The organism is Curtobacterium sp. NPDC089689, from assembly GCF_044749145.1.
GTDB lineage: Bacteria > Actinomycetota > Actinomycetes > Actinomycetales > Microbacteriaceae > Curtobacterium.
Genome location: NZ_JBIVHJ010000002.1, coordinates 336,627 through 380,644, shown reverse-complemented (window position 1 = coordinate 380,644; position 44,018 = coordinate 336,627). Strand labels below are relative to the sequence as shown.

Genomic DNA, 44,018 nt, shown 5'->3' with positions numbered 1-44,018 from the left:
TGCCAAACCCCCCTGAGCACGTGGTTTTCACTGTTACCGGGGGGTGGGGTCGCCGCGATGGGGGGCCCGCGGTGTGGGGGGGGGGGGGGGGCGCGGCCCCGGGGGGGGGGCGCGCGGGGGGGGGGGGGGGGGGGGGGGGGGCCCCCGGCCCCCCCCCCCCTCCCGTCCGTCCGTCCGTCCGTCCGTCCGTGGTCACGACTCCCCGCGCGCCACTCTCGAGCGGTCACGAAGTGTCGCTCCGACCGCACGACGGCGACGAATCGTGACCGCCTGCTGCTCGACGGACGGGGAGTCGCGACCCACGACGCACGATGCCGCATGCCCCTGCACGTCGCTCCGAGCGCGACGCCGCGCCGGTGGGCGTCAGGCCGCGGGGGCGTCGATCGTCGGGTAGCCGGCGGTGTCGCCGGGGTGCTCGTAGTGCGCCCTGACCAGGATCGGCCGGTGGTCGGACACCCCCGCGGGGAGCGTCTCGACGCCGGCGATGTGCAGACCGACGCTCGTCGCGAAGTCGAAGTGGCCCGTGAACTTGCGGTAGCGCAGGTAGGTCGGCTGGTCCGAGAGCGACAGCGCGAAGCCGTGCTGCTCGATCTTGCGGCGGAGGTTCGTCTGGAACCACGGGTAGTTGAAGTCGCCGACCATGATCGCCGGGGCCTCGCTCGAGAGGTCGCGGACGAACTGGTGCGCCGCCTCGATCTGCTTGCGGCGGAGGGAGTTCGTCGCGGTCAGGGGCGAGGCGTGGAACGAGGCGACGATGACCTCGGTGTCGGCCTCGCGGTCGCGGAGGTGCATGGCGATGAGCCGCTCGTGCGCGGGCGCGAGCACCCGGTCGTGCAGCGACTTCTGCAGCGAGTGGATGCTGAAGTCCTGGAGCTCGAAGCGGTCGTCGCGCTTGTAGATCGCGAGGCCCAGCCGGTTCGCCTTCGTCGACGCCGCGAGGGAGAGCCCACCGACGGACGGAGCGAGGTCGTTCGAGTCGCACTCCTGCACGCACAGGACGTCGGCCTGCGAGGCCTCGGCCAGGGACGCGAGTTCGCCGTTCGCGGTGTGCTCGCGGAGGTTGTAGCTGACGACGCGGAGTGCGGTCGGCTGCACGTCGGCGTCGGGGTCGAGCGTCCCGTGCTGCTGTGGAGCGGCCATGCTGCCTTCCTGTTCCGGGTGGCGTCCTGTCCGGGGTACCGGGTCACCCTGCCGGAGCGAAACTACTCGGCCTCCGCAGCAGGTTCCTGAGACTGTAGCGCGGGACGGGTTTCCGGCGTGTGACCGGGTCGCGAACGGACAGCGGCGGCGGTGCGCCCGGTACGCGTCAGGCGCGGACCCGCACCCGCCGGGCGGGTCGCACGGTGTCCCCCGCCGTCCGGCTCATGAGCACACCCTCGACGCACGCGACGACGAGGAGCGCCGCGATGACCCAGAACGCGGCCACGTACGGCCCCGACCCGCCGAGCCCCGACGCCGCGCGGATGACCACGGCGGCGACCGCGACGCCGAACCCCGCCGCCGTCTGCTGCAGCGTCGAGGAGAGCGTGTTCGCCGGGGTCATGTCCGCCTGCTCGACGTCGGCGAACGCGATGGTGTTGTACGCGGTGAAGCCGACTGACCGAGCAGCACCGCTCACGACGAGCAGCACCGCGAGCAGCCAGAACGGGGTGTCCGGCGTCATGAACGCCATCGCCACGACGCTGAGCGCGGCGACGGCGGACGACACGACGATGACGGGCCGGTACCCGAACCAGCGGAGGAACGGAGTCGTCATGGGCTTGATGCCGAGGTTGCCGACGAAGACCCAGAGCACGGCGGACCCGGCGAGCACCGCGCTCCACCCCCACGCGTCCTGGAAGAGCAGCGGGAGCACGAACGGCACGGCCGAGACGGCCAGGCGGAAGAGGCTCCCGCCGGCGTGCGACACCCGGAAGGTCTCGAGTCGGAAGGACTCGAGCCCCATGATCGGGTGCGGGGTCCGGCGGAAGTGCCGGATCGCGAGCCAGCAGCACACCGCGCCGACGACCCCGGAGACGACGACCGCGACGACCGGCACCACGTCGAGCGCCAGCAGCGAGGCCATCACGACGAGCGCGCCGAGGCCGAAGCACGCGAGCAGCGACCCGAGCCAGTCCAACGGCACCCGCTCCGGTGCCCGTTCCTGGGGCACGAGCACGAGCGCGGCGACGAACGCGACGACACCGAGGGGGATGTTGACGAGGAAGATCCAGTGCCACGTCAGGGTGTCGACGAGCACCCCGCCGACGAACGGCGCGATGATCGGCGCCGCCAACGCCGGCCAGGTCAGGATCGCGATCGCCGTGACGAGCTGGTCGCGTCCGGCACTCCGGAGCACGACGAGCCGGCCGACGGGCACCATCATCGCGCCGCCGAGGCCCTGCAGGATGCGCCAGAGCGTCAACTCCACGAGCCCCGTCGACGCGGCGCACAGTGCGGACGCGATCGTGAAGAGCGCGATCGCCGCGGCGAAGACGGTCCGCGAGCCGACGCGGTCGGTCACCCATCCGCTCACCGGGATGAACACGGCCAGCGTCACGAGGTAGGCGGTGATCGCGACGCCGACCGCAGCCGAGTCGACCCCGAGGTCGCGGCCCATCGCGGGCGCGGCGGTCGCGAGGATCGTGCCGTCGAGCAGCTCCATGAAGAAGGTGCCGGCCACGAGGACGGCCACCGCCGTGCTGTGGGTCCGCCGTGGTGCGGGCGTCGATGTCGTCGTCGTCATGTCGAACGAAATGCTATGCCTGCTCGGGTTCCGCGACGGCCCGTGCGACGAACGTTCTGCGTTGCACAATGGAGCGGCCACCAGCGTTGTCCGCGCCGCGGCGGACGGACGAACGTGGCAACACCGCACTCGACGAGGAGGCCCGATGACCACGCACGTGCTCGACGACGTCCTGCTGCCGGCGATGACGCTCCGCGAGTCCGCCCTCGCGTCCAACGCCGCCGTGATGCAGGCGTACGTCGACCGCCACGGCCTGCTGTTCGCGCCGCACATGAAGACCCACATGGCACCCGCCCTGGCCCGCCGGCAACTCGACCTCGGCGCGTGGGGCGTCACGGTCGCCTCCGTCCAGCAGGCCGTCGTGGCGTGGCGGCACGGCATCCACCGGATCCTCCTCGCGAACGAGGTGCTCGACCCGGCCGGGCTGGCCTGGATCGCGGGCCGTCGCACCGAGGACCCCGGTGCCGACGTCCTGTTCCAGGTCGACTCCCCCGCCGGTGTGACCGCGGCAGCGGCCCACGGGGCACTCCCGGTGCTCGTCGAGGTCGGGTTCCCCGGCGGTCGCACGGGCGTCCGGTCCCCCGAGGACGGGATCGCCCTCGCACGCACCGCACACGACGCCGGCCTCGAGCTCCGCGGCGTCACCGGCTACGAGGGCGGGCTGCCCGGCCCCGACGAGGCCCGTGACTACGTGCGCGGCGTCCTCGCGGTCACCGCGGCGGTCCGCCCGCTCGTCGGGGTGCCCCGGACGCTCCTGAGCATGGGCGGGAGCGCCTGGTTCGACGCGGTCGTCGAGGCCGTCGAGTCCCGGCCCGGTGACGTCGACGTCCTGCTGCGGTCCGGAGCGTCGCTGACGCACGACGACGGCTTCTACGCCGAGCGGACGCCCTTCGGCCGCCACCCCGAGGAGGGGCGGCTCGAGGCCGCCATCCGCGTCTGGGGCCGGGTCACCTCAGCCCCGGAGCCGGGCCTCGTGCTCGTGGCCGTCGGCAAGCGGGACATCAGCTTCGACGAGGGACTGCCGGTCGTGCGCGAGGTCCGGCCGGGAGGCACGGCTGACGCCCGCCCCGTGACTCCCGCCCCCGGGTCGGTCACCGTCACCCGCCTCGACGACCAGCACTGCTACCTGCGGACCACCGACGCGGCGCCCGACCTCGTCCCGGGGGACGTCGTGGTGTTCGGCATCTCCCACCCCTGCACGGTGTTCGACAAGTGGCGCCGGGTCCTCGTGCTCGCCGACGACGACACCGTGCTCGACACGATCGAGACGGAGTTCCGGTGACCACCCCACCCGACATCCCCGCCCGCAACGCCGCCCTGTCGCTCCGGCGCGGACTCCGGCTGCTCGACCACGTCGCCGAACGCACGCGGAACGGCGAGGTGTCGGTCAGCCTCGGCACCCTCGCCACGGAGCTCGGGACGTCGAAGTCGACCGTCCTCCGCCTGACGGCCCCGATGGTCGAGACCGACCTGCTCCGCCGGACCGCGGACGCCGGGTTCACGCTCGGGCTCGGGGCGCTGCTCCTCGGCCAGAGCTACCTCGAGGGCATCGACCTGCGGGCTGCCGCGGCCCCGTTCCTCCGCCGGACCGCCGAACGGACCGGGCTCACGTGCCACCTCGTCGTCCCGGACGGCACCGACATCGTCTACGTCGACAAGGTCGAGACGCGCGGGACCGTCCGCATGGGGTCCCGCATCGGCAACCGGCTGCCGATGCGCAACACCGCCTCGGGCAAGGCCATCGTCGCGTTCGGGGAGCCGGACCTGCTCGCCCGGGTGCTCGCGGAGCCCGTCCGCGCGATGACGGACCACACCATCACGGACGACGTGCGCTGGCGCCGCGAGGTCGACCGGACGCACCAGCGCGGCTACGGCATCGACGACCGCGAGAACGAACCGGACATCCGGTGCGTCGCCGCCCCCGTGTTCGACCACGCGAACCAGGTCGTCGGGGCGATGAGCATCTCCGGGCTCGCGTCGCGGTTCCCGGCGGCCGCGGTCCGCGAGCTCGGGTCCGGGGTCGTCCGGACGGCGCACGAGATCTCGGTCGCGCTCGGTTCGTCCTCCGCCCAGCTGGCACTGAACCGGACGGCGACGACCCGGAGCGCCCGGTGACCGGGCGGGTGGTCACCGTGGGCGAGACGATGCTCCTGCTCAGCGGACAGTCGGTCGGTGCCGTCCCCGACCTCGACGCGATGCGGGTCGACACCGGCGGCGCGGAGAGCAACGTCGCGATCGGCCTGGCCCGCGCCGGGGTGCCGACGACGTGGGTCGGCCGCGTCGGGACGGACCCGGCGGGCGACCGCGTCGTGGCGGACGTCCGCAGCTCGGGCGTCGACGTGGTCGCGGTCGCCGATGCGGACCGCTCGACCGGACTCATGATGAAGGAGCGGCTGGCCGACGGCCGGACCCGCGTGACGTACCACCGCCGAGGGTCTGCCGGGTCGGCGATCGGACCCGAGGACGTCCCCGCCGGACTCGTCGAGCAGGCCGCCCTGGTGCACCTCAGCGGGATCACCCTCGCGCTCTCGGACCGTTCCCGCGCGACCGTGGACGCCGTGCTCGACCGCGCCGAGGCCGCCGGTGTCCCCGTCTCCTTCGACGTCAACCACCGGCCGAAGCTGATCGACCCGGACACCGCACGCGTTCGCTACCGGGCGGTGGTCGAACGCTCGGCCACCGTGTTCGCGAGCGACGACGAGGCCCGGCTGGTACTCGGCCGCGAGGAGCAGCCGGCCGACGAGGACGACCTCGCGCGCGGTCTCGCGGCACTGGCCCACGGCACCGCGGTGGTGAAGCTCGGCTCGCGCGGAGCGGTGGCCTCGGTCGACGGCGTCCTGCACCGACGAGCGGCGACGCCCGTCCGCGTGGTGGACCCCGTGGGCGCCGGGGACGCCTTCGTGGCCGGGTGGATCGCCGCCGTCCTCGGTGGCGCCGAGCCGGCGGTCGCGCTCGACCGCGCGGCGGACGCCGGGGCCCTCGCCTGCACCGTGGCGAGCGACTGGAGGCTCCCGGACCCCGACGCGGTCGTCACCGTGGACGATGCCCCGGAGGTCGACCACGCCGTGCACGACCGCGTGGACCGCTGATGGTCACCCGACGACGAGCACCCGCGACGAGCACCCGCGACGCGCACCCCGACGACAGGAGGACCCCGATGACCGACACCGCCGCCCCCACCACGACGGCCAGGCACCGCCACGACGCCGGACCCGCGGTCGCCATCCTCCGCGGCGGCACGGGCGAGCACGTCGAGGACGTCATCCGGGTGCTCGTCGAGTCCGGGGTCCGAGCGATCGAGCTCACCACCAACACCCCGCGCTGGCAGGACGGCATCGCCTGGGCGGTCGACCGGTACGGCAGCGCCGCCGCGGTCGGCGTCGGGACCGTCCTCGAACCCCGCCAGCTCGACGAGGCCGCCGCGCTCGGCGCCACCTTCGCGGTCAGCCCGCACACCGATCCCGCCATCGGCGAACGCGCCCACGAGCGGGGCCTCGGCTGGTACCCGGGTGCGGCGACCCCGACGGAGATCGTCACGGCGTGGCGGCACGGAGCCCGGGCGGTCAAGGTCTTCCCCGCCGCCCAGCTCGGCGGGCCGGCGTTCCTGAAGCAGGTGCTCGCACCGCTCGACTTCGTCGACGTGATCCCCACCGGCGGCATCGGCGTGGACGACGCGGCCGACTACCTCGCGGCGGGTGCGGTCGCGGTCGGCCTCGGCTCGCCGCTCGTCGGTGACGCCCTGCGGGACGGCGACCTCGACGGCCTCCGCACACGCGCGGAACGGCTCGTCGCGGCGCTGGCGCGATGACGGCGCCGGTGTTCCTCGCCGGCGGGTCGATCGTCGGCGACGACGGCCGGTTCCACCGCCGGGACGTCCTCGTCGCGGACGGCCGGGTCACCGAGGTCGGCGAACGGCTCCGTGTCCCCGCCGACGCAGCGGTGATCGACTGCTCCGACCGGGTCGTCATGCCGGGCTTCGTCGACGCGCACTCGCACGCGGGGTCCCTCGTCTTCGACGAGCGCGTGCAGCTCGCGCTCCTGCGCCAGGGCGTCACGACGATCGTCACCGGGCAGGACGGCGTCGGGCCGGCACCGGGCGACGGCTCGTACGCGGCCCGGTACTTCGCCGCGATCGACGGCCCGCACCCGACCTACCGCGGCGGCGGGATCGCCGGGCTGCTCGCCACCTACGACGGCACGACGCCGCTCAACGTCGCGACGCTCGTGCCCGCCGGGACCGTCCGGTACGAGGTCATGGGCGACGACGACGGCCCCGCCGACGACGAGCAGCTCGACGCCATGCGCGCGCTCGTGCGACAGGGAACGGCGGACGGGGCGGTGGGCCTCGCGACCGGGCTCGACTACGTCCCCGGCCTGCACGCCTCGACCGAGGAGATCGCTGCCCTCGCCGCCGAGTCCGCCGCCGTCCGGGGCCGGTACGTGACGCACATGCGCGGTGGCTACGAGTCGAACGTCGCCGCGGGCATCGACGAGATCGTCCGCATCTGCCGCGCGGCCGGCGGCTCCGCACACGTGTCGCACCTGCACGCTCCCGTCCGACTCGCCCTCGACGAACTCGACCGGGCCGCAGCGAACGGGGTCTCCCTGTCGTTCGACGCCTACCCCTACTCGCGCGGCTGCACGATCCTGTCGATGCTGCTCCTGCCCGCGGAGCTCGCCCGCCCGGGCACCGACGACCTCGCTCGGGCGCTGGCAGCCGACGGCGGTCGTGCACGGGTGCGGGGCGCCGTGCTCGACCGGGTGCTCGGACGCGCGGACCTCGGCACGGACTGGGCGGAGCAGATCACCCTGTCGCACGTGCCGGCCGCCGAGTTCCACGCGCTGCAGGGCCGGACCCTCGCGGACGCGGCGGAGGCCACGGGGACCGACCCGGTCGACCTCGCGCTCGACGTGCTCGTCGACTCGGAGCTGCAGGTGACCGTCGTGATGCGGGTCCCCCGCCCGCGGACGTCCGCCGAGCTGGCGGAGCTGTACCGGTACGGCGGCCACACCGGCGGCTCGGACGGCATCTTCGTCGGGACGCACCCGCACCCGCGGGCGTACGGCACGTTCGCTCGGTACCTCGGCGAGTACGCCCGGACCGGACTGCTCTCGTGGTGGGAGGTCCAGGAGCACCTGTCGACGCTGCCCGCAGAGCTCTTCCGGTTGGACCGCCGCGGTGCCGTCGCGCCGGGCTGGACCGCGGACCTCGTGGTCGTGGACCCCGAGCGGGTCGCTGCGCGGTCGACGTACACCGAGCCGATGCTGCTCGCCGAGGGCATCGACGACGTCCTCGTCGCGGGCGTCCCCGTGCTCCGGGACGGCGCGCTCACGGGGGCGACCCCGGGCGCGGGACTGCGACGGACGCCGTTCCGTCACCCCGCCCGGACGACCGCGTCCTGACGGCGGCGACCCGGCACGCGGCCACCCGGCGCGCGGCCAGCGGCCCGCGGCGCCACGTGCCGGGTGAGGACCCGCTCAGGCGGAGGGCAGGACCGCCACGACGTCGATCTCGACGAGGATGCCCGCGAGGTGCGACTGGACCGTCGTGCGGACCGGGTACGGCTGGGAGAAGTGCTTCGCGTACTCCTCGTTGAACGCCGCGAAGTCGCGGTCGGAGTGCTCGAGGTGCACGGTCGACTTCACGACGTCGTCGAGGGTGGCCCCGTGCTCGGCGAGGACCGCCGCGACGTTCGCGAGCACCTGCGCGGTCTGCCCGGCGACGTCGTCGGCCATCGCACCGGTCGCGGGGTCCTGCGGGCCGAACCCGGCGGTGTAGAGGAAGCCGTTCGCGACGATGCCCTGGCTGTAGGGTCCGGCGGGCTTCGGCGCGTTGTCGGTGACGACGGCGGTCTTCGGCATGGTGCTCCTGTCGGTCGGATCGTTCCGTCCACCGTAGGCGGCGGCGCGCTCCGCGGACCGGCCACCTGACGGCCGCTTTCCGTCCTGCACAACGCAGGGCGGGCCTCCCGGCTGGGTCTCCCAGGGAGCGGACGACTACCCTCGACCCGTGCCGCCCGAATCGACGCTCTCCGGATCGCTCGCGACCGGCCGACGGCGGTTCACCGACCTCGCGACCAGCCTGCCGGCCTGGTCCGCCGTGCTCCTGGTGTGGTTCGGCGGGCGCGTCGTGTCGACGTTCTGGCTGGCGCTGGCGTACCCGCTGATCGGTCGCGCGCTCCCCGCCAACGCGATCTGGGGCAACGACCACGGGTTCCTGACCTTCCTGACGGCGTGGGACGGGCAGTACTACCAGCAGATCTCGCTGCACGGCTACCCGACGACGCTGCCGACGGACGCGGCCGGCCACGTGACGCAGAACGCGTGGGCGTTCCTGCCGGCCTTCCCGTTCGCCATCCGCATGCTCACGGCGTCCACCGGCATCACGTTCGAGGTCGGTGCGCCCCTGATCGCCCTCGGCGCCGGACTCGTCGCCGCGTTCCTGCTGTACCGGCTCGTCAGCGACCACGCCGGGCACCGCGCGGGCATGTGGGCCGTGTTCTTCTTCACGTGCGGCCCGCTGTCGTTCCTGCTGCAGGTCGGGTACGCGGAGAGCACGTTCCTCGCACTGACCTTCGGTGCGCTCCTCGCACTCGAGCGCCGTCGGTACGGCCTCCTCACCCTGCTCGGCGTCGTCGCGGCGTTCACCCGCCCTGGTGCCCTCGCGATCCCGCTCGTGCTCGGGGTCGTGGTGCTCGTCCGCTGGGTCTGTGCCCGTCGCGCCGACCGGGCCACGGGGACCGCCGACCGCACCCTCGACGGCTTCCCGCTGCGCGAGCGCATCGTGGCCGTGGGCTCCGGGCTCGTGATGGCCGCCGCGGGGGTCGCCTGGCCGCTCATCGCGTCGCACGTGACCGGCACGCCGAACGCCTACCTCGAGACCGAGATGTCCTGGTGGGTGAACTTCATCGGTCGGGTCGACTTCGCGCCGATGACGCCGTGGTTCCTCATCGCGTCGCGGTGGCTCGGCGTCGGGGGCGTGTTCATCGTCGTGTTCCTGCTCGTCGCGTACCCCGTGTGGCTGCTCCGGCGCTCCACCCGGCAGCTCGGGTCGACGACCGTGCTCTACTCGGCGGCGTACGCGCTGTACATCTTCGCGGTGTCGCTCCCGATGGCCTCGACGCCGCGGCTGCTCATGCCGCTGGCACCGCTGTTCGGGTCGCCCGAACTCGTCGCGAAGCCCTGGATGCGGTGGACCTTCGTGTCCTGCGCGCTCCTCGGGCAGCCGGTGCTGGTGGCGGTGCTGTGGCTGCTCGGCCCGCCGTGACCCGCTGACGCGACGCCGCACCTTGCCCGCCCGGCGTCGCCGTGGAACGACGAAGCCGCTGTCGTGCGACAGCGGCTTCGTCGTTCCACAGCAGCAGGGACCTAGAGCTCGACCGTCCCGTGGTCGCCCGTGTCGGGCTGGCTCTGCTTGCCGAGTGCGGCCTTGAGGGTCTGCACGAGACTCCCCACGGGGCCGGTGTCCTGGGTCCAGTACTCGACCGAGTCCCCCTCGACCGTGAGGAGCCGGATCGACGGGTCCTTGCGTCCCTCGGGGAACCAGGCCTCCGCGAACGGGGACCACAGCTCGTCGATGACGGTCTCGTCCTGCGTCACGGTGGCGGTGCCGGCGATCGACAGGTACCCGCCCTGCGACTCGATCGCGACGTTCACGTGCGGGTTGCGCGCGATGTCCTCGACCTTCTCGCTGCCGTCCTGCACCAGGAAGCGGAGCGTCCCGTTGAACGCCTTGTCCTGCACCGCCAGCGGCCTCGCGTGCAGCGCGCCGTCGGCGTTGACCGTGGTGAGGAGCGCCGTGCGGGCTCCGTGGACGATGTCCGAGATGGCTGCTCGCTGGTCGGCCTGGGTGTCGGTCATGGTTGGTCCTCCTCGTCGTGCGCCCCGTTGTGCCCGACGTGCGGCCGGGTCTCCCCGGGGCGCGTTCCGTTCGGACCAGTGTGCTCCGGGACGCTGGGACGCGTCTGCCTGGAGGCACGGTGCGCGCCCGCGACGTCGGTCGCGCCCGATGGTCGCCCAGCCCGTCACGCGCGGTCGGAGCGCCGCCGGCACGCGCAGTCGGCTCCCCGGCTCGTGCGATGGGAGCGCGTGGTCTCCCACGGTCGGAGCGCGTCGGCTCACGCGGTCGGAACGCGTCGGCTCACGCGGTCGGAACGCGCCGGCTCGCGCGGTCGGAACGCGCCGGCTCGCGCGGTCGGCTTGCCGCCGGGTCGTCAGACGGCGGGTTCGCGGATGGTGGTCTCGACGTCGACCACCTGCGGGATCCGCGGCATGGACGCGAACCCGAACGCCACCGGCGGGTCGAGCGGGGCGATCGACCCGAGCGGCGCTCCTGCCCAGGTCCCCCGCACGCCCGTGACGTCGTGCGCCCCGGTCACGCCGTAGTACTCGCGACGACCGTTCCCCGCCGTGCCCGCCGTCCCGGCCCCGGGTGCCAGGAGTCGGGCGACCGGGTCGATCACGGTGAGCCACCGCCAGTCTCGTGCGACCGGCTTCGGGACGATGCGGAGCACCCGCCCGAGCGGTGAGATCCCGCCGACGTCGATCGAGGCCTGCAGGGGGCCGGCGTCGAGCTCGAGGCCACGGGCGGTCCGGCGCGTCCGGACGTCGACGACCGAGACGGTGTCGAACCGGTAGGTGCCGGAGACGTACGCCGCGACGAGCTCGTCGGGCGCGAGCAGCACCGAGCTGCCGTCGGCCTGCTCGAGGAAGACGTCCGTGAACGGACCGAACGGCGACCGCTCCCACATCCCGACGACGATCCGGACGCCTGATGTGCTGCCGACGCCGAGGATCTTCCCGCGGAAGCGTCGTTCGGTGGGCTCGGGGTTCCGGGACATGCGCCGGACGCTACCCGTGCCCGCCGAGAGCGACGTGACGGGCGCGCACCGTGCCTCCAGGCCGGACCGGGCGTGGCGAGGGCACGCGACCCGCCCGCACCAGCGTGCTCAGGGCACCGGCACCGGCTCCGCGAGGAGCTCGCGCACCCGGGGCGCGACCTGCGTGCCGTAGAGCTCGATCGACCGCATCATGTCGTCGTGCGGCAGACGGCCCGTCGCGTAGCGCATGTCGAACCGCGAGACCCCGAGGATCCGCATGTTCCGCGCGATCTTCCGCGCGACCGTCTCGGGCGAACCGACGTACAGCGAGCCGCCCGCGGAGAGCCCGGCGCGGTACCCGGCGACGTCGAGGGGCGGCCAGCCGCGCTCCCGGCCGAGCTGGTCGGTGACGGCCTTGTGGTACGGCCAGTAGCGCTCGGCGGCCTCGTCATCGGTCGCGGCCACGAACCCGGGCGAGTGCATCGCGATGGGCTGCTGCGGCAGCTCCAGCTGGGTCAGGGCCTGGCGGTAGAGCCGCGAGAACGGTGCGAACTGCGCGGGCTGCCCGCCGATGATCGCGAGGAACAGCGGCATGCCGTACGAGGCCGCGCGGATGACGGACTGCGGGGAGCCGCCGACTCCGATCCACGTCGGGATGGGGCCGTGCTCGAGCTTCGGGAAGACGTCCTGGTCCACGAGCGGCGCCCGCTTCGTGCCGGACCAGGTCACCTTGTCGCCGCCGCGGAGGGCGGCCCAGAGCTGCAGCTTCTCCTCGAAGAGGACCTCGTAGTCGCTCAGCTCGTGGCCGAAGAGCGGGAACGACTCGGTGAATGACCCGCGGCCGAGGATGACCTCGGCGCGCCCGTCGGAGATCGCGTCGACGGTGGCGAAGCGCTCGTAGACGCGGACGGGGTCGTCCGAGGAGAGCACGGTGACCGCGGAGCCGAGGCGGATGTCCTTCGTCGAGGCGGCGATCGCGGCGAGGACGACCTCCGGTGCACTGACGATGAAGTCGGCACGGTGGTGCTCGCCGACACCGATGAAGTCGATGCCGAGCTGGTCGGCGAGCACGGCCTGCGCGACGACGTCGCGGATGCTCTGCGCATCGGACTTGACCGAGCCGTCGGGGAGCTCGGTGACGTCGCCGAACGTGTCGAGGCCGAGCTGCACGGGGCCGACGCGGTCGGGCGCGGGCGGCGGCACGTCCGAGGGGCGGTCGGTGCCGAATGCGTTGCTCATGGGTCCTCCTGCGGCGTGCCGTTCAATGCGTATGCATGAATCTACCACGGATCGGTGGCGCCCGCAGCAGCCCCGCACCCGCCCCGAGTACCGTCACGTCCATGCCGCAGATCCCCGACCAGACCGGCCGCCGCATCGTCGTCACCGGAGCGAACAGCGGGACCGGCAAGGAGACCGCCACCCGCCTCGCCGCCGCCGGCGCCTCCGTGGTGCTCGCCGTCCGGACCGTGTCCAAGGGCGAGGACGCCGCTCGTGACGTCCGCGCCGCCCACCCGGACGCCGACGTCGAGGTCCGCGAGCTCGACCTCGCCGACCTCGCGAGCGTCCGCCGGTTCGCCGACGGCATCGCAGCGGACGACCGACCCCTCGACGTCCTCGTGAACAACGCCGGCGTGATGGCGCCGCCGAAGCGCTTCGAGACGGTCGACGGCTTCGAGCTCCAGTTCGGCACGAACTTCCTCGGTCCGTTCGCCCTGACGAACCTGCTGCTCCCGCAGCTGCTCCGCACCGACGCGGCGCGCAGCGGGGAGGCTCCTCGTGTCGCGACCATGTCCAGCCTCGCCGCGCTCTTCGGCACCGTCCGGTTCCCCGACCTGCAGTGGGAGCGCGGCTACAACGGCTGGCGGGCCTACGGCCAGTCGAAGCTCGCCGACCTGCTCCTCGCGCTGCACCTGCACCGCCTCGCGGTCGAGCGGGACTGGGACCTCGTCAGCACGGCGGCGCACCCGGGCTACACGCGGACGAACCTGCAGTCCGCGGGGCGGTCGCTCGGCCGGTCGAAGCCCGTCCGGACGCACGACCGTGCGCTGCCCTTCACGCAGGGTGTCGAGCAGGGGTCGGAGCCGCTGCTGTACGCCGCCGTCGGGCCGAACGCCGTCGGGGGCGCCTACTACGGGCCCGCGGGCTTCGGCGGCCTCACGGGCCCCACCACGGTGGCGTCGATCCCCCGGTCGGCCCGGAGCGCCGACCTCGCCCGCTCGCTCTGGGCGGTCGCCGAGGACCTCACGGGAACGGCGCCGCCCGCCTGACCGGCCTGGAGGCGCGGTGCGCGCCCGCCTGACCGGCCTGGAGGCGCGGTGCGCGCCCGCCCGTCGGCTCACCAGCGCAGGTGGTCGCGCTCCAGGGCTCCGCTCACCGCCGCGAGCAGCGCGCGCTGACCACGGGCGGTCGGGTGCACGTCGTCGGCCTGCATCCACGCCGGGTGCCCGCGGAGCGGCTGCCCCAGGTCGAGCCAGGACCCGCCGACGCCGGCCACCGCGGTGTGCATCGCCGCCGAGATCGAGGCGAGCTGGGCGGGCGGGGCGTCCTGGTCCCAGACCGCGCTGAGGCCGACGACCCTGGCCCGCGGCAGGAGTCGGTGCACGGCCGCGACGAGCTGCTGGGTCGCGCCGTCGAGCTCGTCGTCGTCCTGCCCGAGGTCGTTCGAGCTGGCCTGCAGCACCACCACGGCGGGGTGGAGCGCCGCGGCCTGCTCGGCGAGCTCCTCGTACGTCGCCGAGCACTGGTCGTCCCCCTCGGCGAGCACCCCGGCACCGTCGCAGCCGAGGTCGGTCAGCCGGAGGTGGTCGCGTGCTGCGAGGAGCTCGGGCCACGCCTGCGCCGGCCGGAGTCCGTGCCCGATCGTGATGGAGTCGCCGATGACGACCACGCGTGCCCCGGTCGGCAGCGGCCCGAGGGACAGGACCGCCGACTCGTCCGACGAGCAGCCGGCGAGCACGCCGCAGAGCGCCACCGCGACGGCGGCGACGAGGGCTGCTCGGGACGGACGGCGCACGGCGGGCCCGTCAGAACTGCACATCGTCGCGGGCGAACGCCGCCGTGACCGCGGCCGCGATCGCCTGCTGACCCCGCACCGTCGGGTGCACGTCGTCCGACTGCATCCAGTCCGCGTGACCCCGCAACGGCTCGCCGATGTCCACGTAGGTCCCACCCTCGCGCTGGAGTGCCACGCGCATCGCCTTCGAGATCTTCGCGAGCTGCGCGGGCGGTGCGTCCTGGTTCCAGATCGCGCTGAGTCCGATCACCCGGGCGCGCGGCATCCGCCGGTGCACGTCGTCGACGACCTGGTCGGTGGCGCTCCGGACCTCGGCGGTGTCGAGCCCGAGGTCGTTCGAGCTCGCCTGCAGCAGGACCACCTGCGGACGGAGTCCGACCGCGCGCTTCACGAGCGTCGGGTAGGCGCTCGCACAGTCGTCGTCGTCCCCGAGCGCTGCCACCCCGGCGCCGTCGCAGGACAGGTTCGTGAGGGACCAGCCGTTCGTGTCGGCCATCAGCGCGGGCCAGGCCTCCGCGGTCGTGAGGCCGTGCCCGCCGGTGATCGAGTCGCCGATCGCGACGACACCGACGTCCTCCGCCTGGTCCCACGGGGTGCCGGGCCCCGGCGTGGCCGTCGGACGCGCGCTGGCGCTCGGCGGCGGCTCCGCACCGACGGCGGCGGAGGGCTGCTCGCTGCAGGCGCCGAGGGCGAGCACGGCGAGCGCCGCGAGGCCGACGACGAGCACGCTCCGGGTCCGGGTGGTCACGGAGCGCGAAGCTACGCCCGCAGGCCACGGCCCGCCCGTGCGCGGCGCTGCGGGTGTGCTCAGGCGTGGCGCAGCTCGGGAGGGTCGAGCGCGGTGCCGGGTGGGTCAGGCGCGGTGCAGTTCGACCGAGCCGTCGAGTCGCCCGGGCTCGGTGAGCCGCGCGTGCTGCAGGACGGTCCGCTCGGGTCCGACCGCCGCGGCGACGATCGACAGCGTCGTCATGTGCCCCTCGGCCTCGTGAGCGTCGCGGAGGATGGCGTCCGGGTGGTCCGTCGGCAGTTCGGCGGAGGCGGCGAGCACGCCGAACCAGCCGCTCCAGCCGTCGCCCGCGTCCTCACCGGCGTCCGCGGTGCGCAGTTCGTCGAAGGGCCCGAGCACCGGGGGCGCGACCGGGGCGTCGGCCGCGCGGAAGGCCTCGAGCCACCGGCCGATGCGGGGTGCGGCGGGGTCGTCCGGCTCGCCGTGCGTCACCATGTGCACGCCGGGCGCGAGCTCGGTCGTGCGGACCGCCGCGCCGTCCCAGGTGACGACCTCGGCGCCGCCGGCCGTGGCGCGCACGAGGTTGAACGCGCGGGTGGTCGGCAGGGTGCCGTCGTGGCCGGGCAGGACGCCGGTGACCGCGTCGAGCGGCACGACGCCGCGGGTCGTCCAGGTGCCGTCCTCGCTCGGCACCGGCTCGCCGCGGTTCAGCACGACCGCGAGTCCGGCGGCGTCGGACGCGGCGAGCCAGGCTCCGCCGGCCGAGCGGTCGCGCACACCCCGGACGCCGGGGTCGAGGTCCGGCCACCAGGCCGCGGGCGGGTCCCACGGACGCTCGGGCGACTCGTCGCGGAGGGCGAGCACCGTGACGGGCCACTCGGAGCCGGGCGCGACGCGGACGACGACGGTGCACATGGGTCCGATCCTCGCACGGGCACCGCCGGTAGCGTGACGGGTGTGAGCGCAGCAGCAGAGCACAGCCGCGCGGTCGTCGTCGGCATCACCGGGGGCATCGCCGCGTACAAGGCCGTCGGGGTCGTCCGCGACCTCGTCAAGCGCGGCCACGAGGTCCACGTCGTCCCGACGGAGGGCGCCCTGCGGTTCGTCGGGCTCCCGACCCTCGAGGCACTCAGCCGCAACCCGGTCACGACGAGTGTCTGGGACGACGTCGCCGAGGTCCGGCACGTGGCGCTCGGCCGCCGCGCCGACCTCGTGGTCGTCGCCCCGGCGACCGCGGACGCCCTGGCCCGGATGGCGGCGGGTCTCGCGGGCGACCTGCTCGGCACGACGCTCCTCGCCACCGAGGCGCCCGTCGTGGTCGCACCCGCGATGCACCCGCAGATGTGGGAGCACCCGGCCACCCGGTCGAACGTCGAGACCCTCCGCGCCCGCGGCGTCCGCTTCGTCGGGCCGGTCGTCGGCGCGCTCACCGGGGACGACGCCGGCATCGGCCGGATGGCGGAGCCCGAGGACATCGTCGAGGCCGCGCTGGCGGTGCTGGACCAGGCCGGACACCCCGACGACGCGGGTCTGTCCACCGGGGCCGCACCGTCCCTCCCGGCCGGTGACCTGCGCGGGGTGCGCGTGCTGGTGACCGCAGGGGGGACCCGCGAACCCGTGGACCCCGTCCGGTTCGTCGGCAACCGGTCGAGCGGTCGGCAGGGTGTGGCGTTCGCGGCGGACGCCGCCGGCCGTGGGGCCGTGGTCACCCTGGTCGCGGCGAACGTGGACGCCGGACTCACCGCCGACCTTGGCGTCGAGGTGGTGTCCGTCGGGTCCGCCCTCGAACTCGCCGACGCCGTTCGCGAGGCGGCCGTCGACGCGGACGTGGTCGTGATGACGGCGGCGGTGGCGGACTACCGGCCGGCCGAGGTGCACGCCGAGAAGCTCAAGAAGGACGCGCAGGGCGACCGCCTCACGCTCGAGCTCGTCCGGAACCCCGACGTGCTCGCCGAGCTCGTGGCGAACCGGCGGACGGGGCAGATCATCGTCGGGTTCGCCGCCGAGACGGAGCCCGACCGCGCGGCCCGCATCGAGCTCGGGCGGGCCAAGATCGCGCGGAAGCCGGCGGACCTCCTGGTCGTCAACCACGTCGGGTGGTCGTCGGGCTTCGAGCGCGAGGAGAACGCGATTGAGGTCCTCACCCCGGGCGGCGAGGTCGTGCGGGAGACCTCCGGGTCGAAGGCCGAGGTGGCGGCGGCCGTCCTCGACCTGGTGGCGACCGCGCTCGCCTGACGCGGCGCGACGGAAGCGCGCCCGCGCGCTGCGCGCCGCCGCGCTGCGCGCCGCCGCGCTGCGCTCCGCCACGCTGCGCACTGCCTCGCTGCGCGTTCCGAGGGAGCGACGAGCACGATGGGGCCATGCGACGACGTGAACGCACCAGACGCGCCAACCGCACCGCTGCCGCCCTCGCCGTCGTGCTCGGCGGCGCCGGTGTCACGCACTTCCTCCGCCCCCGCACGTACGACCGGATCGTCCCCGAGGCACTCCCGCCCCGCCTGACCACGCTGCTGTCCGGCGTCGCCGAGCTGGGGATCGCGGCGGGACTCGCGGTGCCCAGGACCCGACGTGCCGCGGGGTGGGCCGCCGGAGCGTTGTTCCTCGCCGTCTTCCCCGCCAACGTCAAGATGGCGAAGGACCTCCTCGACTCCCCGCGGTCGTCCCGGGCGATGCGGCTCGTGTCCGTGCTCCGGCTGCCGCTGCAGGCGCCGCTGGTCTGGTGGGCGGCCCGCGTGGGTCGGCACGGCGGATGAGCGAGGCGCGCGCGGCGGTCCCGCTGCTGCACCGGCCCGTGACGGTGCACGCGTGGGAGGACATCGTCTTCGCGCACTGGCGGCACGACCCGGACGTCCTCGGCCGGATGCTCCCGCGCGGGACCCGTCCGGACGTCGTGGACGGCAGTGCCTGGGTCGGGCTCTCCGCCTACGTCTTCCGCGAGACGCGGGTGCCGCCGTTCCCGCCGTCCGGGCGGCTCGGCTCGATGACCGAGGTCACGATCGAGGTCCTGACGGTCGACGACCACGGTCGGCACGGCGTCGCCTACCGGACGGTCGACACGGACAACGTGCCGGCGATCGTCGCGGCGCACGCGCTCCTCGGTGTCCCGTACACGTTCGCGCACACCGGCTCGCGACGACGCGGGGACACCGTCGCGCACCGGTCCGTGCGGCACCCGAACCGCGCGCTCCACCCGTTCCGCGCCGCGCGGGCGCTGCGGCTGACGCCGACGGGCAGGCCTGGAGGCTCGCCCCGCCCCCGCCACACCGCCGCGGTCCGTGTCGTGGCCGGTCCGGTCACGACGGCGCCGCTCGCGGTCGAGCTCACGACGCGCGCGGGGATCCATGCGCGGCACCTCGCGCAGACGGTGTTCTGGCAGCGGCAGCACCCGCCGCTGACGATCCGGTCGGCGCGCGTCGAGCAGCTGTCGGGCGACCTCCCCGCGGCCGTCGGGCTGCCGGGGCTGTTCGACCGGGCACCCGACTCGGCGCTCGTCGTGGACGCGACGACCGTCCGCTACGCGTGGGGGGACGTGGTGCGGTGACCGACCCCGACCTCGTCCGGTTCGTCACCGCGCAGGAGGGGGTGCACGAGACCGCGCTCGCCGAACTCCGCGCCGGACGCAAGCGGACGCACTGGATGTGGTTCGTGTTCCCGCAACTCGCCGGACTCGGCCGCAGTCCGACCGCGCAGCACTTCGCGATCACGGGGCTCGACCAGGCCGCGCGGTACCTGGCGGACCCGTTGCTCGGGCCGCGGCTGCTCGAGGCCGTGGCGGTCCTGACGGAGGCTCCGGCGCCGTCGGCCGAGGTGTTGCTCGGCGGCGTCGACGCCGTGAAGGCGCGGTCCTCGTCGACGCTCTTCGCCCGGGCCGCGCCGGACCCCGCCCCGTTCCACGCCGCGCTCGACCGCTGGTACGGGGGCCGAGAGGACCCGGTGACCCTCCGACTGCTCGACGCGGGACCGGTACCCCGTTCGCCCGGCGACCGGTGACCGTATATCAGGTACGGTGATCCGTACGGCCGCACCCGGAGTGCCGGTCGCACGACGAGCAGACCTCGAGGAGGGTCCCCCGATGCCGGTCCCCACCAGCGCACCCACCGAGCACCAGCTGCTCCGCGACACCGTCCGCGCGAAGATCCACGACGCGATCATGGACGGCACGCTGGAACCGGGCGAGCGACTCAACGACGACGAGCTCATCGGCTGGCTCGGCGTCTCCCGGACCCCCATCCGCGAGGCCCTCAGCCAGCTCGCCCGCGCCGGGCTCATCGAGATGGCGCCGAACCGGTACACCCGGGTGACCACGCCCAAGCCGGACGAGGTCGTCGAGGCGTTGCAGACCCTCGGTGTGCTGTTCGGCGGCGTCGTGCGCCTCGCGGTCCCCCGGCTCGGGTCCGCGAGCCGGAAGAAGATCCTGGCCGCGCTCGACACGACGATCGCCGAGTTCGAGGCCCACGACGTCACCGCGGTGAACCACGACGCCCTCGACGTGTTCGGGCTCTACGTCGCCGAGTGCGGCAACGCCGACCTGCAGCGCGTGTGCCGCGACACCACGGACGGACTGGGGTTCCGACTGCGCCTGCCGAACCTCGACGAGCTCGTCGACTGGGACCGGATGACCGAGGACTTCAAGCGGCTCCGGGCGGCGACCGAGGCCGGCGACAACGTCGCCGCCGAGCTCGCGACCGAGGCGATCCACCAGCTCCCGGGCGAGAAGCACTGAGAACCCTGTACGTCCGGACAGGGACGGTCGTACCGGCCGCTCCCAGCCTGCCCGGTAGCATCTGGACGACCCCCTGAGAGCCGAACCCGGAGGCCACCCATGAGCGCTCGCGAGACTGACCGGACCGCCATCGCGGCCCGACTCGCGGCAGCGGTCGGACGCATCAACCGACGTGCCCGCACCGACTCCGCCTCGCTCGGGTACGGCATCGTGTCCGCCCTCGCGACGATCGAGCGCGAAGGACCCCTGCGACCGGGCGACCTCTCCCGCCTCGAGGTGGTCACGAAGCCCACCATGACGCGGATCCTGACCGAACTCGAGCAGCGCGGTTTCATCGAGCGCGGGGCCGATCCGCGGGACGGACGGGCGTTCATGGTGAGCGCCACGCCGGCCGGTGTCGCAGCGGTCGAGGAAGCACGGTCGCAGCGCACGGGCATCGTCGCCGAACTCATCCACGACCTCCCCGACGCGGACGTCGACGCGATCGCGAACGCCCTCGGCGTCCTGGAGCGCATCGCGCAGGGCGAGCGCACCCAGGAACCTCCCACCTCCTGACCCCCGATCCGGTCGTTACCGAACCGTTACCAACGGGCGGACGGACCGTTCTGCCAGTGTTCCTGGACGCGCTGCCCAGCGTGACGCGTCATCGTGTCGGCTCCGCCACGGCGTGACCTCCCATGGTCACCGGAGGGCGGACGGACGGGCCCCACACCACCGTCCGGGCCTCACCCGACTCGCGGACCCCGACGGTCCCACCGTCCCCGACCTCCACGCCTCCCCCACCCCGGCGTGCCCGGGACGGTCCGCGCCCGAGTCGGCCGACCACCGGAACCGATGAAGCGACGCACCACCGAACTCCCCACGACCACCGCCTCCACCCGACGCGAGGCCCTCGACTCCCCCTCTCGACGCGTGCGGCGGGCCGTCCGCAACCGGACGACCCTCGTCGCCGCGGGCGCAGCCGTCCTGGCCGTCGCCGGCGGCGGTGTGCTGGTCGGGACGCAACCCGCACTCGGCGAGGCGCTCGGCGTCCCGACGGCCAGCCCGACGTCCGCTCCCGCGCTCGACGGCACCGCGCTCGACCGCGCCCAGGCGCAGGCCACGATCTCGAGCGCGCAGGTCGTGCTCGCCGACGCGAACCACAAGACCGACACCGCGACACTCGAGCAGCGCGTCGACGCACTCGACGACTACCGCACGCTCTCCGGCGCCGCGCTGACGAACCGGATCGCGTCCACCGTCGCCGCCACGCAGCAGGTCGCCGAGGCCAGCGCCGCGCAGGACAAGTCCGACGTCGATGCGAAGCGTGCCGCGGCCGAGCAGGCCGCCGCGGAGAAGGCAGCCGCTGAGAAGGCCGCCGCCGAAGCCGCCGAGCGGGCACGCAAGCTCGCCGCGGGCAACACGGTGGCGGGTGCGAAGGCGACCGCGAGCTCGCTCGCGTCCTCGCAGTACGGCTGGGGCTCCGACCAGTTCCAGTGCCTCGACAACCTCTGGACCAAGGAGTCCGGGTGGAACTACCGCGCCGTGAACAGCAACGGCGGAGCGACCGGCATCCCGCAGGCACTCCCCGGCTCGAAGATGGCGACGATCGGCTCGGACTGGCAGACCAACGCCACCACCCAGATCAAGTGGGGCCTGCAGTACATCGCCGACGCGTACGGCACCCCGTGCGCCGCGTGGGGGCACTCGCAGGCGTCCAACTTCTACTGATCCGGCGGACCTGACGGTCTGGAGGCCCGTGGCGGACCCGCCACGGGCCTCCAGTGTGTCCACTGGTCGCGCCCGGAGTGCGGTAGGCATGCTCCGTGACCACCACCGGACTGCGCCGCATGGCGCCGCGCGACCCCGCCGAGGCGCACCGCGCCGCGAGCCCGCTCGAGCTGCTGTTCGACCTCGTCTTCGTCGTCGCGGTCGGGTTCGCCGCGACGAACCTGCACGAGATCGAAGCCGAGGGACACGTCAGCACCGCGGTCGTCGCCTACGCGTTCGTGTTCTTCGCGATCTGGTGGGCGTGGATCAACTTCACGTGGTTCGCCACCTCGTTCGACACCGACGACTGGTTGTACCGCGTCACCACGTTCGTCCAGATGGCCGGCGTGCTCGTCCTCGCCGCCGGGGTGCGCCCGTTCATGGCCGAGGGCGACCTCACGATCGCCGTCGTCGGGTACGTCGTCATGCGCCTCGCCCTCGTCGCACAGTGGCTCCGCGCCGCGGGGTCGTCGCCCGAGTACCGCCGGACCGCGCTCCGGTACGCGTTCGGCATCGTCGTCGTCCAGGTGCTCTGGGTGCTCGCCATGGCCGTGCCCGAGGCCGCGCGCCCGTGGGTGGTCCCCGTGCTGATCCTGCTCGAGGTGCTCGTGCCGCCGTTCGCCGAGCAGGGGTCGCGGACCACTCCGTGGCACACGCGGCACATCGCCGAGCGGTACTCGCTGTTCACGCTCATCGTCCTCGGCGAAGGGCTCGTCGCGTCCGCGAGCGCGGTCATCGACGGCATCGCCGACGCCGACCACCTCGGGCCCCTGCTCGTGCTCGCCGCCGCGGGCCTCGTGATCGTCGCCGGCATGTGGTGGATCTACTTCTCCCGCGAGCAGCACGCGCACATCAGGTCCCTCCGGACGGCACTCGTGTTCGGCTACGGCCACTACGTCGTGTTCGCCGCAGCAGGAGCGCTGCCCGCCGGCATCGAGGTGGCCGTGAGCGCCGACGCGGGCGACGCGGACCTGTCGCACGGCACCGTCGCGGCGACGATAGCCGTCCCGGTCGCGCTGTTCGTGCTGGCCATCTGGGCGCTCGCGCTGCGTCCGTCGCTGTCGGGCGGTCGGAACGCCCTCGTCTTGGTGCTGGCGCTCGGGATCGCGGCCTCGGTCCTCGTCCCCGAGGTGTCGGTCGTCGTGACCGCGGTCCTCGTCGCGGCGATCGTGGTCGTGCTGGAGGTGGCGGACCGACGGTGACCACCGCCGGTCGACGCTCGGGAGCGGTCAGCCGATCCGGGCGACGCGGACGTCGACCCGGCTGAGGGCCAGGCCGTGCTCGGTGGCCGCGGCGAGCGCGGCGACGTGCGCCTCGTGGGCGGTCTCGGGCGCCGGCCGGGACAGGTCGGTGCCGATGACGATCCGGAGCACGTCACCGTCGAGGACGACGCGGCTCGGTGCCGTCCGGGCCGCCAGGCTCTTCACCGCGGACACGGTGCTGCCGAGGGTGGGCCGGGCGCGGTAGAGGTCGGCGACCCCGGGGACCTCGAGCACGGCGGCCTCGACGGCGCCGAGGATGTCGTCGGCGGGGCTCATGCGTCCTCCTCGGGGGCTGCGTCGGCGGCGGTGTGGCGGGCATCGGCGTCAGTGTCGTCCGTGCGGGGCAGCAGGTCACGGACGACGACGTCGACCGAGTCGACCACGAGGTCGGTCTGGTCGGCGAGGACCCGGGCGACGGTCTCGCGCACCTCGGCGGCGACCGTGCGGATCGTCGCCCCGGAGCGCACCGCGATCTCGACGACGACCCGGACCGGTGCCCCGAGCTCGGTCACGTCGCCCTCGAGCGTGCAGCGCGCGATGAGTGCGTCGCCGACGCCGTCGCCCGCGCTCCGGACGAGGGACCGGATGGCACCCTCGGTCATCACCGGACGTTCGGTCGGCGCCGCCGGGCGGAGTGGGACGTCTCGGCCGGCACGGGCCTCGAGCGAGATGTTCGCGAGGACACCGCTCACCCAGGACTCGTCGGCCGGGGCCTCCTCGGCGGCGGCGGCCTCGAGGGAGCCGAGGGACGTCTGCCGGAGCCGGACGAGGGCGGCGAGCGCGTTCTGGCAGGCCGGGGAGTCGTCGATGGTCGGGTCCGCGGGCTGCATGCCCGCGTCGAGGTAGTCGGCCAGCTCGTCGATCGAGTGGCCGTCGAGGTCGTCGGGTTCGAGGGACTCGAGCCGGACGTGCTCGGGATCGGTCATCGCCATCCCTCCATGAGACGGATCATGTTCTTCCGGGCTCGGGACAGCAACCCGCGGACGGTCGAGGCGGGGAGGTCGAGCTCCTCGGCGATCTGGTCGTACGAGTACTCGAGCACCTCCTTCATGAGCCAGCACCGGCGCTGCGCTTCGGGGAGCTCGGCGAGGGCGGTCTCCACCGCTTCCTCACGCGAGCGTGCCTCGGCGACCCGTTCCGGAGCGTCGTCGGACGGCGCCTCGACCTCGATCTCGGTGACGTCGTCGTGGAACCGGCGGGCCCGGATGCGGTCGATGCACTTCCGGCTGAGGATCCGCATGAGCCAGGACTTGACCTTGGCGTGGTCCTCGAGGCGGTCGAGCCGGTCCCAGGCCGTGATGAACGTCTCCTGCACGACGTCGTCGAGCTCGTCGGTCGACCCGAGTGTGCGGCGTGCGTACGCCCGCAGCAGGGGCGTGTAGCGGCGGATGAGGACCTCGAACGCCCGGACGTCGCCGTCGGACGACCGGCCCGCGAGGACGGCGTCGTCGAGGTCGGTGAGGAGCTGGTGGGGCACGGGATCCTTCTACCGGGGTCGGATGGGGTCTTCCTGAGCACGGGTGACCGTCCCGCTCACCGGTCACCTGCACGGAAAGCGTGCGCCGAGGTCACCCGGAACGGTCCGACCGGCCGGGCGGCGAGGGCACGGACCCGTGCCTGCGCGAGCAGGTGCGTCCGCGCGGTGCGGTGACGGGGGTCGGTGCGCGGGTTCGGGGTGTCGGTCATGGTCGATCCTCCTCGGGCCGTGGCGACGGCCTCCACCGACAGGACGGAGCAGGACGGCACTTCGTCACACCCGGCACCCGAGTTCTGCCGTCGGCCTCCGTACGGCATGCTGGTGTCGTGCCCCTGGTGACCGCCGTCTGCCGCGTCGAGCGGCTCCTGCCCGACTCCGGGACGATCGGCGTCACGGCCATCGACAAGCGTCCGGTCGAGGGGCCGGTCCGGGTCCGCCCGCTCGGCCTGTACGCCGACGTGCAGGCCGACCGGAAGCACCACGGCGGCGAGGACCAGGCGGTCTACGCGTACGCGGACGAGGACGCCGCGTACTTCGCCGACGCACTGGGCCGCGACGTCCCGCCGGGGCTCTTCGGTGAGAACCTGCGGACCTCGGGACTCGACGTGACCGGTGCGGTCACCGGCGAGCGCTGGCACGTCGGCGACTCCCTCGTCCTCGAGGTCACGATCCCGCGGATCCCGTGCGGTACCTTCGCCCGCCGGATGCGCGTCGACAAGTGGGTCCGACGCTTCACGGAGGAGGGTCGTCCCGGCGCCTACTTCCGCGTGGTCCGGTCCGGGCCGGTGCAGGCCGGTGACGGCGTCGAGGTACGAGACCGGCCGGACCACGGCGTGACGATCGGCGAGCTGTTCGCCGGGGTCAGCGCCGGACGCGCGCGTGCCGTCCTCGACGCGGGTCGTCCGGTGGCGCCGAAGGTGCGGGTCCTGCTCGACACGGCAGTCGCACGCGGCTGACCGAGCGGGTCGTCGTGTCCGTCGAGTCGTCGGTCGGTCCGGGAGCGCTGCGTCAGTCGGGCAGGGTGCGGCGGACGGGGTCGATCGGTCGCTTCGCGCGCGGCAGGCCGGCGACCACGAGGTCGTACGCGTTCGCGACGAGGTCCTCCACGAGGGTCTCGTCGATGCCGTCCCCGGGCGCGAGGGTGATCCAGTGCCGCTTGTTCATGTGCCAGCCCGGCGTCACCTCCGCCAGGTCGCGGACGAGCGCCGCGCCGTGCGGCGGGGCGCACTTCAGGTTGACGATCGGGACGCCCCGCAGCTCGGACGTCATGACGAACATCTTGCCGACCACCTTGTAGGCGACGGCCCCCTCGCCGAACGGCTGCGTCTCCTCGACCGCTGGCAGGCCCATCGCGGTCCGCGCGGCCACCTCGTGCAGGGTTGCTCCGTCCATGCCCCCAGCATGCCCGAGGTCGGGCCCCGATCGGGGGTATGAGTGATCCTCGCGGTGGGCCTAGTCTGAGCGGATGCAGATGACCCGAACCCTCAGCATGGCGGCCGCGAGCGTCGTCCTCGCCGCCACCGCCGTCGTCGGCGGCGCCTCGGCCGCACAGGCCGCCCCCACCGTCTACAAGAACTGCGACGCTGTCCACCGCGTGTACTCCGGCGGCATCGCCAAGAAGTCCGTCACGAAGAACCGGGTGACCTCGGCCGGCAAGGTGACGTACCGCGCGCTCAAGGGCACCGTCAAGAAGGACGACAAGCTCTACGCGGCGAACAAGAAGCTCGACCGCGACGCCGACGGCATCGCCTGCGAGAAGAGCTGACCCGTCACGCTTGACCCTCACGCCACGTGAGGGCGGATGGTTGCGGACATGGAGTTCCGCAGCGCGTTCGAGATCAGCCCCGTCCCGGAGCCGACGGTCGACGCCGTCGGCCCGGGGCACTTCGACGGCATCTACGGCATGCCGGCGTTCGTCACCGTCACGACGGACGACATCGACCGCTCCGTCCGGTTCTGGACGGAGGCGCTCGACTTCTTCGTGCTCTTCGCCGTGCCCGGTCGGCTCGTGCACCTGCGGCGGTGGGCGTTCCAGGACGTGCTGCTGGTTCCCGGCGCACCGCAGGCCGACGGCGGGACCACCACCGTGTCGTTCGCGTGCGTGCTCGGCGAGCTCCCGGCGTTCCTCGAGCGGCTCGCGCTGTTCCCGGACGCCGAGGTCCACGGCCCGACGGACACGCCGTGGAACACGCTCGACGTCGAGGTGGTCACGCCGGAGCACGTGCGGGTGGTCGTCACCGCGGCGAAGCCCTACGACGCGTCGAGCGCCGAGGCCCGTGCCCTGCGCGACGTCGGCATCGCTCCCACGCCCGCGGACGCGGACGCGGAGCAGGATGGACCCCGTGACAGCGTTCGATGACGGCCCGCACCGCACGGTCGGCGAGGTCGCCGCGCTCCTCGGGGTGACCGTCCGGACCCTGCACCACTGGGACGACCTCGGGCTGGCGGCGCCGTCACGGCGGTCCGAGGCCGGGTACCGGTCCTACTCCCCCGCCGATGTCGACCGGCTCCGCCGTGTGCTCCTCCACCGGGAGCTCGGGCTGGGGCTCGACGACATCAGGACGCTGCTCGACGAGCACGGGACGGATCCCAGTGCGGTCCTCTCGGCGCGCCGTGAGGAGCTCCGCGAGCACGTCGAACGGCTCCGACGGCTCGACGACGACCTCGGGCGGATGGTCGACGCCCACGAGCGCGGCGTCACGCTCCCCGCCGAGCAGCAACGAGCGCTGTTCGGAGCGGGGTGGGATCCGGCGTGGCCCGAGCAGGCCCGAGCGCGCTGGGGCGACGGGACGGCCTGGCGGCAGTACGCGGAACGCGCGGCCGGACGCGACGCGGAGGACTGGCGCGCGGCCGCCGACCGGTCAGCCGCGGTCGAGCGGGCACTCGTCGCGGCGATGGACGACGGCGTCGAACCCGGCAGCCCGGCCGCCGACGCGCTGGTCGACGAGCACCGCGCCGTGTTCTCGACGTGGTTCCCGCTCAGCCGCACCCGGCAGGTCCTGCTCGCCCGCACGTACACCGACGACCCGGGGTTCCGCGCCCACCACGAGGACCTCCGGCCCGGGCTCGCCGACTGGTTCCGCGCGGTCGTCGAGGACAGCGCCCGGCGACACGGCGTCGACCCCGACACCGCGGTCTGGGAGTGAGTCTCCCCGCGACCGCCAGCCGACACGACGGGGGCGACCCGTGCCTCCCGTCCGGGACCGCGACCGGAGGTCGCTGCGAACCGAGGCCGCCGCCGGCCGACCGGGCATCAGAGCGGGGGCACGCCCTCGTGACCGGAGCGCGGGCGGGCCGTCCCGGCCACGCCGGTCACGACCGACCCCGGCGGTACGTCCTTCGTGACGACCGTGTTCGCGCCCACGACGGAGTCCGCGCCGACCGTGATCGCCCCGATGAGGGACGACCCCGCACCGAGCACCACGCGGTCCCCCACCCGCGGGTGCCGCCGCACGCCCGGCCCGTGCTCGCCGCCGCGGCCGCCGAGCGTCACGCCGTGGAACACGACCACGTCGTCACCGACCACCGCGGTCTCCCCGATGACGACCCCCATGCCGTGGTCGATGAAGAAGCGGCGACCGATGCGCGCACCCGGGTGGATCTCGATGCCGGTGACCGACCGGGCGACCTGCGCGAGGACCCGGGCGGCGAAGCGCGACCCCGGCAGTCCTCGCGCGAGCCAGAGCCGGTGCGTCAACCGGTAGGTCCAGATCGCGTGCAGGCCGGAGTAGACGACCGCGTTCTCGAGGTCCCCGCGTGCTGCGGGGTCACCGCGGCGTGCTGCGGCGAGGTCCTCCCGGATGGTCCGCAGCACGCCCCGCCGTCGGGCTGACGTCACGCAGTGAGCCCCTCGAAGAGCACCGTCGACAGGTAGCGCTCACCGGTGTCGCAGACGATCGCGACGATGCGCTTGCCGGCGTTCTCCGGACGGGCGCCGACCTCGATCGCGGCGTGGATGATCGCGCCGGAGGAGATGCCGGACAGGATGCCCTCCTGCGTCCCGAGGTCTCGGGCCACGCGCAGGGCGTCGTCGAGCTCGACGTCGAAGACCTCGTCGATGACGCTGCGGTCGAGGACCTCCGGCACGAAGTTCGCGCCGATGCCCTGGATCTTGTGCGGGCCGGCCTTGCCCTCGGTCAGCAGCGGCGAGTCCTTCGGCTCGACGGCGATGACCTGGACGCCCGGCACGCGCTCCTTGAGGACCTGACCGACACCAGTGATGGTGCCGCCCGTGCCGACGCCCGCGATGAACACGTCGACGTGCCCCTCGGTGTCGCGGAGGATCTCCTCGGCGGTGGTCCGACGGTGGATGGCGGCGTTCGCGGGCGTCTCGAACTGGTGCGCCAGGATCGCTCCCGGGGTCTCCTCGACGATCTGCTCGGCGCGCGCCACGGCACCCTTCATGCCCTCGGACCCGGGCGTCAGGACGACCTCGGCACCGTAGGCGCGGATGAGGGCGCGACGCTCGACGCTCATCGTCTCGGGCATCGTGATGACCACTCGGTAGCCGCGGGCCGCGCCGACGAGGGCGAGGGCGATGCCGGTGTTGCCCGACGACCCCTCGACGATCGTGCCGCCGGCCTGCAGCTCGCCGGACTCCTCGGCCGCGTCGATGATCGCGACACCCAGGCGGTCCTTGACGCTCGCGCCGGGGTTGTAGAACTCGAGCTTCGCGAGGATCTCGGCGCTGCCCTCGCGCGGCAGCCGGTTCAGCCGGACGAGCGGGGTGTCCCCGAACGCCTGCGAGATGTTGTCGTGGATGGTGCCGCTCATCTGGTCCGTTCCTCCGGGTCGGGCCGCGCCGCCGTCAGGGGCGGTCCGGCGTGCGGTGCGCTCCTGTGCGCCTGCGGTGCGAGCCTACCGAGGGGAGCCGGGTTCCCCCTGGTCCGTGACGCGCCGAGGCCGGGCCGAACGGTGCAGCGCGCGCCGAGTCGCACCGCGTCGGCGCACCACGTCGCCCCGCCTCGCCGCGTCGCGTCGCGTCGCGTCGCGTCAGCGCACCGCGGTCCGCGCGAACGCCTCGTCCGTCGCCTCGAGCACGCGCAGCACGTTCCCGCCTGCCAACGCCAGCAGGTCGTCGTCGTTCCATCCCCGCCGGACCAGCTCGTCCACCAGGACCGGGTACCGCGACACGTCCCGCAGGTCCGGCGGCAGCACCGGCGTCCCGTCGTAGTCGCCGCCGATCCCCACGTGCGCGGTGCCGGCGACGTCGCGGGCGTGCTCGACGTGGTCCGCGACCTCCGCCACGGTGACGAGCGGCGCCTCCCCCACAGACCCGTCTGCTTCCCAGTCGGCGTAGGCCCGCGACACGAACGCCGGCACGAAGGTGATCATCACGACACCGCCGTTGTCCGGCAGCCGCTCGAGCACGTCGTCGGGCACGTTCCGCGGGTGGTCGCACACGGCCCGGGTGGACGAGTGGCTGAAGAGCACGGGCCGGGTCGCGACGTCGAGCGTGTCGTGCATCGTCGCGGGGGCGGTGTGCGACAGGTCGACGAGCATGCCCGTGCGCTCCATCTCCGCCACGACCTCGCGGCCACGGTCGGTGAGGCCGCCGTGCGGGTGCGCGCCCGTCGCCGAGTCCGCCCAGGGGGTGTCGTCGTTGTGCGTCAGGGTCATGTAGCGGACCCCGAGGCGTGCGAACGACCGGAGGACGGCGAGGTCGTCGCCGATCGAGTGGCCGCCCTCGGCGCCGAGCAGCGACGCGATGCGACCGTCGGCCACCGCTGCCCGCACCTCGGCCGCGGTCCGGGCGAGGGCGAAGGTCTCCGGGTACCGCTCGACGACCCGGAGCGCGAGGTCGATCTGCTGCAGCGTCGTCCGGACGGGGTCGGGTTCGGAGCAGGGCACGAACACCGACCAGAACTGCCCGACCACCCCGCCCGCCCGGAGCTTCGGGACGTCGGTGTGGAGCGAGCCCTGCTCGGTGTCGATGCCCTCGACCCCGGAGCCGTGGGTGTCGCGCCGCTCCCATGGCAGGTCGTTGTGGCCGTCGATCACCGGGAACGCAGTCATCCGCCGACGGTACCGCAGCCGCCCGCGGTCGCCCCGTCGCTAGGCTCGGGCTCATGGACCCCGTGACGCTCAGGACGGACCGCCTGGTGCTCTCGCCGCCGGAGCAGTCCGACGCCGACGCCGTCATCGCGTACGCCACGGACCCGGACGTCATCGCGTACACCCCGGTACCCGTGCCGTACGGTCGCGCCGAGTTCGCGGAGTGGCTCGAGCGGTGCCGTACCGGCTGGGCCGAGCGCTCCCGGCTCGCCTGGGCGATGCGCCGCGCCGAGGACCCGCGGTTGCTCGGCACGGTCGAGCTGTTCGGCATCGCGGACGGGTCCGCGGAGGTCGGCTACGCCGTCCACCCCGACGGCCGCGGGCACGGGTTCACGACGGAGGCGGTCTCCCGCATCGTGGACTGGGCGTTCGCCGAGCCGCCGCACGGCCTCGGCCTCGTCCGCGTGCAGTGGCGTGCGATCGCGACGAACCGTGCCTCCGCCGCGATCGCCCGCCGCGTCGGCATGTCGTTCGAGGGCCTCCGGCGCTCGGCCAGCGTGCACCGAGGTCGACGACACGACGAGGCGCTCGCCGCGGTCCTCCGCGACGACGACCGGTCGGCTCCGCAGGGCTGGCTCGCCTCCCCGTACGGCTGGCCCGCCGCGTGACGGTCCGGTTCCGGCTCGACACCCACCTCGACTGCCCGCCCGAGCGGGCGTTCGCACTGTCCCTCGACATCGGCGCGCACGAGCGCTCGCTCGCCGGGACGGGCGAACGCGCCGTCGGCGGTGTGACGACCGGCAGGATCGGCCTCGGCGAGACGGTCACGTTCCGCGCCCGCCACCTCGGCGTCGTCTGGCGGCTCACGAGCCGCATCACCGCACTGGAGGCGCCACACCGGTTCGTCGACGAACAGGTGCGTGGGCCGTTCGCCCGGTTCCGGCACGAGCACCGCTTCGAACGCGCCGGCACCGGCACGCGGATGGTCGACGACGTCGTCGTCACGGCGCCCTTCGGGCCCCTCGGACGGCTCGCCGAGTTCGTGGTCCTGGACGGCTACCTGCGCCGCCTGTTGTCGACGAGGAACGCCGCGCTGGCCGCCGAGGCGGCCGCAGCCGAGACCTGACCGGTCGTCAGACCGCGTGCGCCCCGAGCAGCGCACCGGCGGCGTAGGTCGCGGCGAGCGCCAGTGCGCCACCCACGACGACGCGGATCGTCGCACGGCCCCGGGCAGCCCCACCGAGCGCGGCACCGGTCGCCCCGGTGACGGCGAGCGCGACGAGGACGGCCACGACGGTCACCGCGACCCGCACGGCCTCCGGCGCCAGGAGCATCGCGAGGAACGGGAGCGCCGCCCCCGTGGTGAAGGTCGCCGCGGAGACCCAGGCGGCACGCCACGGGCTGACGACCTCGTCCTCGGCGTCGCGGAGGGCGGCCTCGGCCCGGAGCGCTCGGACCTCGGGTCGGACGAGCTCGGCTGCGACCGAAGACGCCACCTCCGGCGCGACCCCGAGCCCCCGGTAGTGCGCCGCGATGGTGTCGGCGTCCTCGGACTCCGCCTCGAGCTGCGCCTGCTGCGCAGCCTGACCGGTGCGCTGGGCATCACGGGCACCGCTCACGGAGACGTACTCGCCGAGGGCCATCGAGACCGCCCCGCCCACGAGCGCTGCGGTGCCGGCGGCGATGACCGGGCCGGTCCCGGCGCCTGCCCCGGCGACGCCGACGAGCACGGCGGCGACGGACACGATGCCGTCGTTCGCGCCGAGCAGTCCGGCGCGGAGCCAGTTGAGCTTCGCGGCGCTGGTGGCGTCGTGATCGGTGGCGGGGAGCACGAGGTCCGATGCGGTCGACATGCGACGAGGATGCCACCGTCGAGGACGTTCCGCCAGCAAGGTGAGGCTGCCCTGACCTGGGGTTTCGTGGTGAGGGCAGCCTCACCTGCGTGACCGCCCGACACTGCGGGAAACCGCACCCTTCCCCGCATCGGAGGCACCCCCGGCGAGGAGTCGGACGGCCCGGATGACACACTCCAGCCATGGGCAGGGGAATCAGGATCGACCACGTGGGCGTCACGGTGCCGGACATCGACGCTGCCACGGCGTTCTTCGAGGCGGCGCTCGACGCCGTCTTCCTCTACGACGTCCGGTGCCGGACCGAGGAGCCACGGAGCACCCCGGAGGTGCACGGCTACCTCGGCATCCCGTCGACCATGGCGCAGGGTGCCATCCGGATGCTCGCGCTCCCGGAGGGGCCCGGGCTCGAGCTGTTCGAGTACCTCGGGCCGGACCAGCACTCCCCCGCCGCACCGTCGGACCTCGGTTGGCAGCACGTCGCCCTGTACGTGGACGACATCGACGCCGCGCTCGAGAAGGTCGAACGAGCCGGCGGACTGCGGAACTCCGACCCGCGGGAGCTGCGCGGCGTCGAGGCCGGCGAGGGCAACCGCTTCGTGTACACCCGGACGCCGTGGGGCTCGACGCTCGAACTCGTGAGCTACCCGACCCCGCAGCCGTACCTGCTCACCGCGCCCCGGGCGAAGTGGGAGCCGTGGCCGTCACCCGAGGACGCGCAGCGCGAGCCCGTCGGGGCGCTGGGGACCGCCGTCGCGTCGTGGGCGGACGGCTCCCCGTTCCGCCGCCGGGGCGTCGACGCACTGCACCCCGAGCCGGTGCCCGCCTGGTCGGCACTCCTGGCGGCGACGTGGCGAGCGGTCGCCGCCGTCATCGCCCCCCGGCGACCCAGGCGCGCGTCGATCGACCGCTGAGCGGGTGCGCGAAGGGCTCGCCGGCCGGCCGGAACCCGGCACCGCGGTAGAGCCGGACGGCGGGCGCGTTGTCCTCGAGCGCGTGCAGGACCACCCGCGGGTGTCCCGCACGGCCCGCCTCGGTGACGGCCGCCTCGAGCAGCTCCCGCCCGACGCCACGGCCCTGTGCCCGCGGCGCCACCGCCAGGAGCGACAGGTACGCCGCGTCGGCCGGGTCGCCGGCACCACCGGTGCCCGGGGCCGTCACGAGCACGAAGCCGGCGATGCCCGCGCCGTCCTCGGCCACCACGAGCGCGACCCGGTGCACGCCGAACTTCGTCACTGCGCGCCGGCGCACGGCGTCGGACTCGGGGAGACCGTCACGGACGGCGACGGCGGACACCCAGAGGTCCGTGCACGCCGTGTCCTCGTCCCCCGAGGCTGCACGGAGGACGAAGGACGGGAAGGTCACCCGGTCAGCCTACGACCGACCGCTCGCCGATCCGGTAGGCGGCACCGCGGTGCTCCTCGGTCAGCCGGTCACCGCGTCCGTGCAGCTTGTGCCGGAGGGAACCTTCCTCGTACCCCTCGGGGTAGACACCGCGGGCCCGCAGCTCCGGGACGACGAACTCGATGACGTCCTCCCACGTGCCCGGCGTCACCGCGTAGGCGAGGTTGAACCCGTCGACGTCGGTCTGCTCCTGGATCCGCTGCAGCGTGTCCGCGATCGTGGCGCCGGAGCCGACCGCGACCGGTCCGAGTCCACCGATCGCGGTGTGCCGGGCGAGGTCCCGGATGGTCCACTTCGAGCCGTCGGTGCCCTCGGCCGCGGAGATGTTCGCCGCCGCCGACTGGATCGCGTTCGACTCGACGTCGCCGAGCGGCTCGTCGAGCTCCCACTGCGCGAGGTCCACGCCCATCCAGCCGGAGTTCAGCACGAGGGCACCCTCCTCCGACGCGTACGACAGGTAGTCCTCGTACTTCGCCTGGGCGGCCTCGTCGGTGGTGTCCGTGATCACGGTGAGCAGTGAGTAGACGCGGGCGGCGTACCGGTCGCGACCAGCTGCCTCCAGGGCGTCCCGGATCTTCGTGACGGTCGCGGCCAACTGCGGCAGGGTCGGCGCCCCGACGAACACCGCCTCGGCGTTCTCGGCCGCGAAGCGGACGCCTCGCGGGGACGCACCGGCCTGGTAGATGACGGGCGTGCGCTGCACCGACGGCTCGGAGAGGTGGATGCCCGGGACGTCGAAGTGCTTCCCGTGGTGCTCGATCGGGTGCACCTTCGCCGGGTCGGTGAAGACCCCGGTCGCACGGTCCTCGACGACGGCGTCGTCCTCCCACGAGCCCTCCCAGAGCTTGTAGAGGACCTCGAGGTACTCGTCCGCGACGTCGTAGCGGTCGTCGTGCGACAGCTGGTCCGTCTGCCCCATGTTGCGGGCCGCGCTCGGCAGGTACCCGGTCACGACGTTCCACCCGACCCGGCCCTTCGTGAGGTGGTCGAGTGTCGACATGCGCCGCGCGAACGGGTACGGGTGCTCGTAGGCGGTCCCGGCGGTGATGCCGAACCCGAGGTGCTCGGTCACCGCCGCCATCGCCGAGACGAGGAGCACGGGGTCGTTCACGGGCACCTGCGACCCGGTCCGGAGCGCCGACTCGTCCGACCCGCCGTACACGTCGTACGTGCCGAGGACGTCGGCGATGAAGATGCCGTCGAACGCGCCGCCCTCGAGGATCTTCGCGAGGTCCGTCCAGTACGACAGGTCGTTGTAGTGCCGCGAGCGGTCAAGGGGGTGGCGCCACAGCCCGGAGGACTGGTGCGCGACGCAGTTCATGTCGAACGCGTTGAAGCGGATCTGCCGGGGTGCGCTGTCGGTCGTCACGATCGCGACGCTACGGGCGGGCCGTCGCGTCCGCCACGGACGTTGCGTCGTGTGACACGCCCGGCCGGGAGGCACGGGTGCTGCCCGTCCCACGGGTCGCGTCCGGCGGGCGCACCGTCCGCAGCGCGCGGGTGCGCTGTCCGCACGCCGAACGATTGCTGGGCACCGGTGCGCTCGCCACGGCAGGATGCAGGGGTGCCCCAGACCATGCAGCGCACCCGGTGGTCCGCGACGACCCAGGACCCGGCCCAGGCGTCGGAGCAGCTCCGCGCGCTCCCCGACCTGCGTCGCGTCGACGTCGAGCCCGGCGCCGACGGCTTCGCGTTCGACATGCGTCGGCGCGGGACCGACCTGCTCTCCCTGTGGTCCTCCGCGTCCTCGGGCGAGGTCCGTGGTGACGTGCAGGCCGACACCGCGATGGTCCTCTTCTGGTTGAAGTCCGGCACCGGCGCCGTCGACGAGGACCACGACGTCCCGACCGGTCGGCCGTCGCTCTTCCGGCACGACCCCCAACACGTGCGGTGGACCGGGTACGAGCTCGACCTCATCCGCATCGACCGACGGACCGTCGAGGAGGTCGCAGCCGAGCGGGGCGCCTGGCGTCCCGGCCCCCTGCGCTTCCAGCCGCACCACATCCCCGAGGGCCCCGCGCTCGCCGCGTGGTGGCTCATGGTCCGGACCGTGGCCGCCGACGTGCTCCGCGGCCCCTCCGTCGTGCCGGAAGCCCGCGAGCGGGAGCTGACGCGCTTCGCCGCCGGTGGGCTCCTCACCGCGATCCCGCACTGGCCGATCGGCGAGCAGGGGCCACCCCCGACCGCAGCGGCCGCCCGGTTCGCGCGCGCCGAGGGGTTCCTGCTCGACCACGCCACGGAGCAGATCTCGGTCGAGGACGTCGCCGACGCCGCCGGCCTCAGCATCCGCGGCCTGCAGGAGGCGTTCCGGCGGCACCACGGCGTCACCCCGACGACGTACCTCCGGCGGATCCGGCTGCTGCTCGCACGGGAGCAGCTCGAGTCCGGCGAGGCCGAGAGCGTCGGCGACGTCGCGCGTGCGGTCGGGTTCGGCCACCTCGGGCGCTTCGCGAGCAGCTACCGCGCGGAGTTCGGCGAGCTGCCCCGCGAGACGTGGTCGGCATCGCGGAAGGACCGCTGAGGCACGAGGCGTCGCGCGGACCGACGGCGGGACGTCAGGCGGTGGCCTCGCGCGCGGCTGCCTCGGCGGCGACCCAGGCGAGCATGCCGCACTTGACCCGCATCACGAACTTCGAGACGCCGTGGAACGCGACGAGGTCCTCGAGGACGTCCTCGTCGGGCTCGCCGGCCCCGCGGGAGCGCATCATCTCGCGGAACGCCTCCGTGAGCGCGAGGAACTCGGGGACGGTCCGGCCGGGCACCATGTCGGTGAGCACGGACGCGGACGCCATCGAGATCGAGCAGCCGTCGCCCTGCCACGCGAGCTCGGCGATGCGGTCGGTCCCCGGTTCGAGCCGGACCCGGACGGTGATCTCGTCGCCGCAGGTCGGGTTGCGTTCGAAGTGCTCCGCGTCCGCGGAGTCGAGGGGGCCGTCGCCGTGGCGGGCCCTGGCGTGGTCGAGGATGACCTGCTGGTAGAGGGAGTCGAGGGCGTTCACCGGGCGGCCCCCTCGTCCGACGGCTCGCTCGACGCGCCGAAGTAGTCGCGGATCTCGCCGACCGCCTGCACGAAGCGGTCGACGTCCGACTCGGTCGTGTACACGTAGGTGCTCGCCCGGGTCGTCGCGACGAGTCCCAGTCGACGGTGCAACGGCTGGGCGCAGTGGTGGCCGGAGCGCACCGCGATCCCCTGCGCGTCGAGGTACTGCGCGACGTCGTGCGCGTGCACGCCGTCGACGTCGAACGACACCAACCCCGAGCGGGGCACCCCGGCCGGCGGCCCGACGACACGGACCCCCTCGACGGCCGCGAGCCCGTCGAGCATGCGCTGTGCGAGGTGCTCCTCGTGCGCGCGGACCTGCTCCGTACCGAGCCGCTCGAGGTACCGGACGGCCTCGGCCAGGGCGACCGCCTGCGACACCGGCTGCGTCCCCGCCTCGAAGCGCTCCGGCGCCGGCATGTACTCGCTCGACTCCATCGTCACGGTGGTGATCATCGAGCCGCCGGTGCGGAACGGCGGCAGCGCGTCGAGGAGCTCCGCGCGGCCCCAGAGGACGCCGATGCCGTTCGGCCCGAGCATCTTGTGCCCCGAGAACGCCGCGAAGTCGACACCGAGCTGCCCGAGGTCGAGCGGCCGGTGCGGTGCCGACTGGCAGGCGTCGAGGACGACGAGCGCCCCCTTCGCGTGGGCGAGCGCGACGACCTCGGCGACCGGGGCCACCATGCCGGTGACGTTCGAGACGTGGGCGAAGGCGACGACCTTCGTGCGGTCGGTGATGTGCTCGGCGGCGTCCGCGGCCGTCCAGGTGCCCTCGTCGCTGACGGGGATCCAGCGCAGCGTCGCGCCCGTGGTCGCGGCGAGCTCCTGCCACGGGACGAGGTTCGCGTGGTGCTCGGCCTCGGTGACCAGGACCTCGTCGCCGGGCCCGAGCCGGAAGCGCTCGGCGGCGGGACCGCCCCGGCCGCGGCTGGCGTTCACGAAGCCGTACGCCACGAGGTTGAGGGCGTCGGTGGCGTTCGCCGTCCAGACGACCTCCCGCGGGGCGGCGGCGCCGACGAAGCGCGCGACCGTGGCCCGCGCGTCCTCGTAGGCGTCGGTGCTCAGCGCCGCGAGCGTGTGCGCGCCGCGGTGGACCGCCGCGTTGTCACGCTCGAGGAACGCGCGCTCGGCGTCGAGCACCTGGACCGGGCGTTGCGCGGTGGCACCGGAGTCGAGGTAGGCGAGCGGCTGCCCGTTCACGTCCTGCTGCAGGATCGGGAAGTCCGCGCGGATGCGCAGCACCTCGTCCTCGGTGAGCGGTGTGCTCGGTCCCACGATGGTCACGACTGGTCCTCCCGGTGTCGCCGGTCACGCGACGACCCGTCAATCGTGGTCGTTGTTCCCGCCGACGTCCAGTCGGACCGTCGTGGACCCCGTGCTACTCGTTGCCGACGTGCTTGTCAGCGGTGTCGCGCGCGCTGTCGATCTTGTCGTCGAACTTGCCACCGGTGGCCTTCTTGACGGCATCGGCGACGCCGTCGAGCACCTTGTCGCTGACGTCCTCGGCCTTCTCGCTCTTCAGCGCGTCCTGCACCTTGCCGTCCTGCAGGAACTGCTGCGCCTTCTTGGTGATGTCGTCGAACCCGGCCATGATCGGCTCCTCCACTCGGCGGAGCACGTCCGCCCCGCGTGCGGCCGATGGTAGGCGTTCGGCCCGTCGGTGTCCGGGCGCCACCTGCTCAGGCCATCTGGGCGCTGCGGCGGCGGGCGAGCACGTACGAGACGGCGACCGACCCGGCGACGGCGAGCAGGGCGGGCACGAGGATGTCCGTCCCCTGCTGGGTGAACTCCACGACGAGCACGAGTGCCGTGAAGGGCGCCCGCATGGTCGTCGCGAGGAACGCCGCCGCGCCCACGAACGCGAACGCCGCGAGCGACGTCGAGTCGACGGGCCAGAGCAGCAACCACAGCCCGCCGAGGCCGCCGCCGATGGCCGAACCGATCGCGATGGACGGGGTGAGGGTGCCGCCGACCGCTCCGGCGCCGATGGTGACCGCGGTGGTCGCGGTCTTCAGGATCCCGAGGACGAGCAGCAGCAGGATCGGGACGAGCCCGAGGACGGAGGCGTCGTCGAGGGCGGCGTTCATCGCGACGACGCCGAGCGCCCGACCGTTCCCGAGGACCTCGGGGAACGGCACCGCGACGAGCCCGACGAGCGCGAACGCGACCGGGAGCACGACGAGCAGGTGCCAGCCCTTCGGCGCGATCCCCTGCAACCGGTTCGTCAGCTTCACGAACCCGACCCCCGCGAAGCCGAGGACCGGCCCGACGACCACCGACCAGACGAGCAGCGACTCCGACATCGGCATCGCGGGCACGTGGTAGAGCACCTCGTCCGGGATCACGAGCCGTGCGGTGAAGGCGGCGATCGCGCTCGTGGCGAAGGCCGGCAGCGCGGTCGCGAAGGTGAGCTCACCGAGGAGCACCTCGACCGCGAACAAGGCCCCGCCGAGCGGCACGTCGTACACGGCGGCGAGGCCGGCTGCGGCACCGCACGCGACGAGGATGCGGGTCTCCCGGGCCGTGAGCCCCGCACGGACGGTCACGAGCTGGGCGAGCCACGCGCCGAGCTCACGCGGGGCCACCTCCTTGCCGATGGAGCCGCCGAGGCCGACCGCGAGGATCTGCACGCCCGCGTTCGCGACGGTCGAGAACGCGGGCATCCGCTTCCCGGAGACCGCGGCGGTCACGGCGACCGTGGATCTCGCCCAGCGTCGGAGCGCCCACCACGCGACCGCGGTCAGGACCCCGGCCGCGGCGACCGCGAGGAACCGGCGCCACCCGGAGTCGGCGTCCGCTGCCTCGAGGTGTCCGCCGTAGGGGAAGCCGAACGCGACGAACTGGATCAGCTGGAGCGCGAGCCACACCGCGACGCCGGCGATGCCGCCCGCGACGCCGACGAGGGCGGTGACGACGGCGATGCGGAGCGCCCAGATCGGGGTGGCGTGACCGGTGCGCGGCATGGCGACGAGCCTACCGAGCACCGGTCACACGTCCGACCGCCGTGACGCCGGACGACAGGGCGCGGGCCCTCCGCCGTGACGCCGGACGACGAGGGGTCAGACCGCCGTGACCCGGAACGGCACCACGGCGTCGGCGGGCAGGTGCGGCGGCTGGACGCCGACCGTCGTGAGCACCCGGCCGGAGAACTCGCGGGCGCCTGCCCACCACGCGGGTGCCTTCAGGCCGTGCAGCTCGCCGACGACGACGGGGTCGACCCGGTAGCGCGTCCCCTGGTCGAGGTCGCGGAAGCGCACCCGGCCGGTGTTCGACACGTCCGACCATCCGGTGCTCGCGAGGAAGAACACCGCGCTCCGCTGGTCCGGCGCGACGGTGCCGTACACGAGGCGTGTCGGCTCGACATCGTCGAGCCGCACGAGGTCGCCGCCGTGCAGGAGCGGCCGGAGCTCCTTGTAGAGCGCGGTCCACGCGGCGAGGTCGCGGAGCTCGTCATCGGTCGCGCGGGCGAGGTCCCACTCGATGCCGAGGTGCCCGACGAGCGCGGTCCCGGCCCGGAAGGCGAGGTCGTGGTACCGGCCCGTCGTGTGGTTCGTGCCGCTCGCGACGTGCGCGCCGAGGAGCTCGGGCGGCAGGAGCTGCTGCGTCCAGCGGTGCATCCGCTGCCGTTCGGACGGGTCGATGCAGTCGGACACCCACACGCGGTCGGTGTGCTCGATGACACCGAGGTCGACGCGGGCGCCGCCGGACGAGCACGACTCGATCTCGAGCGCCGGGAAGCGTTCCTTGAGCGTCGCCATCAGCCGGTAGGTGGCGAGGGTCTGCTCGTGCACGGCTGCTCCGCCGCCGGGGAACCCCGCCTCGACGAGGTCGCGGTTGTGGTCCCACTTGACGTAGTCGACGCCGTACTCGCCGATGATCGCGGTCATCCGCTCGAGGACGTACGCGAAGGCCTCGGGGATCGCGAGGTCGAGCACCTGCTGGTCACGGGAACGCACGGGCAGCCGGCCGTCGGCCTGCATGATCCACTCGGGGTGCGCCCGCGCGAGGTCACTGTCCTCGTTCACCATCTCCGGTTCGAACCACAGGCCGAACTGCATGCCGAGCGCGCGGACCCGGTCGACGATCGGACCGAGGCCGTCCGGCCAGACGCCCTCGTCGACGTACCAGTCGCCGAGCCCGGCGTGGTCGTCCCGGCGGTGGCGGAACCAGCCGTCGTCGAGGACGTAGCGCTCGACACCGAGGGCCGCGGCGCGCTCGGCGAGGTCGGTGAGCCGGTCGAGGTCGTGGTCGAAGTAGACGGCCTCCCAGACGTTGATCGTCATCGGGCGCGGGGTCGACGGGTGCTGCGGACGACGACGCAGCCAGCGGTGGAAGCGTCGGGCCTGGTCGTCGAGGCCGTCCCCGTACGCGAACCACACCCACGGCGTCCGGTACGACTCCCCTGCTCGGAGCCGGGCCTCGCCCGGCAGCAGGAGCTCCCCGCCGCCGACGACCTGCCGCCCGGTCGACAGCCGCTCGGCGAGGTGCCGGTGGTTGCCGCTCCAGCCGGTGTGCACGCCCCAGACCTCGCCGTGGCCGAACCCGAACCCGGGCTCCCCGACCGAGAGCACCGTCGCGGCGTCGGGCCCGGTGCGTCCCCGACGGTTGTCGCGCTCGTGCGTCCCGACGTGCAGGGTGCTGCGCTGCGGGGTCCGCTCGCCGCCCCACCGTCCGGCGAGGTCGAGGACCTCACGGGCGCGGTCCGGGATCGGCAGCGCGAGGTGCACGTCGTCGAGCGTGTAGGTGCCCTCCCCGGTGTTGGTCACCTCGGCGCGGGTGCGGACGAGCCCCGAGGAGGTCAGCTCGACCTCGAGCACGACCGCGAGCCCGGCGGTCTCGTCGCTCCCGCGCGCGACGACGGCGGAGTCGGTGACGTCGAGCGAGGACACCGTGAACGCCGGCGACCAGTCGTGTCCGTCGCGGTGCCCGGAGATGCCCGGTCGGCCGTTCCACCCGCGGTGCGGCTCCGGCAGCACCGCGAGGCGCACCGGCACGTCGGCCTCGTTCGGCGCGACGACGGCGACGTCGGCGACGGCCAGGGCGGCGAGGTCTTCCGGGGGCACGTCGCCCAGGGCGGCGCCCCAGTGGACGACGGCTGGGAGCGCTCCCGGAGAACAATCGAGGACGAGGGAGACACCCTCGGCGGTGAGGTGGACGACGTCGGTCATGCTCCGACCTTGGCGGGGATCGCGTGCGACACGCAAGCGCGGTGTGCGGTCGCACAGCGACCGGCCGTCGGACGGGAGGCCCGTGGCGGCGCCGCCACGGGCCTCCCGTCCGACGCATCACGCGTCGCGAGCCGTCAGAACCAGCGTTTGACCTTGAACACCACGAAGAGGATCGCCGCGAACAGGATCATCGCGAGGATGGACAGGGGGTACCCCCACGTCCACTGCAACTCGGGCATGTGCGTGAAGTTCATCCCGTAGATCGCCGCGATGAGCGTCGGTGCGAAGAGGATCGCCGCCCAGCCGGAGATGCGCTTCGTGTCGTCGTTCTGCTTCTGCGCCGCGAGCGTCGAGTCGACGGTCAGGGCGTTCTGCAGCAGTTGCCGGAAGGTGTCGAGGCGCTCCACCGTGCGGATCGCGTGGTCGAGGACGTCACGGAAGCGGCGCTGCATCTCGACGGGCAGGTGGTACTTCTCCGCGCCCCGGTGCAGGTTCTCGATCATGTACACGAGGGGTCGGGCGGCCCGCTGGAACGCGACCACCTCGCCGAACAGCTCGTAGATGCGCTTCGAGACGCCGGCGACACCGGCGAAGAGCTGGTCCTCGATCTGGTTGATGTCCTCCTCGAGACCGTCGATCACCGGCAGGTAGCCGTCGACGATCGAGTCCATCAGCGCCCAGAGCTGCGCCTGCGGACCCGCCGTGACGAGGCCGGGCTTACCGCTCATCCGCTGCAGGGCACGGGGGACGGCCTGCGGCCCGCGGGGGTCCGCGGGGACGACCGCGAGGAAGAAGTCCTCGCCGACGAAGGCGTGCACCTCGCCGAACTCGACCTCCTCCTTCGCGTCGTGGTAGACCGCGGGCTTCAGGACCACGAAGAGGGTCTTGCCGTACCGCTCGAGCTTCGGCCGCTGGTGACCCTCGGCGGAGTCCTCGACGGCGAGCTCGTGCAGGCCGAGCGCGACGGCCACGTCCCCGAGCTCCTCGGCATCGGGCTGGTGGAGCACGATGCACGCACTCGCGCCCTGGTCCTCGAGCATCCGGAAGGTGTCGGGGAGCGACGGACACGCGATCGGCGCGATCTTGTCGACGTACACGGTGTTCAGCTCGACGCTCACGTCCCCCACCGTACGCAGGACGCGCAGGGTGTGGGCGCGTACCGTCCCGGTCATCAGCATGCTGACGAAGGGAGTGGACATGACTGGGACACGGACGTGGCGGATCGTCGTCGTCGTGAGCGCGGTGATCGCGGTGGTCGGGTCGTTCATCGGGTCGGGAGCCGCGGGCGGCACCCCGATCCAGGACGCCGCGGGCGGAGCACTCTCCGCGTCGTCGACGTCGATCGCGCCGGACGGGCCCGCGTTCGGCATCTGGTCGGGGATCTACCTCGGACTGATCGTGTACGCCGTGCGGCAGCTGTTCCGGACCGCCGACGACGAGCGGCACGCGCGACTGGCCCTGCCGGCGACGCTCTCCCTCCTGCTCAACGCGGCGTGGATCCTGTCCGTGCAGTTCGGCTTCCTCTGGGCGAGCGAGCCGATCATCGTCGCGCTGCTCGTGGTGCTCGTGTGGACGTTCACGATCCTGCGGCGCACCCGGCCGTCCGGCGTCGTCGAGGCGATCGTCACCGACGGCACCTTCGGGCTCTACCTCGGGTGGGTCTGCGTGGCCACGGCGGCGAACACCGCGGCGGTGCTCACGGCCGCGGGCTTCCGGGGCTTCGGGCTCGGGCAGGACGTCTGGGGCGTGCTCGTCGCGGCGGTGGCCGGGCTCGTCGGGGTCCTGCTCGCGGTGTGGGGTCGCGGGCGGCTCGCTCCGACGGTCTCGCTGTGCTGGGGGCTCGCGTGGGTGGCGGTCGGACGGCTCGACGGGCCGCTCGTCTCGGTGCCGACGGCCGTGACGGCCGTGGTGGCCGTGGTCGTCGTCGTGCTCGTCACGCTCCTGGCCCGGACCCGCGCAGGGTGGGCGGCCCGCCGGCGGGGGGGGGGGGGGGGGGGGGGGGGGCCCCCCCCCCCCCCCCCGCGGGGGGGGGCCCGCCCCCGGGAGAGGGCCCCCCGGCGCGCGCCC

General features: G+C 73.7%; 50 protein-coding genes. 24 read left to right on the top strand and 26 right to left on the bottom strand.

Annotation, left to right across the window (positions count from 1 at the left end):
* Positions 1 to 363 precede the first annotated feature (363 nt).
* Together ACIPYW_RS10035 and ACIPYW_RS10030 are read right to left on the bottom strand one after the other, a co-directional pair.
* Positions 364 to 1,140 (bottom strand): endonuclease/exonuclease/phosphatase family protein, encoded by a 777-nt coding sequence (locus ACIPYW_RS10035; protein WP_290131142.1) that lies wholly within the window; start codon positions 1,138 to 1,140, stop codon positions 364 to 366.
* 166 nt (positions 1,141 to 1,306) lie between these two features.
* Positions 1,307 to 2,725 (bottom strand): MFS transporter, encoded by a 1,419-nt coding sequence (locus ACIPYW_RS10030; protein WP_400412986.1) that lies wholly within the window; start codon positions 2,723 to 2,725, stop codon positions 1,307 to 1,309.
* Positions 2,726 to 2,870: 145 nt separating this feature from the next.
* Between ACIPYW_RS10030 and ACIPYW_RS10025 the strand changes: the two genes are divergently transcribed.
* The 5 genes from ACIPYW_RS10025 to ACIPYW_RS10005 all read left to right on the top strand — a co-directional run bounded on the left by ACIPYW_RS10025 (position 2,871) and on the right by ACIPYW_RS10005 (position 8,128).
* Positions 2,871 to 4,007: an alanine racemase gene (locus tag ACIPYW_RS10025; protein WP_400412985.1), complete on the top strand. Its 1,137-nt coding sequence runs from the start codon at positions 2,871 to 2,873 to the stop codon at positions 4,005 to 4,007.
* Positions 4,004 to 4,840, top strand: a complete 837-nt coding sequence (locus tag ACIPYW_RS10020; RefSeq protein ID WP_400412984.1) for an IclR family transcriptional regulator — start codon at positions 4,004 to 4,006, stop codon at positions 4,838 to 4,840. The genes ACIPYW_RS10025 and ACIPYW_RS10020 overlap by 4 nt, the downstream gene beginning before the upstream one ends.
* A complete protein-coding gene (locus ACIPYW_RS10015) occupies positions 4,837 to 5,814 on the top strand; it encodes a sugar kinase (protein ID WP_400412982.1) in 978 nt (325 codons plus the stop codon). Before ACIPYW_RS10020 ends, ACIPYW_RS10015 begins: the two co-directional genes overlap by 4 nt.
* A gap of 68 nt (positions 5,815 to 5,882) precedes the next feature.
* Positions 5,883 to 6,533, top strand: a complete 651-nt coding sequence (locus tag ACIPYW_RS10010) for a bifunctional 4-hydroxy-2-oxoglutarate aldolase/2-dehydro-3-deoxy-phosphogluconate aldolase (protein WP_400412981.1) — start codon at positions 5,883 to 5,885, stop codon at positions 6,531 to 6,533.
* Positions 6,530 to 8,128, top strand: a complete 1,599-nt coding sequence (locus tag ACIPYW_RS10005) for an amidohydrolase family protein (RefSeq protein WP_400412980.1) — start codon at positions 6,530 to 6,532, stop codon at positions 8,126 to 8,128. Before ACIPYW_RS10010 ends, ACIPYW_RS10005 begins: the two co-directional genes overlap by 4 nt.
* A gap of 75 nt (positions 8,129 to 8,203) precedes the next feature.
* On the opposite strand, the gene ACIPYW_RS10000 is transcribed toward ACIPYW_RS10005, so the two are convergent.
* A complete protein-coding gene (locus ACIPYW_RS10000) occupies positions 8,204 to 8,587 on the bottom strand; it encodes a RidA family protein (protein ID WP_058725097.1) in 384 nt (127 codons plus the stop codon).
* Between the two features lie 148 nt (positions 8,588 to 8,735).
* Here ACIPYW_RS10000 and ACIPYW_RS09995 point away from each other — a divergent pair, with 148 nt between their 5' ends.
* Positions 8,736 to 9,992, top strand: coding sequence for a hypothetical protein (locus ACIPYW_RS09995; protein ID WP_400412978.1), 1,257 nt, complete (start codon positions 8,736 to 8,738; stop codon positions 9,990 to 9,992).
* Between the two features lie 101 nt (positions 9,993 to 10,093).
* On the opposite strand, the gene ACIPYW_RS09990 is transcribed toward ACIPYW_RS09995, so the two are convergent.
* The 3 genes from ACIPYW_RS09990 to ACIPYW_RS09980 all read right to left on the bottom strand — a co-directional run bounded on the left by ACIPYW_RS09990 (position 10,094) and on the right by ACIPYW_RS09980 (position 12,783).
* On the bottom strand, positions 10,094 to 10,585 hold the full coding sequence (locus ACIPYW_RS09990; RefSeq protein ID WP_290131133.1) for a pyridoxamine 5'-phosphate oxidase family protein: 492 nt from the start codon (positions 10,583 to 10,585) through the stop codon (positions 10,094 to 10,096).
* Positions 10,586 to 10,938: 353 nt separating this feature from the next.
* Complete coding sequence (locus ACIPYW_RS09985) at positions 10,939 to 11,565, bottom strand: hypothetical protein (protein ID WP_290131132.1); 627 nt, start codon at positions 11,563 to 11,565, stop codon at positions 10,939 to 10,941.
* Positions 11,566 to 11,673: 108 nt separating this feature from the next.
* Positions 11,674 to 12,783, bottom strand: a complete 1,110-nt coding sequence (locus ACIPYW_RS09980; RefSeq protein ID WP_400412976.1) for an LLM class flavin-dependent oxidoreductase — start codon at positions 12,781 to 12,783, stop codon at positions 11,674 to 11,676.
* A 101-nt stretch (positions 12,784 to 12,884) separates the two neighbouring features.
* Between ACIPYW_RS09980 and ACIPYW_RS09975 the strand changes: the two genes are divergently transcribed.
* Entirely contained in the window at positions 12,885 to 13,811 is a 927-nt protein-coding gene (locus ACIPYW_RS09975; protein ID WP_400412975.1) for an SDR family oxidoreductase, read from the top strand.
* 68 nt (positions 13,812 to 13,879) lie between these two features.
* Here ACIPYW_RS09975 and ACIPYW_RS09970 read toward each other — a convergent pair whose 3' ends face one another.
* The 3 genes from ACIPYW_RS09970 to ACIPYW_RS09960 all read right to left on the bottom strand — a co-directional run bounded on the left by ACIPYW_RS09970 (position 13,880) and on the right by ACIPYW_RS09960 (position 16,199).
* Positions 13,880 to 14,557 (bottom strand): SGNH/GDSL hydrolase family protein, encoded by a 678-nt coding sequence (locus tag ACIPYW_RS09970; protein ID WP_400412974.1) that lies wholly within the window; start codon positions 14,555 to 14,557, stop codon positions 13,880 to 13,882.
* A gap of 10 nt (positions 14,558 to 14,567) precedes the next feature.
* Positions 14,568 to 15,305, bottom strand: a complete 738-nt coding sequence (locus tag ACIPYW_RS09965; protein WP_400412973.1) for an SGNH/GDSL hydrolase family protein — start codon at positions 15,303 to 15,305, stop codon at positions 14,568 to 14,570.
* Between the two features lie 105 nt (positions 15,306 to 15,410).
* Positions 15,411 to 16,199, bottom strand: a complete 789-nt coding sequence (locus ACIPYW_RS09960) for an NRDE family protein (protein ID WP_400412972.1) — start codon at positions 16,197 to 16,199, stop codon at positions 15,411 to 15,413.
* A gap of 42 nt (positions 16,200 to 16,241) precedes the next feature.
* Here ACIPYW_RS09960 and coaBC point away from each other — a divergent pair, with 42 nt between their 5' ends.
* From coaBC to ACIPYW_RS09920, 8 genes are all read left to right on the top strand, one after another.
* Entirely contained in the window at positions 16,242 to 17,519 is a 1,278-nt protein-coding gene (gene coaBC / locus ACIPYW_RS09955; protein ID WP_400412970.1) for a bifunctional phosphopantothenoylcysteine decarboxylase/phosphopantothenate--cysteine ligase CoaBC, read from the top strand.
* 125 nt (positions 17,520 to 17,644) lie between these two features.
* Positions 17,645 to 18,037, top strand: coding sequence for a hypothetical protein (locus ACIPYW_RS09950; protein ID WP_400412968.1), 393 nt, complete (start codon positions 17,645 to 17,647; stop codon positions 18,035 to 18,037).
* Positions 18,034 to 18,825, top strand: coding sequence for a YqjF family protein (locus tag ACIPYW_RS09945; protein ID WP_400412966.1), 792 nt, complete (start codon positions 18,034 to 18,036; stop codon positions 18,823 to 18,825). Before ACIPYW_RS09950 ends, ACIPYW_RS09945 begins: the two co-directional genes overlap by 4 nt.
* Entirely contained in the window at positions 18,822 to 19,274 is a 453-nt protein-coding gene (locus tag ACIPYW_RS09940) for a DUF1810 domain-containing protein (RefSeq protein ID WP_400412964.1), read from the top strand. Before ACIPYW_RS09945 ends, ACIPYW_RS09940 begins: the two co-directional genes overlap by 4 nt.
* Positions 19,275 to 19,356: 82 nt before the next feature.
* Positions 19,357 to 20,007, top strand: a complete 651-nt coding sequence (locus ACIPYW_RS09935) for a GntR family transcriptional regulator (RefSeq protein ID WP_400412963.1) — start codon at positions 19,357 to 19,359, stop codon at positions 20,005 to 20,007.
* A 99-nt stretch (positions 20,008 to 20,106) separates the two neighbouring features.
* Complete coding sequence (locus ACIPYW_RS09930; protein ID WP_400412962.1) at positions 20,107 to 20,562, top strand: MarR family winged helix-turn-helix transcriptional regulator; 456 nt, start codon at positions 20,107 to 20,109, stop codon at positions 20,560 to 20,562.
* A gap of 279 nt (positions 20,563 to 20,841) precedes the next feature.
* Complete coding sequence (locus ACIPYW_RS09925) at positions 20,842 to 21,717, top strand: phospholipase (protein WP_400412961.1); 876 nt, start codon at positions 20,842 to 20,844, stop codon at positions 21,715 to 21,717.
* A 95-nt stretch (positions 21,718 to 21,812) separates the two neighbouring features.
* Positions 21,813 to 22,958 carry a low temperature requirement protein A gene (locus ACIPYW_RS09920; RefSeq protein WP_400412960.1) on the top strand — a complete coding sequence of 382 codons (1,146 nt, stop codon included), beginning with the start codon at positions 21,813 to 21,815 and terminating at the stop codon, positions 22,956 to 22,958.
* A gap of 27 nt (positions 22,959 to 22,985) precedes the next feature.
* Here the strand turns inward: ACIPYW_RS09920 and ACIPYW_RS09915 are convergent, their stop codons facing one another.
* Genes ACIPYW_RS09915 through ACIPYW_RS09900 form a run of 4 tightly spaced genes read right to left on the bottom strand, consistent with a single transcriptional unit; the run spans position 22,986 to position 24,704 of the window.
* A complete protein-coding gene (locus ACIPYW_RS09915) occupies positions 22,986 to 23,294 on the bottom strand; it encodes a hypothetical protein (RefSeq protein WP_290131119.1) in 309 nt (102 codons plus the stop codon).
* Positions 23,291 to 23,944, bottom strand: a complete 654-nt coding sequence (locus ACIPYW_RS09910) for a hypothetical protein (RefSeq protein ID WP_290131118.1) — start codon at positions 23,942 to 23,944, stop codon at positions 23,291 to 23,293. Before ACIPYW_RS09910 ends, ACIPYW_RS09915 begins: the two co-directional genes overlap by 4 nt.
* Complete coding sequence (locus ACIPYW_RS09905) at positions 23,941 to 24,495, bottom strand: RNA polymerase sigma factor (RefSeq protein WP_400412958.1); 555 nt, start codon at positions 24,493 to 24,495, stop codon at positions 23,941 to 23,943. The genes ACIPYW_RS09910 and ACIPYW_RS09905 overlap by 4 nt, the downstream gene beginning before the upstream one ends.
* 56 nt (positions 24,496 to 24,551) lie before the next feature.
* The gene (locus ACIPYW_RS09900) at positions 24,552 to 24,704 is read right to left on the bottom strand and encodes a hypothetical protein (protein ID WP_400412957.1); all 153 of its coding nucleotides are present in this window, start codon (positions 24,702 to 24,704) and stop codon (positions 24,552 to 24,554) included.
* Positions 24,705 to 24,821: 117 nt separating this feature from the next.
* Between ACIPYW_RS09900 and ACIPYW_RS09895 the strand changes: the two genes are divergently transcribed.
* Positions 24,822 to 25,451 (top strand): MOSC domain-containing protein, encoded by a 630-nt coding sequence (locus ACIPYW_RS09895; protein WP_400412956.1) that lies wholly within the window; start codon positions 24,822 to 24,824, stop codon positions 25,449 to 25,451.
* A gap of 52 nt (positions 25,452 to 25,503) precedes the next feature.
* Here the strand turns inward: ACIPYW_RS09895 and ACIPYW_RS09890 are convergent, their stop codons facing one another.
* Positions 25,504 to 25,887 carry an MmcQ/YjbR family DNA-binding protein gene (locus ACIPYW_RS09890; protein ID WP_400412955.1) on the bottom strand — a complete coding sequence of 128 codons (384 nt, stop codon included), beginning with the start codon at positions 25,885 to 25,887 and terminating at the stop codon, positions 25,504 to 25,506.
* Between the two features lie 73 nt (positions 25,888 to 25,960).
* Here ACIPYW_RS09890 and ACIPYW_RS09885 point away from each other — a divergent pair, with 73 nt between their 5' ends.
* From ACIPYW_RS09885 to ACIPYW_RS09875, 3 genes are read left to right on the top strand one after another with little or no spacing between them, the layout of a single operon-like run.
* Entirely contained in the window at positions 25,961 to 26,260 is a 300-nt protein-coding gene (locus tag ACIPYW_RS09885; RefSeq protein ID WP_400412954.1) for an excalibur calcium-binding domain-containing protein, read from the top strand.
* Between the two features lie 48 nt (positions 26,261 to 26,308).
* Positions 26,309 to 26,854 (top strand): VOC family protein, encoded by a 546-nt coding sequence (locus ACIPYW_RS09880; RefSeq protein WP_400412953.1) that lies wholly within the window; start codon positions 26,309 to 26,311, stop codon positions 26,852 to 26,854.
* Complete coding sequence (locus ACIPYW_RS09875; RefSeq protein ID WP_400412952.1) at positions 26,838 to 27,641, top strand: MerR family transcriptional regulator; 804 nt, start codon at positions 26,838 to 26,840, stop codon at positions 27,639 to 27,641. Before ACIPYW_RS09880 ends, ACIPYW_RS09875 begins: the two co-directional genes overlap by 17 nt.
* Positions 27,642 to 27,748: 107 nt before the next feature.
* On the opposite strand, the gene epsC is transcribed toward ACIPYW_RS09875, so the two are convergent.
* The 3 genes from epsC to ACIPYW_RS09860 form a co-directional block, all read right to left on the bottom strand.
* On the bottom strand, positions 27,749 to 28,333 hold the full coding sequence (gene epsC / locus ACIPYW_RS09870; RefSeq protein WP_400412950.1) for a serine O-acetyltransferase EpsC: 585 nt from the start codon (positions 28,331 to 28,333) through the stop codon (positions 27,749 to 27,751).
* Entirely contained in the window at positions 28,330 to 29,268 is a 939-nt protein-coding gene (gene cysK, locus ACIPYW_RS09865; RefSeq protein WP_400412949.1) for a cysteine synthase A, read from the bottom strand. Before cysK ends, epsC begins: the two co-directional genes overlap by 4 nt.
* A 219-nt stretch (positions 29,269 to 29,487) precedes the next feature.
* Positions 29,488 to 30,510, bottom strand: coding sequence for a dipeptidase (locus ACIPYW_RS09860; RefSeq protein ID WP_400412948.1), 1,023 nt, complete (start codon positions 30,508 to 30,510; stop codon positions 29,488 to 29,490).
* A gap of 53 nt (positions 30,511 to 30,563) precedes the next feature.
* Here ACIPYW_RS09860 and ACIPYW_RS09855 point away from each other — a divergent pair, with 53 nt between their 5' ends.
* Together ACIPYW_RS09855 and ACIPYW_RS09850 are read left to right on the top strand one after the other, a co-directional pair.
* The gene (locus ACIPYW_RS09855; RefSeq protein WP_400412947.1) at positions 30,564 to 31,157 is read left to right on the top strand and encodes a GNAT family N-acetyltransferase; all 594 of its coding nucleotides are present in this window, start codon (positions 30,564 to 30,566) and stop codon (positions 31,155 to 31,157) included.
* Positions 31,154 to 31,615, top strand: coding sequence for an SRPBCC family protein (locus ACIPYW_RS09850; RefSeq protein ID WP_400412946.1), 462 nt, complete (start codon positions 31,154 to 31,156; stop codon positions 31,613 to 31,615). The genes ACIPYW_RS09855 and ACIPYW_RS09850 overlap by 4 nt, the downstream gene beginning before the upstream one ends.
* A 7-nt stretch (positions 31,616 to 31,622) precedes the next feature.
* Here the strand turns inward: ACIPYW_RS09850 and ACIPYW_RS09845 are convergent, their stop codons facing one another.
* On the bottom strand, positions 31,623 to 32,342 hold the full coding sequence (locus tag ACIPYW_RS09845) for a VIT1/CCC1 transporter family protein (protein WP_290131107.1): 720 nt from the start codon (positions 32,340 to 32,342) through the stop codon (positions 31,623 to 31,625).
* A gap of 182 nt (positions 32,343 to 32,524) precedes the next feature.
* Between ACIPYW_RS09845 and ACIPYW_RS09840 the strand changes: the two genes are divergently transcribed.
* Entirely contained in the window at positions 32,525 to 33,253 is a 729-nt protein-coding gene (locus tag ACIPYW_RS09840; RefSeq protein ID WP_400412944.1) for a VOC family protein, read from the top strand.
* On the opposite strand, the gene ACIPYW_RS09835 is transcribed toward ACIPYW_RS09840, so the two are convergent.
* Both ACIPYW_RS09835 and ACIPYW_RS09830 read right to left on the bottom strand, forming a co-directional pair.
* Positions 33,210 to 33,704, bottom strand: coding sequence for a GNAT family N-acetyltransferase (locus tag ACIPYW_RS09835; protein WP_400412943.1), 495 nt, complete (start codon positions 33,702 to 33,704; stop codon positions 33,210 to 33,212). The genes ACIPYW_RS09840 and ACIPYW_RS09835 overlap by 44 nt on opposite strands.
* 4 nt (positions 33,705 to 33,708) lie before the next feature.
* On the bottom strand, positions 33,709 to 35,112 hold the full coding sequence (locus ACIPYW_RS09830) for an LLM class flavin-dependent oxidoreductase (protein ID WP_400412941.1): 1,404 nt from the start codon (positions 35,110 to 35,112) through the stop codon (positions 33,709 to 33,711).
* A 195-nt stretch (positions 35,113 to 35,307) separates the two neighbouring features.
* On the opposite strand from ACIPYW_RS09830, the gene ACIPYW_RS09825 reads away from it, so the two are divergent.
* Positions 35,308 to 36,264, top strand: a complete 957-nt coding sequence (locus ACIPYW_RS09825) for a helix-turn-helix transcriptional regulator (protein WP_400412939.1) — start codon at positions 35,308 to 35,310, stop codon at positions 36,262 to 36,264.
* Between the two features lie 34 nt (positions 36,265 to 36,298).
* Here ACIPYW_RS09825 and sufU read toward each other — a convergent pair whose 3' ends face one another.
* From sufU to ACIPYW_RS09795, 6 genes are all read right to left on the bottom strand, one after another.
* Positions 36,299 to 36,742, bottom strand: coding sequence for a Fe-S cluster assembly sulfur transfer protein SufU (gene sufU / locus ACIPYW_RS09820; protein ID WP_400412937.1), 444 nt, complete (start codon positions 36,740 to 36,742; stop codon positions 36,299 to 36,301).
* A complete protein-coding gene (locus tag ACIPYW_RS09815) occupies positions 36,739 to 38,058 on the bottom strand; it encodes an aminotransferase class V-fold PLP-dependent enzyme (protein ID WP_400413588.1) in 1,320 nt (439 codons plus the stop codon). Before ACIPYW_RS09815 ends, sufU begins: the two co-directional genes overlap by 4 nt.
* Before the next feature lie 103 nt (positions 38,059 to 38,161).
* A complete protein-coding gene (locus ACIPYW_RS09810; protein WP_400412936.1) occupies positions 38,162 to 38,374 on the bottom strand; it encodes an antitoxin in 213 nt (70 codons plus the stop codon).
* An 88-nt stretch (positions 38,375 to 38,462) separates the two neighbouring features.
* Positions 38,463 to 39,746: a chloride channel protein gene (locus ACIPYW_RS09805; RefSeq protein WP_400412934.1), complete on the bottom strand. Its 1,284-nt coding sequence runs from the start codon at positions 39,744 to 39,746 to the stop codon at positions 38,463 to 38,465.
* A gap of 96 nt (positions 39,747 to 39,842) precedes the next feature.
* On the bottom strand, positions 39,843 to 41,951 hold the full coding sequence (locus ACIPYW_RS09800; protein WP_400412933.1) for an alpha-galactosidase: 2,109 nt from the start codon (positions 41,949 to 41,951) through the stop codon (positions 39,843 to 39,845).
* A gap of 134 nt (positions 41,952 to 42,085) precedes the next feature.
* Positions 42,086 to 43,069: a magnesium and cobalt transport protein CorA gene (locus ACIPYW_RS09795; RefSeq protein WP_400412932.1), complete on the bottom strand. Its 984-nt coding sequence runs from the start codon at positions 43,067 to 43,069 to the stop codon at positions 42,086 to 42,088.
* A gap of 79 nt (positions 43,070 to 43,148) precedes the next feature.
* Between ACIPYW_RS09795 and ACIPYW_RS09790 the strand changes: the two genes are divergently transcribed.
* Positions 43,149 to 44,018: hypothetical protein (locus ACIPYW_RS09790; protein ID WP_400412931.1), on the top strand; the 870-nt coding region annotated here is incomplete at its 3' end.

What these genes read in the sequence shown, in the direction of transcription:
- ACIPYW_RS09935 (WP_400412963.1), top strand. Translation starts at nt 19,357, where the DNA reads ATGCCGGTCCCCACCAGCGCACCCACCGAGCACCAGCTGCTCCGCGAC.
- ACIPYW_RS10035 (WP_290131142.1), bottom strand. Translation starts at nt 1,140, where the DNA reads ATGGCCGCTCCACAGCAGCACGGGACGCTCGACCCCGACGCCGACGTG.
- cysK (WP_400412949.1), bottom strand. Translation starts at nt 29,268, where the DNA reads ATGAGCGGCACCATCCACGACAACATCTCGCAGGCGTTCGGGGACACC.
- ACIPYW_RS09805 (WP_400412934.1), bottom strand. Translation starts at nt 39,746, where the DNA reads ATGCCGCGCACCGGTCACGCCACCCCGATCTGGGCGCTCCGCATCGCC.
- ACIPYW_RS10025 (WP_400412985.1), top strand. Translation starts at nt 2,871, where the DNA reads ATGACCACGCACGTGCTCGACGACGTCCTGCTGCCGGCGATGACGCTC.
- ACIPYW_RS09890 (WP_400412955.1), bottom strand. Translation starts at nt 25,887, where the DNA reads ATGGACGGAGCAACCCTGCACGAGGTGGCCGCGCGGACCGCGATGGGC.
- ACIPYW_RS09885 (WP_400412954.1), top strand. Translation starts at nt 25,961, where the DNA reads ATGCAGATGACCCGAACCCTCAGCATGGCGGCCGCGAGCGTCGTCCTC.
- ACIPYW_RS09855 (WP_400412947.1), top strand. Translation starts at nt 30,564, where the DNA reads ATGGACCCCGTGACGCTCAGGACGGACCGCCTGGTGCTCTCGCCGCCG.
- ACIPYW_RS09810 (WP_400412936.1), bottom strand. Translation starts at nt 38,374, where the DNA reads ATGGCCGGGTTCGACGACATCACCAAGAAGGCGCAGCAGTTCCTGCAG.
- ACIPYW_RS10030 (WP_400412986.1), bottom strand. Translation starts at nt 2,725, where the DNA reads ATGACGACGACGACATCGACGCCCGCACCACGGCGGACCCACAGCACG.
- ACIPYW_RS09960 (WP_400412972.1), bottom strand. Translation starts at nt 16,199, where the DNA reads ATGTGCACCGTCGTCGTCCGCGTCGCGCCCGGCTCCGAGTGGCCCGTC.
- ACIPYW_RS09925 (WP_400412961.1), top strand. Translation starts at nt 20,842, where the DNA reads ATGAAGCGACGCACCACCGAACTCCCCACGACCACCGCCTCCACCCGA.
- ACIPYW_RS09915 (WP_290131119.1), bottom strand. Translation starts at nt 23,294, where the DNA reads ATGAGCCCCGCCGACGACATCCTCGGCGCCGTCGAGGCCGCCGTGCTC.
- ACIPYW_RS09880 (WP_400412953.1), top strand. Translation starts at nt 26,309, where the DNA reads ATGGAGTTCCGCAGCGCGTTCGAGATCAGCCCCGTCCCGGAGCCGACG.
- ACIPYW_RS09985 (WP_290131132.1), bottom strand. Translation starts at nt 11,565, where the DNA reads ATGTCCCGGAACCCCGAGCCCACCGAACGACGCTTCCGCGGGAAGATC.
- ACIPYW_RS09845 (WP_290131107.1), bottom strand. Translation starts at nt 32,342, where the DNA reads ATGTCGACCGCATCGGACCTCGTGCTCCCCGCCACCGATCACGACGCC.
- ACIPYW_RS10010 (WP_400412981.1), top strand. Translation starts at nt 5,883, where the DNA reads ATGACCGACACCGCCGCCCCCACCACGACGGCCAGGCACCGCCACGAC.
- ACIPYW_RS09945 (WP_400412966.1), top strand. Translation starts at nt 18,034, where the DNA reads ATGAGCGAGGCGCGCGCGGCGGTCCCGCTGCTGCACCGGCCCGTGACG.
- ACIPYW_RS09980 (WP_400412976.1), bottom strand. Translation starts at nt 12,783, where the DNA reads ATGAGCAACGCATTCGGCACCGACCGCCCCTCGGACGTGCCGCCGCCC.
- ACIPYW_RS09930 (WP_400412962.1), top strand. Translation starts at nt 20,107, where the DNA reads ATGAGCGCTCGCGAGACTGACCGGACCGCCATCGCGGCCCGACTCGCG.
- ACIPYW_RS09840 (WP_400412944.1), top strand. Translation starts at nt 32,525, where the DNA reads ATGGGCAGGGGAATCAGGATCGACCACGTGGGCGTCACGGTGCCGGAC.
- ACIPYW_RS09860 (WP_400412948.1), bottom strand. Translation starts at nt 30,510, where the DNA reads ATGACTGCGTTCCCGGTGATCGACGGCCACAACGACCTGCCATGGGAG.
- ACIPYW_RS10005 (WP_400412980.1), top strand. Translation starts at nt 6,530, where the DNA reads ATGACGGCGCCGGTGTTCCTCGCCGGCGGGTCGATCGTCGGCGACGAC.
- ACIPYW_RS09800 (WP_400412933.1), bottom strand. Translation starts at nt 41,951, where the DNA reads ATGACCGACGTCGTCCACCTCACCGCCGAGGGTGTCTCCCTCGTCCTC.
- ACIPYW_RS09900 (WP_400412957.1), bottom strand. Translation starts at nt 24,704, where the DNA reads ATGACCGACACCCCGAACCCGCGCACCGACCCCCGTCACCGCACCGCG.
- ACIPYW_RS09975 (WP_400412975.1), top strand. Translation starts at nt 12,885, where the DNA reads ATGCCGCAGATCCCCGACCAGACCGGCCGCCGCATCGTCGTCACCGGA.
- ACIPYW_RS09910 (WP_290131118.1), bottom strand. Translation starts at nt 23,944, where the DNA reads ATGACCGATCCCGAGCACGTCCGGCTCGAGTCCCTCGAACCCGACGAC.
- ACIPYW_RS10000 (WP_058725097.1), bottom strand. Translation starts at nt 8,587, where the DNA reads ATGCCGAAGACCGCCGTCGTCACCGACAACGCGCCGAAGCCCGCCGGA.
- ACIPYW_RS09990 (WP_290131133.1), bottom strand. Translation starts at nt 10,585, where the DNA reads ATGACCGACACCCAGGCCGACCAGCGAGCAGCCATCTCGGACATCGTC.
- ACIPYW_RS09950 (WP_400412968.1), top strand. Translation starts at nt 17,645, where the DNA reads ATGCGACGACGTGAACGCACCAGACGCGCCAACCGCACCGCTGCCGCC.